The sequence below is a fragment of the Streptomyces sp. NPDC059895 genome, from assembly GCF_042731035.1.
In the GTDB taxonomy this organism is placed as follows: Bacteria; Actinomycetota; Actinomycetes; order Streptomycetales; family Streptomycetaceae; genus Streptomyces.
This window is the reverse complement of record NZ_JBHWKO010000015.1, coordinates 115,083-168,621: the sequence shown is the minus strand read 5'-3', so window position 1 is coordinate 168,621 and position 53,539 is coordinate 115,083. Positions and strand designations below refer to the sequence as shown.

Annotated in this window: 36 protein-coding genes and 1 pseudogene (1 of these 37 running past the window's edge); 28 read left to right on the top strand and 9 right to left on the bottom strand. The window is 71.7% G+C overall.

Annotation, left to right across the window (positions count from 1 at the left end):
- Nucleotides 1-195: 195 nt before the first annotated feature.
- A complete protein-coding gene (locus ACFV9M_RS19670) occupies nt 196-465 on the bottom strand; it encodes an antitoxin (RefSeq protein ID WP_385064615.1) in 270 nt (89 codons plus the stop codon).
- Nucleotides 466-489: 24 nt separating this feature from the next.
- Nucleotides 490-828: a hypothetical protein gene (locus tag ACFV9M_RS19665; RefSeq protein WP_385064617.1), complete on the bottom strand. Its 339-nt coding sequence runs from the start codon at nt 826-828 to the stop codon at nt 490-492.
- A gap of 182 nt (nt 829-1,010) precedes the next feature.
- Between ACFV9M_RS19665 and miaA the strand changes: the two genes are divergently transcribed.
- The 6 genes from miaA to hflX all read left to right on the top strand — a co-directional run bounded on the left by miaA (nt 1,011) and on the right by hflX (nt 9,660).
- The gene (miaA, locus tag ACFV9M_RS19660; RefSeq protein WP_385064619.1) at nt 1,011-1,949 is read left to right on the top strand and encodes a tRNA (adenosine(37)-N6)-dimethylallyltransferase MiaA; all 939 of its coding nucleotides are present in this window, start codon (nt 1,011-1,013) and stop codon (nt 1,947-1,949) included.
- 108 nt (nt 1,950-2,057) lie between these two features.
- The gene (locus tag ACFV9M_RS19655; protein ID WP_385064773.1) at nt 2,058-2,567 is read left to right on the top strand and encodes a hypothetical protein; all 510 of its coding nucleotides are present in this window, start codon (nt 2,058-2,060) and stop codon (nt 2,565-2,567) included.
- 156 nt (nt 2,568-2,723) lie between these two features.
- Nucleotides 2,724-3,593, top strand: coding sequence for a diaminopimelate epimerase (dapF, locus tag ACFV9M_RS19650; protein WP_385064621.1), 870 nt, complete (start codon nt 2,724-2,726; stop codon nt 3,591-3,593).
- A 301-nt stretch (nt 3,594-3,894) separates the two neighbouring features.
- Complete coding sequence (locus ACFV9M_RS19645; RefSeq protein ID WP_385064624.1) at nt 3,895-6,270, top strand: RelA/SpoT family protein; 2,376 nt, start codon at nt 3,895-3,897, stop codon at nt 6,268-6,270.
- A gap of 146 nt (nt 6,271-6,416) precedes the next feature.
- On the top strand, nt 6,417-8,030 hold the full coding sequence (locus ACFV9M_RS19640; protein WP_385064627.1) for a M1 family metallopeptidase: 1,614 nt from the start codon (nt 6,417-6,419) through the stop codon (nt 8,028-8,030).
- 136 nt (nt 8,031-8,166) lie between these two features.
- Nucleotides 8,167-9,660, top strand: coding sequence for a GTPase HflX (hflX, locus tag ACFV9M_RS19635; RefSeq protein WP_385064629.1), 1,494 nt, complete (start codon nt 8,167-8,169; stop codon nt 9,658-9,660).
- Between the two features lie 199 nt (nt 9,661-9,859).
- Here the strand turns inward: hflX and ACFV9M_RS19630 are convergent, their stop codons facing one another.
- Nucleotides 9,860-11,083, bottom strand: coding sequence for a trypsin-like serine peptidase (locus ACFV9M_RS19630; protein ID WP_385064631.1), 1,224 nt, complete (start codon nt 11,081-11,083; stop codon nt 9,860-9,862).
- A gap of 284 nt (nt 11,084-11,367) precedes the next feature.
- Nucleotides 11,368-12,738 (bottom strand): alpha/beta hydrolase, encoded by a 1,371-nt coding sequence (locus tag ACFV9M_RS19625; RefSeq protein WP_385064634.1) that lies wholly within the window; start codon nt 12,736-12,738, stop codon nt 11,368-11,370.
- 979 nt (nt 12,739-13,717) lie between these two features.
- Here ACFV9M_RS19625 and ACFV9M_RS19620 point away from each other — a divergent pair.
- From ACFV9M_RS19620 to ACFV9M_RS19605, 4 genes and pseudogenes are all read left to right on the top strand, one after another.
- Nucleotides 13,718-15,328, top strand: coding sequence for a diaminobutyrate--2-oxoglutarate transaminase family protein (locus ACFV9M_RS19620; RefSeq protein ID WP_385064636.1), 1,611 nt, complete (start codon nt 13,718-13,720; stop codon nt 15,326-15,328).
- A gap of 266 nt (nt 15,329-15,594) precedes the next feature.
- Nucleotides 15,595-17,712 carry an IucA/IucC family protein gene (locus ACFV9M_RS19615; protein ID WP_385064638.1) on the top strand — a complete coding sequence of 706 codons (2,118 nt, stop codon included), beginning with the start codon at nt 15,595-15,597 and terminating at the stop codon, nt 17,710-17,712.
- Between the two features lie 154 nt (nt 17,713-17,866).
- Nucleotides 17,867-18,445 (top strand): annotated as a pseudogene (locus ACFV9M_RS19610) (GNAT family N-acetyltransferase); the annotation flags it as partial.
- 275 nt (nt 18,446-18,720) lie between these two features.
- Entirely contained in the window at nt 18,721-20,721 is a 2,001-nt protein-coding gene (locus tag ACFV9M_RS19605; protein WP_385064641.1) for an ATP-dependent DNA helicase, read from the top strand.
- A gap of 374 nt (nt 20,722-21,095) precedes the next feature.
- On the opposite strand, the gene lexA is transcribed toward ACFV9M_RS19605, so the two are convergent.
- Nucleotides 21,096-21,875, bottom strand: coding sequence for a transcriptional repressor LexA (lexA, locus tag ACFV9M_RS19600; protein WP_365458901.1), 780 nt, complete (start codon nt 21,873-21,875; stop codon nt 21,096-21,098).
- Between the two features lie 584 nt (nt 21,876-22,459).
- On the opposite strand from lexA, the gene nrdR reads away from it, so the two are divergent.
- Together nrdR and ACFV9M_RS19590 are read left to right on the top strand one after the other, a co-directional pair.
- On the top strand, nt 22,460-23,029 hold the full coding sequence (nrdR, locus tag ACFV9M_RS19595; RefSeq protein ID WP_385064644.1) for a transcriptional regulator NrdR: 570 nt from the start codon (nt 22,460-22,462) through the stop codon (nt 23,027-23,029).
- Between the two features lie 165 nt (nt 23,030-23,194).
- Complete coding sequence (locus tag ACFV9M_RS19590; RefSeq protein ID WP_385064647.1) at nt 23,195-26,089, top strand: vitamin B12-dependent ribonucleotide reductase; 2,895 nt, start codon at nt 23,195-23,197, stop codon at nt 26,087-26,089.
- Nucleotides 26,090-26,190: 101 nt separating this feature from the next.
- On the opposite strand, the gene ACFV9M_RS19585 is transcribed toward ACFV9M_RS19590, so the two are convergent.
- Nucleotides 26,191-26,724 carry a TerD family protein gene (locus ACFV9M_RS19585; protein ID WP_385064651.1) on the bottom strand — a complete coding sequence of 178 codons (534 nt, stop codon included), beginning with the start codon at nt 26,722-26,724 and terminating at the stop codon, nt 26,191-26,193.
- Between the two features lie 153 nt (nt 26,725-26,877).
- Between ACFV9M_RS19585 and ACFV9M_RS19580 the strand changes: the two genes are divergently transcribed.
- From ACFV9M_RS19580 to ACFV9M_RS19570, 3 genes are all read left to right on the top strand, one after another.
- Nucleotides 26,878-27,483: a YdbC family protein gene (locus tag ACFV9M_RS19580; protein WP_385064654.1), complete on the top strand. Its 606-nt coding sequence runs from the start codon at nt 26,878-26,880 to the stop codon at nt 27,481-27,483.
- A gap of 118 nt (nt 27,484-27,601) precedes the next feature.
- A complete protein-coding gene (locus ACFV9M_RS19575; protein ID WP_385064657.1) occupies nt 27,602-28,261 on the top strand; it encodes a histidine phosphatase family protein in 660 nt (219 codons plus the stop codon).
- 12 nt (nt 28,262-28,273) lie between these two features.
- Entirely contained in the window at nt 28,274-29,179 is a 906-nt protein-coding gene (locus ACFV9M_RS19570; RefSeq protein WP_385064659.1) for an ADP-ribosylglycohydrolase family protein, read from the top strand.
- A 403-nt stretch (nt 29,180-29,582) separates the two neighbouring features.
- Here ACFV9M_RS19570 and ACFV9M_RS19565 read toward each other — a convergent pair whose 3' ends face one another.
- Complete coding sequence (locus ACFV9M_RS19565) at nt 29,583-31,136, bottom strand: MFS transporter (RefSeq protein ID WP_385064662.1); 1,554 nt, start codon at nt 31,134-31,136, stop codon at nt 29,583-29,585.
- A 203-nt stretch (nt 31,137-31,339) separates the two neighbouring features.
- Here ACFV9M_RS19565 and ACFV9M_RS19560 point away from each other — a divergent pair, with 203 nt between their 5' ends.
- The 3 genes from ACFV9M_RS19560 to ACFV9M_RS19550 all read left to right on the top strand — a co-directional run bounded on the left by ACFV9M_RS19560 (nt 31,340) and on the right by ACFV9M_RS19550 (nt 33,465).
- Nucleotides 31,340-31,963: a TetR/AcrR family transcriptional regulator gene (locus ACFV9M_RS19560; protein ID WP_385064664.1), complete on the top strand. Its 624-nt coding sequence runs from the start codon at nt 31,340-31,342 to the stop codon at nt 31,961-31,963.
- Nucleotides 31,964-32,056: 93 nt separating this feature from the next.
- Nucleotides 32,057-32,758, top strand: coding sequence for a ribonuclease HII (locus ACFV9M_RS19555; protein ID WP_385064667.1), 702 nt, complete (start codon nt 32,057-32,059; stop codon nt 32,756-32,758).
- 68 nt (nt 32,759-32,826) lie between these two features.
- Complete coding sequence (locus tag ACFV9M_RS19550) at nt 32,827-33,465, top strand: hypothetical protein (protein WP_385064670.1); 639 nt, start codon at nt 32,827-32,829, stop codon at nt 33,463-33,465.
- A gap of 328 nt (nt 33,466-33,793) precedes the next feature.
- Here the strand turns inward: ACFV9M_RS19550 and ACFV9M_RS19545 are convergent, their stop codons facing one another.
- Entirely contained in the window at nt 33,794-34,414 is a 621-nt protein-coding gene (locus ACFV9M_RS19545; RefSeq protein WP_385064673.1) for a hypothetical protein, read from the bottom strand.
- A 935-nt stretch (nt 34,415-35,349) separates the two neighbouring features.
- Between ACFV9M_RS19545 and ACFV9M_RS19540 the strand changes: the two genes are divergently transcribed.
- From ACFV9M_RS19540 to ACFV9M_RS19505, 8 genes are all read left to right on the top strand, one after another.
- Entirely contained in the window at nt 35,350-37,509 is a 2,160-nt protein-coding gene (locus ACFV9M_RS19540; protein WP_385064675.1) for a RecQ family ATP-dependent DNA helicase, read from the top strand.
- Nucleotides 37,510-37,774: 265 nt separating this feature from the next.
- Complete coding sequence (locus ACFV9M_RS19535) at nt 37,775-39,598, top strand: DUF4192 family protein (RefSeq protein ID WP_385064677.1); 1,824 nt, start codon at nt 37,775-37,777, stop codon at nt 39,596-39,598.
- Nucleotides 39,599-40,403: 805 nt separating this feature from the next.
- The gene (locus ACFV9M_RS19530) at nt 40,404-42,323 is read left to right on the top strand and encodes a glycogen debranching N-terminal domain-containing protein (protein ID WP_385064776.1); all 1,920 of its coding nucleotides are present in this window, start codon (nt 40,404-40,406) and stop codon (nt 42,321-42,323) included.
- A gap of 132 nt (nt 42,324-42,455) precedes the next feature.
- Complete coding sequence (locus ACFV9M_RS19525) at nt 42,456-43,214, top strand: NUDIX domain-containing protein (RefSeq protein WP_385064679.1); 759 nt, start codon at nt 42,456-42,458, stop codon at nt 43,212-43,214.
- 75 nt (nt 43,215-43,289) lie between these two features.
- Nucleotides 43,290-45,824, top strand: coding sequence for an ATP-binding cassette domain-containing protein (locus tag ACFV9M_RS19520; protein WP_385064682.1), 2,535 nt, complete (start codon nt 43,290-43,292; stop codon nt 45,822-45,824).
- Nucleotides 45,825-45,986: 162 nt separating this feature from the next.
- Complete coding sequence (locus tag ACFV9M_RS19515) at nt 45,987-46,874, top strand: FadR/GntR family transcriptional regulator (RefSeq protein ID WP_385064684.1); 888 nt, start codon at nt 45,987-45,989, stop codon at nt 46,872-46,874.
- A gap of 439 nt (nt 46,875-47,313) precedes the next feature.
- On the top strand, nt 47,314-48,852 hold the full coding sequence (locus ACFV9M_RS19510; RefSeq protein ID WP_385064687.1) for an RNA polymerase sigma factor: 1,539 nt from the start codon (nt 47,314-47,316) through the stop codon (nt 48,850-48,852).
- Between the two features lie 199 nt (nt 48,853-49,051).
- Nucleotides 49,052-49,912 (top strand): S1 family serine peptidase, encoded by an 861-nt coding sequence (locus ACFV9M_RS19505; RefSeq protein WP_385064690.1) that lies wholly within the window; start codon nt 49,052-49,054, stop codon nt 49,910-49,912.
- A gap of 122 nt (nt 49,913-50,034) precedes the next feature.
- Here the strand turns inward: ACFV9M_RS19505 and ACFV9M_RS19500 are convergent, their stop codons facing one another.
- Nucleotides 50,035-50,265, bottom strand: a complete 231-nt coding sequence (locus ACFV9M_RS19500; RefSeq protein ID WP_385064691.1) for a hypothetical protein — start codon at nt 50,263-50,265, stop codon at nt 50,035-50,037.
- Nucleotides 50,266-50,707: 442 nt separating this feature from the next.
- Here ACFV9M_RS19500 and ACFV9M_RS19495 point away from each other — a divergent pair, with 442 nt between their 5' ends.
- Entirely contained in the window at nt 50,708-52,831 is a 2,124-nt protein-coding gene (locus tag ACFV9M_RS19495; RefSeq protein WP_385064693.1) for a type IIA DNA topoisomerase subunit B, read from the top strand.
- A 157-nt stretch (nt 52,832-52,988) separates the two neighbouring features.
- On the top strand, nt 52,989-53,539 hold the 5' portion of the coding sequence (locus ACFV9M_RS19490) for a DUF485 domain-containing protein (RefSeq protein ID WP_385064695.1). 10 nt of this gene lie beyond the right edge of the window; 551 of the gene's 561 nt are visible here — the first part of the coding sequence; its start codon is at nt 52,989-52,991; the stop codon falls past the right edge of the window.

Genomic DNA, 53,539 nt, shown 5'->3' with positions numbered 1-53,539 from the left:
CCGGGCGCCCCCGGGGGGGCGGCCGGGGGCGGGCCGGGGGCGGGGGCGCGCGCGGCCGTCCGCCGGTCTGTCCGCTGATGTCGCTGTACTGCTGCTGCACTGCTGCACTGCTGCACTGCTGCATTGCTGTATTGCCGTGCTGCCGTGCTGCCGTGCTGCCGTGCTGCTGTACCGCTGTTTTCCGCGGACCGCTGGTCAGGAGCGTGGCGGGGGCGTGCTCGGCGGCGTGAACGTGTCGCCGCCCGCCCCCGGCCCGTCCCTGTGCGAGAGCCGGTCCATGGCGCCTTTGGCCTTGTCGGTGCCCGTGTGAATCTTGTCGCTGTACTTGCCCTTGGTCCTGTCGTCGACGACCTTGGCGGCCTTGTCGATCCCGTGGTGGATCTTGTCCCCGTGCTGGTGCGCGAGCCCGGAGACCTTGCCCTTGGCCGGAGCGAGCTTGGCCTTCAGATTGTTCAAGAGACCCATGGGTCACCTTCCCTGGCGGGTCCGTTACCTGCGGGCGCCCTCGCCGGCCTCGCTGTCGACGGTCTCCTCGGAGGACTGCTGCCGGGGGATCTCGACACCGTCGGTGGCGGGGTCCGTATCGGCCGACGACACCGTCTCCTCGGCGTCACCGGCCCCACCGGAGTCCCGCCCCGGAGCGTCCCCGGCGGTCGGCGCCGCTTCCGCGCCGTCCACCGGCGTACCGGCCGACGCCTCGGCGGTGGTCTCCGCCTCCCGCGCGGTCGCCTCCTCCGTGACCGTCTCCTTCGCCGCCGCCGTCTCCTCCGTAGCCGCCGTCCCCTCCGTGGTCTTCGACCTCCGGAAAAGCCGCGCCAAAACGCCCATATCCACTCCATACGGTACTCGTGCGGGCGAAATCCCGCGTTGCCCGGTGCGTCCGTTTGCGCCACCGGGATGCGCCGCCCCGCGAACGGGTGACGGGAATCTCGCAACGGGCAACGACACCGCAGCGGCCCCGTCACGTAACTCGTTCGAGGGCCGGGTGAGAGGTTTGCGAAACTGGTGCCGTGAGCAGCGCACCCCTCGCCCCCCGCGTCATCGCCGTCGTCGGACCGACCGCGGCCGGAAAGTCCGATCTGGGCGTCTTCCTGGCCCGGCACCTCGGCGGCGAGGTCGTCAACGCCGACTCCATGCAGCTCTACCGAGGGATGGACATCGGCACCGCCAAGCTGACGCCGGAGGAACGCGGCGGCGTCCCGCACCACCTCCTGGACATCTGGGACGTCACGGTCACCGCCTCCGTCGCCGAGTACCAGAGACTGGCCCGCGCCCGGATCGACGCGCTGCTCGCCGAGGGCCGCTGGCCGATCCTGGTCGGCGGCTCCGGGCTGTACGTCCGCGGCGCCGTCGACAACCTGGAGTTCCCCGGCACGGACCCCGAGGTCCGCGCCCGTCTGGAGGAGGAGCTCACCCTGCGCGGCTCCGGTGCCCTGCACGCCCGGCTGGCCGCCGCCGACCCCGAGGCGGCGCAGGCGATCCTGCCCAGCAACGGCCGCCGCATCGTGCGCGCCCTCGAAGTGATCGAGATCACCGGCAAGCCCTTCACCGCCAACCTTCCGGGCCATGACTCCGTCTACGACACCGTCCAGATCGGCGTCGACGTGTCGCGCCCCGAACTCGACGACCGCATCGCCCGCCGCGTGGACCGGATGTGGGACGCGGGACTCGTGGACGAGGTGCGCGCACTGGAGGCGCAAGGCCTGCGCGAGGGGCGTACGGCCTCGCGCGCACTGGGCTACCAGCAGGTACTCGCCGCACTCGCCGGTGAGTGCACCCAGGACGAGGCGCGCGCGGAGACCGTCCGTGCCACCAAGCGCTTCGCGCGCCGTCAGGATTCCTGGTTCAGGCGCGACCCGCGGGTGCACTGGTTGAGTGGGGCCGCGGCGGACCTCACGGAACTTCCGCGGCTTGCGTCGGCATTGGTCGAACGACCGGTTACAGCCTGATCACGTCATGGCATCGGGACGCTCAGGCCGTCATCCGGGCCTCCGGCCCCGTGCCATCATCGAGCTTCGATCGACCAAGTGGAGTCCGAGTTGGGAGGGCGCGTGGCGATGGAGGCCGGCCCTCGCGACACCGCACAAGGCACCGAGCACCTCACCACCGAGCGGGGTGAACCGGAGCCGGAGGAAGGACGTCTGAGCCCGGACGGGCCGGACGCCGACGACACGCAGGACGGCGTGACCGCCGACGGGCCCGAACCCGAGGAGATGTTCGCCGTCGGCCCCGAGGTCGAGGTCGAGCTGCGGCCCCAGCGCCGGCTGCGGATCTGGCAGCTCGCCCCCATCGTGGCCCTGGCCGCGACCGGCTCCCTGATGTTCGCGTTCCCCCTCGCCTTCGACTTCGGCGACAGCGGCGCCGTGATCGCCATGCTGGGGCTGCTGATCTGCTCCTGCGCGGCCGGCTGGGGCATGATGGCCGCGCGCCGCGTCGGACACACCTGGCCCGGCCTGCCCCAGCGCGGCTCCGGCCGCCGCCCCGACTGGCGGGTCGTCCTCGCGTACGTCCTGGTCGTGGCCGCGGTGGTGGTCCTGGCCGTGTGGCGGGTCGCCCGGCTCCGCTAGGCCCTTCCACCCGGCTCCGCTAGCGCCCTTCCAAGGGCCCTGTGAGCGTCCGCGACCGGCGCGACGAAAGCCTTCACGCGCGCGTGCCCGGCCGGGCTCCCCAGGTGCCGCGCCAGCATGGGCCACGGTGTCGGAGCCACCCCGTACGATCGAGGGATGAGCACGCGGATCGCCTTCCTCAAGGGTCACGGCACGGAGAACGACTTCGTGATCGTTCCCGACCCCGAGAACGCCATCGACCTCCCCCTGACCGCCGTCGCCGCCCTGTGCGACCGGCGCGCGGGGATCGGCGGCGACGGGCTGCTGCACGTCGTGCGGTCCGCCGCGCACCCCGAGGCGCGGGCCATGGCGGCCGACGCGGAGTGGTTCATGGACTACCGCAACGGCGACGGCTCCATCGCCGAGATGTGCGGCAACGGCGTCCGCGTCTTCGCGCGCTACCTCCAGCACGCCGGACTCGCCACCGAGGGCGACCTCACGGTCGCCACGCGCGCGGGCGTGCGGACGGTGCACATCGCCAAGGACGGGGACGTCACCGTCGGCATGGGCCGGGCACGCCTGCCCGAGGGGGACGTCACGGTGACCGTCGGCGAGCGCACCTGGCCCGCGCGGAACGTGAACATGGGCAACCCGCACGCCGTCGCCTTCGTCGACGATCTCGCGCACGCCGGCGACCTGTACGCCCCGCCGCCCTTCAGCCCCGCCTCCGCCTACCCCGACGGGGTCAACGTCGAGTTCGTCGTCGACCGCGGCCCGCGGCACGTCGCCCTGCGCGTGCACGAGCGCGGATCCGGCGAGACCCGCTCGTGCGGCACGGGCGCGTGCGCCGTCGCCGTGGCGACCGCGCGCCGGGACGGCGCCGACCCGGCCGTCACCGGCGCACCGGCCACGTACACGGTGGACGTCCCCGGCGGCCGCCTCGTGATCACCGAGCGCCCCGACGGGGAGGTCGAGATGACCGGCCCCGCGGTCATCGTCGCCGAAGGCACGATCGACCCGGAGTGGCTGGAAACCGCCGCCCGCTGACCAGCCCGCCGGCTTGGCATCGGAGGCCGACGCGGCACGGTGGCGCACAGGAGTGCCGCCGGGGCCGGGCCCGAGTCTTCGACTCCGCGACCTGCCGCAGTTCAGGCGGCGCAAAACCGTAAACCTCCCGACCATCGCTCGAATGGGTGATCCGTTTCACGCTCGGGGAGAGGCGGTCGGCCGGGCGTGCTGGGCTCGGTAGCATCAAGCACCGGCCCGGACGGGAGACCGTTGCCAGGCCCCTGAGCCGTGTCCGCCCCGGGGCACTCCGTCCGCCGGTCGACGCAGCCGGAGGTGCCCCATGAGTGCGGAGGCCACGAACCCCGCGACCCCAGGCCCGGTGGTGCCTGTCGCTTCCCGCAGGCGCAGCCGCCCCCGGATCGACCTGCGGCGGCTGGGCCGGGCCGCGTTGCTCGGCCCCGCCTCGCGCGGCCGGCTGCCCGACGCGATCGGCCATGTCGTCGAGGCGCACCGGGCCCACCACCCCGACGCCGACCTGGACCCGCTGCGCCGCGCCTATGTGCTCGCCGAGTCCTCGCACCGCGGCCAGATGCGCAAGAGCGGCGAGCCGTACATCACGCACCCCCTCGCCGTGACCCTCATCCTCGCCGAACTGGGCGCCGAGACCACGACGTTGACGGCCTCCCTGCTGCACGACACCGTCGAGGACACCGATGTGACGCTCGACCAGGTCCGCGAGGAGTTCGGCGAGGAGGTGCGCTATCTCGTCGACGGCGTGACGAAGCTGGAGAAGGTCGACTACGGTGCCGCCGCCGAGCCCGAGACGTTCCGCAAGATGCTCGTCGCCACCGGCAACGACGTCCGCGTGATGTCGATCAAACTCGCCGACCGGCTGCACAACATGCGCACCCTCGGCGTGATGCGCCCCGAGAAACAGGCCCGCATCGCCAAGGTCACCCGCGACGTCCTCATCCCGCTCGCCGAACGCCTCGGAGTCCAGGCCCTCAAGACCGAACTCGAAGACCTCGTGTTCGCCATCCTCCACCCCGAGGAGTACGCGCACACACGCGAGCTGATCGCCGAGAACGCCACCCGCGCCGACGACCCGCTCGCCGAGTTCGCCGACGCGATGCGCGGCGTGCTGCGCGAGGCCGACATCCAGGCCGACGTGCTCATCCGGCCCCGGCACTTCGTCTCCGTCCACCGCGTCTCCCGCAAACGCGGCCGACTGCGCGGCTGTGACTTCGGCCGCCTGCTCGTCCTCGTCAACGAGGACGCCGACTGTTACGCGGTCCTCGGCGAACTGCACACCTGTATGACGCCGGTCGTCTCGGAGTTCAAGGACTTCATCGCCGTCCCCAAGTTCAACCTGTACCAGTCGCTGCACACCGCCGTCGCCCGCGCGGACGGCCAGGTCGTCGAAGTCCTCATCCGCACCCACCAGATGCACAAGGTCGCCGAGGCCGGTGTCGTCGCGCTCGGCAACCCCTATGCCTCCCCCGCGGAGGAACACAGCCTCTCGGGCGACGGCGAACGGGTCGACCCCACCCGGCCCGGCTGGCTCTCCCGCCTCCTCGACTGGCAGGAAGCCGCGCCCGACCCTGACACCTTCTGGTCGACCCTGCGCGAGGACCTCGCCCAGGACCGCGAGATCACCGTCTTCCGTCCCGACGGCGGCACCCTCGGCCTGCCCGAGGGCGCCACCTGCGTGGACGCCGCGTACGCGCAGTACGGCGAGGACGCCCACGCCTGTATCGGCGCCCGGGTCAACGGCCGCCTCGCCACCCTGAGCACCGTGCTGCGGGACGGAGACACCGTCCAGCTCCTGATGGGCCAGGACCCGGCCTCCGAGCCCTCCAGGGAGTGGCTGGAGCACGCCCACACCCCGGCCGCCCGCATCGCCATCCAACGGTGGCTTGCCACACATCCCGCGCCCGACAGCGCGGCGGAGGACTCCGACGGCGGACCCGACGGCGGGCACGGCGGCGGGCACGGCCGGCCCGGCGGGCACGGCAGGTTCGGCGGGAACGGTGGGTTCGGCGGGAACGGTGGGTTCGGCAGGGTCGGCAAGGTCGGCAGGTTCGGCGGGGGCAGTGGGCTCGGCGGGGGCGGTGGCTTCGGCGGGGACGCCGGGGGAGACACGGCCGCCGGGGCCTCGCGTACGGCAGGAGCGGGGACCGCCGCCGAGGGGACAGACGGGGGGAGAGCCGCGGAGGGCGTCTGTGCGCGGCCCGTCCCCGAGGGGCCGGTCTCCCGGCCCGGCGACGCGATCACCGCAGTGGACCGGCCCCGGGCGAGCGTCCGGCTCGCCGGCTGCTGCACGCCCGTGCCCTCCGACGAGGTGACCGGTTTCGCCGTGCGAGGGGGAGCGGTGACCGTGCACCGCGTGGAGTGCGCCGCCGTGGCGCGTATGACCAAGGCAGGGCGCTCACAGGTCGACGTGCGCTGGGGGGACACCACCGAGTGCCGGGTCACCCTGGTCGCCGAATCGTTCGGCCGCCCCCATCTGCTCGCCGACCTCACCGAGGCGATGGCCCTGGAGGGCGCGGAGATCGTCTCCGCGACCGTCGAACCCCCGAGCCAGCAGCGCGTACGCCACACCTACACGCTCCAGCTCCCCGACGCCGCCCATTTGCCCGCTCTGATGCGCGCCATGCGGAACGTGCCCGGCGTGTACGACGTGACCCGGGCACAGCACCACGCGCCGGCGCCCTGAGACGCGCCTCGCCGGCAGGCGAGGGGGCCGCGGCCGGTGGAGCGGCGCCCCACCCCTCACCCACCGCCCACACCCGGGCAATCCGTTCGAGTGGGCCGGTCGCGCGCCGTCGCGGAGCCGCCCGCACGCGCTGGTAGCGGTGGTGCATGCCCCTCACCTCCCGCACCGCCCTCACCATCACCACCAGCACCCCTCTCACCACCAGCACCCCTGTCACCTCTTGCCCCCCTCTCGCCTCTGGCACCGCCATCACCACCGGCACGCCACTCACCTGCCGCACCGGCCGTCTCCGGACCACCCCCTCCCGCCGCCTCACCTCCGCGCTGCTCGCCTCGGCCGTCACGGTCTGCCTCGTCGCCGCGAGCGGTCCCGCGACCCCGCTCGGCATCGGCGACCGCCTCTTCCCGTACCTGGGCAACCCCGGCTACGACGTGACCGCCTACCACCTGTCCTTCACGTACTCCGGTGACAACAGCAAGCCGCTCCGGGCGGTCACCACCATCGACGGCCGGACCAGCACCGCCCTGGACCGCATCAACCTCGACTTCGCCCACGGCACGGTCGAGTCCGTCGAGGTCGACGGAGAGCCCGCCGCCTTCGCCGGCGCCGGCGAGGACCTGGTGATCACACCGGAGGAGCCGCTGCGCGCGGGCGACCGGATGCGCGTCACCGTGCGGCACACCAGCGATCCGGTGAGCGTCGCCGGACGGGACGGCGGCTGGGTGCGGACCGCGGACGGCCTGGCCATGGCCAACCAGGCGGACGCCGCCCACCTGGTGTTCCCCTGCAACGACCACCCCTCCGACAAGGCGAGGTTCACGATCCGCGTCACCGCGCCCGCCGGCTACACGGCCGTGGCCAACGGGCTGCCGGCCGGCGTCGACAGGTCCGGCCGTACGACCACCTGGACGTACCGCACGCACCACCCCATGGCCACCGAGCTTGCCCAGGTGTCCATCGGCCGCTCCACCGTCCTGCACCGCAAGGGACCGCACGGACTGCCCGTCCGGGACGTCGTGCCCACCGAGGACCGCCGGCTCCTCGAACCGTGGCTGAAGAAGACCCCCGACCAGATCACCTGGATGGAGAGCAAGGTCGGCCCCTACCCCTTCGAGACGTACGGCCTGCTCATGGCCGACGCCGCCACCGGATTCGAGCTCGAGACGCAGACCCTCTCCCTCTTCGAGAAGGACCTGTTCACCGAGCCCGCCTACCCCCGCTGGTACATCGAGTCGATCATGGTGCACGAGCTGGCCCACCAGTGGTTCGGCAACAGCGTCACCCCCCGCGTCTGGTCCGACCTGTGGCTCAACGAGGGACACGCCACCTGGTACGAGGCCCTCCACGCGGAGGAGAAGGCGGGCCGCACCGTGGAGGCCCGCATGAAGGCGGCGTACGGCGCCTCCGACCGCTGGCGGGCGGCCGGCGGTCCGCCCGCCGCCCCCAAGCCGCCGGTGCCCGGACAGAAGATCGGCATCTTCCGCGCGAACGTCTACGACGGCGCCGCCCTCGTGCTGTACGCCCTGCGCCAGAAGATCGGCACGCGCGCGTTCGAGCAGGTGGAGCGTGCCTGGGTGCGCGACCACCGGGACGCCACGGCGGGCACCGCCGACTTCCTGCGCCTCGTCGAAAGGATCTCCGGACGCGACCTCGGAGCCTTCTTCCACCACTGGCTGTACGACGAGAAGACCCCGCCGATGCCCGGACACCCGGAGTGGACGTCCGCAGCGCCCGCACCAGCCGCCGAGGTCGCAGAATAAGACGGTGACGAGACGGGCCGTACCGTGCGACCATCGACAGGTCGGCGTGGCACGAGGACGACGGGAATCTCCCGGGGTACTCGAGCGTTGACCACAAGGACCGCCCCATCGGCATCCCCAACGACGTAAGGACCCAATGACCTCCTCTTCTTCCCCTTCCCAGGACACCAAGCGCTTCGCGCACGCCTACCCCGAAGGTCTTCGGGCCGATGCCCTGATGGAAGAGGACGTCGCCTGGAGCCACGAGATCGACGGAGAGCGGGACGGCGACCAGTTCGACCGCTCCGAGCGCGCGGCTCTGCGCCGTGTCGCGGGCCTCTCCACCGAACTCGAGGACGTCACCGAGGTCGAGTACCGTCAGCTCCGCCTGGAGCGGGTCGTGCTCGTCGGCGTCTGGACCTCGGGGACCGTACAGGACGCGGACAACTCCCTCGCGGAGCTGGCCGCCCTGGCGGAGACCGCGGGCGCGCTGGTGCTCGACGGCGTGATCCAGCGCCGCGACAAGCCCGACGCGGCCACCTACATCGGCTCCGGCAAGGCCGACGAACTGCGCGACATCGTGCTCGAAACGGGCGCCGACACCGTCATCTGCGACGGTGAGCTCAGCCCGGGTCAGCTGATCCACCTCGAGGACGTCGTCAAGGTCAAGGTCATCGACCGTACCGCCCTGATCCTCGACATCTTCGCCCAGCACGCCAAGTCCCGGGAGGGCAAGGCGCAGGTCGCGCTCGCGCAGATGCAGTACATGCTGCCGAGGCTGCGAGGCTGGGGTCAGTCGCTGTCCCGGCAGATGGGCGGCGGCAAGGGCGGCGGCCTCGCCACCCGAGGTCCCGGTGAGACCAAGATCGAGACGGACCGGCGCCGGATCCGCGAGAAGATGGCGAAGATGCGCCGTGAGATCGCGGAGATGAAGACCGGCCGCGAGATCAAGCGTCAGGAGCGCAAGCGCCACAAGGTGCCGTCCGTGGCCATCGCGGGCTACACCAACGCCGGCAAGTCCTCGCTGCTCAACCGTCTCACGGGCGCGGGCGTCCTGGTCGAGAACGCCCTGTTCGCCACCCTCGACCCGACCGTGCGCCGGGCCGAGACCCCCAGCGGCCGGCTGTACACGCTGGCGGACACCGTCGGCTTCGTCCGGCACCTGCCGCACCACCTGGTCGAGGCGTTCCGCTCCACCATGGAGGAGGTCGGCGAGTCCGACCTGATCCTTCACGTGGTGGACGGCTCGCACCCGAACCCGGAGGAGCAGCTGGCCGCCGTCCGCGAGGTGGTCCGGGACGTCGGCGCCACCGACGTGCCCGAGATCGTCGTGATCAACAAGGCGGACGCGGCCGACCCGCTGACGCTCCAGCGGATCATGCGGATCGAGAAGCGTTCCATCGCGGTCTCGGCCCGCACCGGCCAGGGCCTCGACGAACTGCTCGCGCTCATCGACGACGAGCTGCCGCGCCCGTCGGTCGAGATCGAGGCGCTCGTGCCGTACACCCTCGGCAAGCTGGTCGCGCGTGCCCACACCGAGGGCGAGGTGATCTCCGAGGAGCACACGGCGGAGGGCACCCTGCTGAAGGCGCGGGTGCACGAGGAACTCGCGGCGGACCTCGCGCCGTACGTCCCGGCATCGCTCGCCTGACACCCTCCCGTACGACGGCCCGCCCCCTGCTCGGTGCAGGAGGCGGGCCGTCGGCGTGCACGGGGCTGCTCGGGGACGGCGGTCGTCGTGACCGCCCTGGTCGCCGTCGAGCCGGTCGACGCGCGCCACCGTCCCCAGCCCGTCGTACGGCGGGCGACGGCGGCGGATGCCGGGCAGCCCCCGGCGCCCACCGCATGGATCACTGCCCGGCGAACTTGCCGCTCACCGAGTCGTACACGCCTTTGGCCACCTCGCCCAGCCGTGGCCCCGCGAGCCAGCCCGCCTTCACCGGGCCGATCGAGGTGTTGGACACGAGTGCCGGCTCGCCGTCCGACCCGGTCGCCACCCAGCCGCCGCCGGACGCACCGCCGGTCATCGTGCAGCCGATGCGGTACATCGTCGGGTCCGTGGCGTTCAGCGACAGCCGCCCCGGCGCGCCCTGGCACTGATACAGCTTCTGCCCGTCGTACGGCGCCGCCGCCGGGTAACCCGTGGCGGTGACACTGCCCACCTTCGCCACGGCCGGCGCCGCGAAGTCCACCGGCAGGGCCGAACCGACCGTCTCCTCCAACGACTTGCCCGAACCACCCTCCTCGGGCGTCACATGGATCACCGCGAAGTCGTACGGCGCCCCGTCACCGCCGGTCTGCCCGCCCTGCGCGATCCACTGCTCCGAGGTCTGCGCCCAGTCACCCCACCAGACGCCGTACGGCGCCACCTGCTCCTTGGTGGCCGTCTGCAACTCCGCGTCCGCCATGCCCGAGTCGTTGTACGACGGCACGAACGCGATGTTGCGGTACCAGCCGCCCTCCTTGCCGGCGTGCACGCAGTGGCCCGCAGTCCACACCAGGTTGGACTTGCCGGGGTGTGCCGGGTCCTCGACGACCGTCGCCGAGCAGACCATCGTGCCCTCGGGGGAGTCGAAGAACACCTTGCCCGCCTCGGGAGCGTTGGCGTGATACCCGGGCGACACGGCCGTCGCCTCCACCACCGCCGGCGTCGGGTCGGTCACCCCCTGGTCGTCCGCGAGGCCGCTGTCGTCGACCGCCCGCTCCGGGTCCTCGGCCTCACGCATCCGGTCCTGGTCCCACAGGCCCTCGATGATCGGGTTGATGTAGTCCTGCGCCTCGCGCAGCCAGTCGTCCCGGTCCCAGTCCTTCCAGGCGCCGTTCCTCCACTTGTCGAGGTCGATCCCGTGCTCCTTGAGCCGGTCCTTGAGGTCGTCCGGGATCGTGATCTTGCCGTCGCCACCCGCCGAGGCGGACGCGGTGGCCTCGCCTCCCGCGTCGGCGCTGCCCGAGTCGCACGCGGTCGCGGTGAGAACGAGCACCGAGGCGAGAGCAACAGCGCCCAGCACGGGGGAGGTTCTGCGGCGGGCGTCCCTCCCCCGGCGAACGGTCGACGACGGCCGTATGGATCGCATGGTCTGACTCCCCCTGCTGTGGACGAACTCGGAGCGGTGGCCGTTCCCGGCGTGGAACTCATGGCGCTCTCACGCCCGGTTCACATGAGTCTCACGGCCCCGTGGAACGGCATCACACGATATGCGTTCGCCGCGGGGGACTTCCGCCGGAACGGCAACGGTTCGGCTACAAGCCGCCTGACCTGCTCATCGTCCCTGTGGGCAGGGGCGGTTCCCGTTGCTGCCGACGACGGTGGGGCGAGGGTGAGGACGCGCCCCGGCGTGCCTCCACCGCCGAAATGCCGTCAGCTACCACCGCCCTGACGGTCGCGGCCGACCGTCAGGGGCGCCGGCCGGTAGGTGATGTAGGCCGCCTCGCCCAGACCGAGTGCGGTGGCCGACCGCTGGAGCGCCGCCGGGGTGGCGGCGCCGTCCCAGCGCCCGGTGGTGACGCGGTGTTCCAGGGCGCGCAGGGCGGCCACCGTCTCCGCGGCGGTGAAGGTGCAGTGCCCCTGCCGCTCGACGTACGCCTGGCGCAGCAAGGCGCCGTCACCCGCCGAGCGCACCCGGTCGCCGAACCGGCGCTCCTGCTCCACCGGGACGAGTGCGTCGGCCGTGGTGTGGACGTTCAGCAGCGGCACGGCCAGCCCCTGACCCGCCGACGAGGTGCGCTCGGCGGTGCGCACCGCGGCCGGATCCGCGGTGATGTCCGCACCGTCCGTCAGCGCCTTCAGGTCGGCGCCCAGATCCAGCCCGGCGCTCCGGTACAGGGCGCGCACCTGCGGCGCGTGCACGGAACCGGCCAGCAGGCGCGCGTAGTCGACGCCCCGGTTCCACGAGTTGTTGCCTCCGACCGACTGCTCGACCGCGTACCGCCCTCCTTCAATGAACGACAGGACACCGCTCGCGAACCACGCGTACTGCTGTTCCTCCTGGCCCGCCCAGTCGTCCGCCGCGGGCCGGTCCCGGTCGGGGGCCCAGGCCGGGAGGTTGAGGAAGGCCGCGGCCAGCGCGATGCGGGCCCGGCCCTGGGGGGTGGCCTGCGCCGCTGTCACGGCGTCGGTGAGCATACGGGCGGTGTCGGCCGCCTCGGCGGCCGAGCCGAAGCCCACCAGCTCGACCTGCTCGCCGGGCAGCAGCAGCCGCGCGAGCGTGTACTCGGCGTCGAGCTGGTAGTTGTCCAGGTCGGTACCGCCCGCCACCAGCCCGCAGAGCCCCAGCGCGCCGTCGATCCGGCCGGCGCCGTCCCGCGCGAGCTGGGCGTTGACGAGTCCTCCCATGGACTGCCCGATGGTGAGGGTGCGCTCGGGCTCCCCGATCTTCGCCGTGACCGCGTCCAGCGTGGCGAACTGATCGCGTTCCGCACTGGCCAGCGCCCACTTCGAGCCGTTGGGGTCGTAGGAGGAGCCGGCCAGCGCGTAGCCCTCGGAGAGCAGCTCCGCGCGCACGGCTTCGGACGGGGCGTTCTGCGCGACCAGCGAGCCGAAGCCGTGGCTGTACAGGACCAGCGTGCCGTTCCAGTCGGCGGGAACGTCGGCGATCCAGGTGGCATCGTCGGCCAGGGTGCCGGTGAGGCGGGCCACCGCAGTTTCCGCCTGCGCGGCCGGGGCCGACAGGAGCGATGTGATCAGGACGGTGGCCGAGGCGGCGAGGGCGAGTGCAGGACGAACACGCATGAGGCGACTCCTGTCGTGGGGGGGCGTGAGGCTTGGGCACGGGAGGTGGAGTGTGCTGCTGACCGGTGTGAGCGCCCAGGGAATGTAGGGCGATTCTTGTGCCACGGTCAATAAAATGCACGACATCGCCTCTGGGGTGAGGGTGCGAGGGGGCGAGGGTGAGGGCAAGGCCGCAAGGGCAAGGGACGGCGGGGGCGGGGGGTGTGGTGAGAGGGCGGCAGGAAGTCCTGATCGTGGTTGAGCCACGGGGCGAGGCGGCATGCCGGGTGGCGCCCTCACCACCTCGACGGCGTCACCGCACGAGTCTCGACGCAACCCGTAACCCGCTGGACGCACCGAGGTTGGTAGCCGTGGGGCCTGCCGCCTGAGTGCGGCCCCGCGTGCGGAACTTCACCGAGAGTGCGAGGGACGCCGTCTCTCCGGGGCCGACGACTCGACGCCGGTCCCCGGGGTTCCGCCACGCACCGACTCGCCTCTGCACAGCGGGAGGACAGGAGCCGTGGCCGTGACCGAGCCTGTACCGGGGGAGGCGCCCTCGAGGTGCTCCGGCGTCGACGCAGGCGTCACCGTGAGGACAGCCCCGGCCGGGGGACCCGGCGTGGCAACGTCCACGACTGCGACGTCCGCCGCGGGGGCTTCCGCCGCGGGCACTTCCGTCGCCGGGTTCTCCTGCGCTGGGATCTCCGACGACGCGACCGTCGTCGGCGGGTCCTCCGGCGCTGAGGCCCCGGCCGCCGGGGCTCCAGTTCTCGGGGCTCCGGCCGTCAGGGCTCCGGGAGGCGGGGCGTCCGCGGACGGGCTCTCCGCGGACGGGACCCCGGCCGTTGGGGCTTTTGCGGACGGGACCGCGGCCGTTGGGGCTTTTGCGGACGGGACCGCGGCCGTCGGGGCTTTTGCAGACGGGACCGCGGCCGTCGGGGCTTTTGCAGACGGGACCGCGGCTGTCGGGACTTCCATTCCCGAACCCCCCGTCGGCAGGGTGCCCGAGGCGCGGCGTGCCGTCGGTGAGGGCGCTCCCGGTGAGGGGGCGTCGGCAGGTGGGCGCCCGGCCCATGAGGGGATCCTGCGGCGGCAGTCCCTGCGTGAGTCGGCGGCGCGCACCTACGCGCGCTCCCTGCCGATCGTGCCGGTGCGGGCGCGCGGGCTGACCATCGAGGGCGCTGACGGCCGCCGCTACCTCGACTGCCTTTCGGGCGCCGGCACCCTGGCGCTCGGCCACAACCACCCCGTCGTGCTGGAGGCCATCCGCAAGGTCCTGGACTCCGGCGCACCCCTGCACGTCCTCGACCTGGCCACCCCCGTCAAGGACGCCTTCACCACCGAGCTGTTCCGCAGTCTGCCGCCCGGGCTCGCCGAACGTGCGCGCGTGCAGTTCTGCGGACCGGCCGGCACGGACGCGGTGGAGGCCGCGCTGAAGCTGGTGCGGGCCGCCACCGGCAGGACGGGAGTCCTGGCGTTCACCGGCGCCTACCACGGCATGACCGCCGGCTCCCTCGAAGCTTCCGGTGGTGCCTTCGACGTACGGGTGACGCGCCTGCCCTATCCGCAGGACTACCGCTGCCCGTTCGGTGTCGGCGGCGAGCGGGGCGCCGAACTCGCCGCCCGCTGGACGGAGTCCGTACTGGACGATCCCAAGTCCGGCGTGCGAACGCCCGCCGGGATGATCCTCGAGCCCGTCCAGGGCGAGGGCGGGGTGATTCCCGCACCGGACGCCTGGATGCGGCGCATGCGGCAGATCACGGCCGACCGGTCCGTCCCTCTGATCGCCGACGAGGTCCAGACGGGCGTCGGCCGGACCGGCGCCTTCTGGGCGGTGGAGCACAGCGGGGTCACCCCCGATGTCATGGTCCTCTCCAAGGCGATCGGCGGCAGCCTCCCCTTGGCCGTCATCGTCTACCGAGACAGCCTCGACGTCTGGGAACCCGGCGCCCACACGGGCACGTTCCGCGGCAACCAGCTCGCCATGGCCGCCGGAACGGCGACCCTCGCCTACGTCCGTGTCAACGGCCTCGCCGACCGCGCCGCCCACCTGGGCGCCCGCATGCTCGCCCAGCTCCGGCAACTCGCCGGGCACGTCCCGTGCATGGGCGACGTGCGAGGGCGGGGGCTGATGATCGGCATCGAGATGGTGGACCCCGAGGGCGCGTGTGTCCGGGCTAGCGGCCCGGCCGGAGCCGTCCCGTCCACACCGCACCCGCCGGCCGATGCGGCGAACACCGCGGCGGAAGCCGCCCGTAGCCCTCACCCCGCCGCTCCCGGCCTGGCCGTGGCCGTCCAACAGGAGTGCCTGCGGCGCGGTCTGATCGTCGAACTCGGCGGGCGCCACGGAAGTGTCGTCCGCCTGCTGCCGCCCCTGACGATCACCGACGAGCAGGCGGCCGCCGTACTCGACCGGCTGGCGGACGTCATGGACGCGGTGGCCCGTGCCCACACCGGCCGGCCGTACCAGGCCGGTCTCCCTGGCCACGCCGACCGACTCGGCCACGCCGGCCGCACGGGCCACGCCCGCCATCACCGACCCGGCCCACCGCAACAGCCGACCGGTCCACCCCCGCTGCCAGGGGCCGCAAGCGCCGAAGGCGACAGTTGACCCGGCCGACTCCCGCACAGACCTCCCGCGAAGGCCGAGCCCACCGACGGACCGCGCACCACGACGCTCCCGCAACCCGTGACGGAGCAACCACGCCGACCACCCGCGGCCACCCCCGTCACCTCGGGCCGGCCACTCCAGGCCCCTTCCGCCGAGAACCCACCTCTCGGCCTCGACGCGCACCCCGACGTCTTCCGACGAACACACGCACCCTCGCCCCTCGCTTCGTCGCCGACCGAGCCGCCCCCACCCGACGAGGAACGACCTTGACCACATCCCCCCAGTCCGCCGGTTCCGCACCCCGGACAACTGCCCCTTCCCCCGCATGCTCGACCTCCTCCGTTCCGTCATCGTTCTCCGCTCCCGCACTCTCCGTCCCCCGCCAACAGGGGGACACCGATCGCGCTCCCCACGGGCACCGCACCGAGCACGCCGAACCGCAGGGCACCGCCGACACCGCTCCCCTGGGTGCCACCGATCTCCTGACCGACCCCGATCCGTCCACGGCGGCCCAGGCGGCCGCTGTGGAGAACCTGCTGCGCTGCTGGGTCCGCGAGAGCGGCCTCACCGCCCCCGACGACGGCCTCCTGCGCATTCCGCTGTCCGCCACCGGCACCGCGCTGCTCACCCCCGTCCACCACTGGTCCCCGACCGGCTGGCACCGCTTCGGCCTCCCGCGCCTGGCGGCCGCCCCTGAGCACAGCCCACCCGTGGACGCGGTCACGGTCGCCGCCCTGCTGGCGCGCGAAGCGCTCCGAACGCGCACCGCAGACGCGGAACCTGCCGAGCGAGCCGTCGGCCGAGGGCTGCACGCCGGCTCTCACCAGGGCACACCCTCCTCCGACATCCCGGCCCCCCGTCCCACGCCGACCGCGCACGACGCCCTCGACGGCGCAGACCTGGTCGCCCGCGTCGCCGACTCCGTCCGCCGCACCGCGACGTTCATCAGCGCCCACCGGGAACGCCCGGCCGACCGGCCCGACCTGTTCCTCTCCGCCGAACAGGCGCTGACGCTCGGGCATCCCCACCACCCGACCCCCAAGAGCCGCGAAGGCCTCTCCGACGCCGAAGCGGTGTTGTACTCACCCGAGGTGGGTGGCTCCTTCCCCGTGCACTGGCTGGCCGTCGCCCCGTCCGTGATCGCCTCCGACTCCGCCTGGACCGAGCGCGGCCGCCGCATTCCCGCGGACCGGCTGACGTGCCTCCTCGCCGGTGCCGGGCTGCCGCTGCCCGACGGCCACGCGGCCCTGCCGCTGCATCCGTGGCAGATGCGCGAAGCCCGCCACCGTCCCGAGGTCGCGGCCCTGCTCGACGCCGGACTGCTCCGGGACCTCGGTGCGCACGGCCTCCCGTGGCATCCCACCTCCTCCGTCCGAACCGTCTACCGTTCCTGCGCCCCGGCGATGCTCAAGCTGTCGCTGGGGCTGCGCATCACCAACTCCCGTCGTGAGAACCTCCGCAAGGAACTCCACCGTGGTGTCGAAGTGCACCGCCTGCTGCGCACCGGCCTGTCCCGGCACTGGCAGGCGGCCCATCCGCGCTTCGACATCGTCCGCGACCCGGCCTGGCTCGGGGTCGACGGACCGGACGGCCTTCCGGTGACCGGGCTCGACGTCGTCATCCGGCACAACCCGTTCAGCCCGTCCGACGACGTCACCTGCGTCGCGGCCCTCGTCACACCCCGCCCGCACGCACAGCGGAACGCCGGACCGGAGCAGCCCTCCGCCCAAGCGGACCTGTCGGTCCAGGACCCGGCTCCCCGTCTGCCGTCCCGTCTCGCCATGCTCGTCACGTGCCTCGCCCGGAGGACGGGACGTCCGCTCGGGGCCGTGGCCACCGAGTGGTTCCTGCGCTATCTGGAACAGGTCGTCCGCCCGGTGCTGTGGCTCGACGGCGAGGCGGGCGTCGCCCTCGAAGCACACCAGCAGAACACGCTTCTTCTGCTGGATCCGGACGGCTGGCCCGGTGGAGGCCGCTACCGCGACAACCAGGGCTACTACTTCCGCACGTCCCGTCACGCGGAACTCGACGCCCGACTGCCGGGCATCGGCGAACGCAGCGACACCTTCGTCTCCGACGAGGTCACCGACGAGCGCTTCGCCTACTACCTCGGGATCAACAACGTTCTCGGGCTCATCGGCGCGTTCGGCTCCCAGCGACTCGCCGACGAGCGTGTGCTGCTCGCCGCCTTCCGCCGGTTCCTCACCGACGCGGCCCACGGCCGCGACCGGACGCGCAGTCCACTGCCCACCCGTCTGCTCGACTCACCCGTCCTGCGGTGCAAGGCCAATCTGCTGACCCGCCTCCACGGCCTCGACGAACTCGTCGGCCCGGTCGACACCCAGTCCGTGTACGTCTCCATCGCCAACCCCCTGCACTCCTGACGCACGTTCACCGCCTGACCACCGCTTCCACCGCCCCGAGGCGCCAGCCCCCTTCCTCTTTCCCTCCACCCGGCCCAGCCCCCTCCTGCCTTCAGAGAGGAGCCTCACCATGGCCCCCACAACCGTCGAGGACACGCGGACCGGGCATCCGTCCGCCGACGACCTGCTGGACCGCCTCGACGGCGAGGATCCGGTCACCACTGCGGCCGGCGCCTTCCACCTGGTGCCGGTGCGGATCGACAGGGACCTGCTCCGCATCGCCGGCTGGATGAACGACCCCGCTGTCGCCGCGTTCTGGGAATTGGCCGGCCCGGCGTCCGTGACCGAGGAACATCTGCGTCGCCAGGTGGATGGCGACGGCCACAGTGTCCCCTGCATCGGCCTGCTGGAGGGCACGCCGATGAGCTACTGGGAGATCTACCGGGCAGACCTCGATCCGGTGGCCCGTCACTATCCGGCCCTGCCTCACGACACCGGCATCCACCTCCTCATCGGCGGCGGCGCCGATCGTGGCCGCGGACTCGGTGGCGTTCTGATCAGGGCCGTCGCCGACCTCGTATTCGGCGGCAGACCCGCCTGCGCACGCGTCATCGCTGAACCCGACCTTCGCAACATCGCTTCCGTAGCCGCCTTCCTCAACGCCGGCTTCCGGCTCTCCGCCGAGGTCGACCTGCCCGCAAAGCGAGCGGCCCTCATGCTCCGAGACCGGAACCCACCACCTTTCCTGTCGTGACTCTTCGCAATCGAGTCGTCACACATGGAACGGACCGGCCTGCGGGCCGGTTCCCCGCCGTCCGAACTTTTTTCCGCACCCGCCCCCTTTCGATCTCTCCAGCCCATCGGCTCCTTGGATCCCGTCACCCTCCATCGGCCCCTTTGGTCCCTTCCGTCCGCCCGGCCCACCACCGACCCGAGAAGCGTCCGAACCGTGATCACGTCTCCGTTCTCGCCACCGTCCACCTGCAAGGCCACCCGTTTGTCAGTGCCGGGCCGTAGGGTGGTCGCGCTATGACGAAGCCCTCACTCCCCGAACTCCTCCATGCCGCCGTCGCCGCAGTCGGCGGTACGGAGCGCCCCGGCCAGGTGGCCATGGCCGAAGCCGTCGCAGAGGCCATCGACGACGGCTCCCATCTGCTGGTCCAAGCCGGCACCGGCACCGGTAAGTCGCTGGGGTACCTCGTGCCCGCGCTCGCCCACGGCGAGAGAGTCGTCGTGGCGACCGCCACCCTGGCCCTCCAGCGTCAGCTCGTGGAGCGCGACCTGCCGCGCACGGTCGACGCGCTGCATCCGCTGCTGCGCCGCCGCCCGGAGTTCGCCATGCTCAAGGGCCGTTCGAACTACCTCTGCCTGCACCGTCTGCACGAAGGCATGCCGCAGGACGAGGAAGAGGGCCTCTTCGACCAGTTCGAGGCAGCCGCACCCACCAGCAAGCTCGGACAGGACCTGCTGCGGCTGCGCGACTGGGCCGACGAGACGGAGGACGGTGACCGCGACGACCTGACCCCCGGCGTGTCCGACCGCGCCTGGAGTCAGGTGTCGGTCTCCTCCCGGGAGTGCCTGGGCGCCTCGAAGTGCGCGTACGGCGCGGAGTGCTTCGCGGAGATGGCCCGCGAGCGCGCCAAGCTGTCCGAGGTCGTCGTCACCAACCACGCCCTCCTCGCCATCGACGCCATCGAGGGCGCCCCGGTCCTCCCGCAGCACGAGGTACTCATCGTCGACGAGGCGCATGAACTGGTCTCGCGGGTCACCGGAGTCGCCACCGGCGAGCTCACCCCCGGCCAGGTCAACCGCGCGGTACGCCGCGCGGCGAAGCTGGTCAACGAGAAGGCCGCCGACCAGCTCCAGACCGCCGCCGAGGGCTTCGAACGGCTGATGGAGCTGGCACTGCCCGGCCGCCTGGAGGAGATCCCCGAAGACCTCGGATACGCCCTCATGGCGCTGCGCGACGCCGCACGCACCGTCATCTCCGCGATCGGCGCGACCCGCGACAAGTCCGTCCAGGACGAGGACGCGATCCGCAAGCAGGCACTCGCCTCCGTGGAGACGGTGCACGACGTGGCGGAGCGCATCGTGAACGGCTCCGAGTACGACGTCGTCTGGTACGAACGCCACGACCGCTTCGGCGCCTCCCTGCGTGTCGCCCCCCTCAACGTGTCCGGTCTGCTGAGGGAGAAGCTCTTCACGGACCGCTCCGTGGTACTGGCCTCGGCGACCCTGAAACTGGGCGGTGACTTCAACGGCGTGGGTGCCTCACTGGGTCTCGCCCCGGAGGGCACCCAGGGCGAGGACGTCCCCCAGTGGAAGGGCATCGACGTCGGCTCGCCCTTCGACTATCGCAAACAGGGCATTCTGTACGTCGCCAAGCATCTGTCCCGCCCCGCGCGCGACGGTGACCGGGCGGACATGCTGGACGAGCTGACGGAACTGATCCAGGCGGCCGGCGGCCGCACCCTCGGCCTCTTCTCCTCCATGCGGGCCGCCCAGCTCGCCGCCGAGGAGCTGCGCACACGCATCCCCGAGTTCCCGGTCCTGCTGCAAGGTGAGGAAACCCTCGGTGAGTTGATCAAGAACTTCGCCGCGGACCCGATGACCTGCCTCTTCGGCACGCTGTCGCTCTGGCAGGGCGTCGACGTACCAGGACCGAGCTGTCAGCTGGTGGTCATGGACAAGATTCCGTTCCCGCGCCCGGACGATCCGCTGATGAGTGCCCGCCAGAAGGCGGCGGAGGACGCGGGCGGCAACGGCTTCATGGCAGTCGCCGCCACACACGCCGCGTTGCTGATGGCGCAGGGCGCGGGCCGGCTCGTGCGCGCGTCGGGCGACCGCGGTGTCGTCGCCGTACTGGACCAGCGCCTCGCGACAGCCCGCTACGGCAGCTACCTGAAGGCGTCCATGCCGGACTTCTGGTACACCACGGACCGCAACCAGGTCCGGAAGTCGCTGGCGGCGATCGACGCGGTGGCCAGGAAGGCGGAAGCAGAAGCGGAGGCAGCGACGGCGGCGCGGTGAGGGAGGGTCTGTCCCCGGCTGCGAGGGCAGACCTACCCGCAGTGGCGGAGGGGGACCGTGCAGGGGCCGATCGGACGGGCCGGATCCAGATCGGTCGGGCGGGTCGGGCCAGGCCGGCCGGGCAAGCCGCATGGGGTCGATCAGGCATGCCGGACGTAGGCCGGTCGGGCAAGCCCTGTCCAGGTGGGACGCGCCGGTGCGGGCAGGCCGGGGGCTGGTCGGACGGACCCGGGACGGACTGGGGCAGCCCTGGCAGGGGCCGGTGAGTCATGGCCTCCGGCCGGGCCGGGCGCAGCACAGGGCCCCGGAACCGGCGCAGGGATCCCGGGGCCCAGTCAGGGGGGCGGGTCGAGAAGGCCCGTCCGCCGCCGGTGTCAGACCCGGCGCAGAACGGCCACCACCTTGCCGAGGATGGTCGCGTCGTCGCCGGGGATCGGCTCGTACGCCGCGTTGTGCGGGAGCAGCCACACATGGCCGTCCTCGCGCTTGAAACGCTTGACGGTGGCCTCGCCGTCGAGCATCGCGGCCACGATGTCGCCGTTCTCCGCGACCGGCTGGCGGCGGACGGTCACCCAGTCGCCGTCACAGATCGCGGCCTCGATCATCGAGTCGCCCACGACCTTCAGCACGAACAGCTCACCGTCACCGACCAGCTGCCGGGGCAGCGGGAACACGTCCTCGACCGACTCCTCGGCGAGGATGGGGCCACCGGCGGCGATCCGGCCGACCAGCGGGACGTACGACGCGGCGGGCTTTCCGGCGGTGTCCGTGGGCTGCACGGCGGCCGCCTGGTCGGAGCCCCGTACCTCGTACGCGCGCGGGCGGTGCGGGTCCCGGCGGAGGAAGCCCTTCCGCTCCAGCGCCATCAGCTGATGCGCGACCGAGGAGGTGCTGGACAGGCCGACCGCCTGGCCGATCTCCCGCATGGACGGCGGGTAACCGCGCCGCTGCACGGAGTCCCGAATGACCTCGATCACCCGCCGCTGCCGATCCGTGAGCCCCGAGCTGTCCGCTCGGATGCCTGGAGGTCGGCCCGGCAGGGAGCGCTTGTGCCCCTCGGGATTCGTGGCTTCGTTCATCGCATGCACCGGCTCGAGTCGGCCCTGGGAGCGGTCCTGGGCGGTGATGGTGGCACTGTCTGCGGTGGTGGTCACGTCGGCCCCTCTCGATGGTCTCCCTGCTGGACAACGGTAGTTGCTTTCGAAAGGTTGCGCCAAACACACGTTCGAGTGAAAAAGCGTGTATTGCCTGACTTGATCATGTGTCTGGGTGTATGGCTAACGCGCTGGCCGGCGGACGGGGGAGCTCACTGTTGTACTCTTCCCCGCCGGGGCCGATGGCCTTGCGGGGTGTCGCCCCAGTCTGCCATCCGCCCTCCCCTCGTCCGGGAACCGGGCCCGGCTCTGCGCGAGAGTCCTACCGGTCCTCCTTGTGGTGCTCACCGTATCCCCGTGTGTCCGGCGTCGCGGCGCCTGTGCACGCGCGCGTCAGCGCCGCTTCCGTGTGCCCGGTGTGACCTTGGGACAGCGGTGCGTGAGGGTCGTGGGTGCGACACGCGAAACAGCCTGGGCGAATGAGCCAAGCCCCATATCTAGTGGTTGGATGGCGGCAGCGGCCCACAAGTTGTGGTCCCCCGGGTCATCGCATGCTCATGGATCGCCTATGCTTGGGGCTGCTTCGAGGGGCCCGTGAGGCCCCGTGAGGCGCATGAGTCTGCTGTGAGGAGGGTTGGGAATCCATGCACTGCCCCTTCTGCAGGCACCCCGACAGCCGCGTCGTCGACAGTCGTACGACCGACGACGGCACGTCGATCCGCAGGCGCCGCCAGTGTCCTGACTGCTCCCGTCGCTTCACGACCGTGGAGACGTGCTCGCTCATGGTGGTGAAGCGGTCCGGGGTCACCGAGCCCTTCAGCCGCACCAAGGTGATCAACGGTGTACGCAAGGCATGTCAGGGCCGGCCCGTCACCGAGGACGCCCTCGCCCAGCTCGGCCAGCGGGTCGAGGAGGCGGTGCGCGCCACCGGAAGCGCCGAGCTGACCACCCACGACGTGGGGCTGGCCATACTCGGACCGTTGCAGGAGCTCGACCTCGTCGCCTATCTGCGGTTCGCCTCCGTCTACCGGGCGTTCGACTCGCTCGAGGACTTCGAGGCCGCGATCGCGGAACTCAGGGAGCAGACGGGGCACCCCGCCGCGGACGACGACGACCGCGAGGACGCCGAAGGCGCTGTCGCGGGAGGCCGAGAAGACGACGGCGGGCGTGGAGGGACCGTACAGGTCCCCGAGCCCGCCCACGCCGCCGACTGACCGGCGGGCCGGAACGGGGCCAGGGCCCCCGGATCCGGCCGGGCGGCGGCGAAGAAGACTTGCTGCGGGCGCAAAGCGTGTGGGTTGCCCGCAGTACCAGACACAACACCGTGCCACGGAACATCGTGGCATTTCAGGGCGTTTTTGCCTGTACAGGGAGGCGGCATGACAGAGACGGCGAGCGGTCCGGCGCGAGGTTCCCGAGCGAAGGGCACCAAGGCCACCAAGGGGCTGCGTATCGAGCGCATCCACACCACTCCCGGCGTGCACCCGTACGACGAGGTGGCCTGGGAGCGCCGTGACGTCGTCATGACCAACTGGCGCGACGGCTCGGTCAATTTCGAGCAGCGTGGCGTCGAGTTCCCCGACTTCTGGTCGGTGAACGCGGTCAACATCGTCACCAGCAAGTACTTCCGGGGCGCCGTGGGCACCCCGCAGCGCGAGGTCAGCCTCAAGCAGCTGATCGACCGCATCGTGAAGACCTACCGGAAGGCCGGAGAGGACCACCACTACTTCGCCTCGCCCGCCGACGCCGAGATCTTCGAGCACGAGCTCGCCTACGCCCTCCTGCACCAGATCTTCAGCTTCAACAGCCCCGTCTGGTTCAACGTCGGCACCCCGCAGCCCCAGCAGGTCTCCGCCTGCTTCATCCTGTCCGTCGACGACTCCATGGAGTCGATCCTCGACTGGTACAAGGAAGAGGGCATGATCTTCAAGGGCGGCTCCGGTGCCGGCCTGAACCTCTCCCGCATCCGTTCCTCCAAGGAACTGCTCTCCTCCGGCGGCAACGCCTCCGGCCCGGTCTCCTTCATGCGCGGCGCCGACGCCTCCGCCGGCACCATCAAGTCCGGCGGTGCCACCCGCCGCGCCGCCAAGATGGTCGTCCTCGACGTGGACCACCCCGACATCGAGGACTTCATCGAGACCAAGGTCAAGGAGGAGGAGAAGATCCGCGTCCTGCGCGACGCGGGCTTCGACATGGACCTGGGCGGCGACGACATCACGTCCGTCCAGTACCAGAACGCCAACAACTCGGTCCGCGTGAACGACGAGTTCATGAAGGCCGTCGAGCAGGGCGGCAACTTCGGCCTGCGCGCGCGGATGACCGGTGACGTGATCGAGGAGGTCGACGCCAAGTCCCTCTTCCGCAAGATCGCCGAAGCCGCCTGGGCCTGCGCCGACCCCGGCATCCAGTACGACGACACCATCAACAACTGGCACACCTGCCCCGAGTCCGGCCGGATCACCGCGTCGAACCCGTGCAGCGAGTACATGCACCTGGACAACACGTCCTGCAACCTCGCCTCGCTGAACCTGATGAAGTTCCTGAAGGACGACAGCAAGGGCAACCAGTCCTTCGAGACCGAGCGCTTCCAGAAGGTCGTCGAGCTCGTCATCACCGCGATGGACATCTCCATCTGCTTCGCGGACTTCCCGACCCAGAAGATCGGCGAGAACACCCGCGCGTTCCGCCAGCTCGGCATCGGCTACGCCAACCTCGGCGCCCTGCTCATGGCCACGGGCCACGCGTACGACTCCGACGGCGGCCGCGCCCTGGCCGGCGCCATCACCTCCCTGATGACGGGCACGGCCTACCGCCGCTCCGCCGAGCTGGCCGCGGTCGTCGGCCCGTACGACGGCTACGCCCGCAACGCCGACGCCCACAACCGCGTCATGAAGCAGCACTCCGACGCCAACGGCACGGCCGGGCGCATGGACGACCTGGACACCCCGGTCTGGGCCGCCGCCACCGAGGCCTGGCAAGACGTGCTGCGTCTCGGCGAGAAGAACGGTTTCCGTAACTCCCAGGCGTCCGTGCTCGCCCCGACCGGCACCATCGGCCTGGCGATGTCCTGCGACACCACCGGCGTCGAGCCCGACCTCGCCCTGGTCAAGTTCAAGAAGCTGGTCGGCGGCGGCTCGATGCAGATCGTCAACGGCACCGTCCCGCAGGCCCTGCGCCGCCTGGGCTACCAGGAGGAGCAGATCGAGGCGATCGTCGCCCACATCGCCGAGAACGGCAACGTGATCGACGCGCCCGGCCTCAAGCAGGAGCACTACGAGGTGTTCGACTGCGCCATGGGCGAGCGCGCCATCTCCCCGATGGGCCACGTCCGCATGATGGCCGCGATCCAGCCGTGGATCTCCGGTGCCATCTCCAAGACGGTCAACATGCCGGAGACGGCGACCGTCGAGGAGGTCGAGGAGATCTACTACGAGGCCTGGAAGCTGGGCGTCAAGGCGCTCGCGATCTACCGCGACAACTGCAAGGTCGGCCAGCCGCTCTCCGCGAAGACCAAGGAGAAGGAGAAGGCCGAGGTCACGGAGAAGGCCGAGGAGACGATCCGTACCGCGGTCGAGAAGGTCGTCGAGTACCGCCCGGTCCGCAAGCGCCTCCCCAAGGGCCGCCCCGGCATCACGACCTCCTTCACGGTCGGCGGCGCCGAGGGCTACATGACCGCCAACTCCTACCCGGACGACGGTCTCGGCGAGGTATTCCTGAAGATGTCGAAGCAGGGCTCCACGCTCGCGGGCATGATGGACGCCTTCTCCATCGCGGTCTCCGTCGGCCTTCAGTACGGAGTGCCGCTGGAGACGTACGTCTCGAAGTTCACCAACATGCGCTTCGAGCCGGCCGGTATGACGGACGACCCGGACGTGCGGATGGCCCAGTCGATCGTCGACTACATCTTCCGCCGCCTGGCGCTCGACTTCCTGCCCTTCGAGACGCGGTCCGCGCTCGGCATCCACTCCGCCGAGGAGCGCCAGCGGCACCTGGAGACCGGCTCCTACGAGCCGGCCGAGGAGGACGTCGACGTCGAGGGTCTGGCCCAGTCGGCTCCGCGCCAGACGGACCTGAAGGCCGTGGCCACGCCGAAGGCGGAGGTCGAGGCGGCCGCGCCCGCCCCGAAGCAGGCCCACACCAGCGCCGAGCTGGTGGAGATGCAGCTGGGCATCCAGGCCGACGCCCCGCTGTGCTTCTCCTGCGGCACGAAGATGCAGCGGGCCGGTTCCTGCTACATCTGCGAGGGCTGCGGCTCGACCAGCGGCTGCAGCTGATCCGGGCGCCCTTCGTGGCGTGACCTACTGACCAGGGCGGTGGAGCCGGTTACCCGGCGCCACCGCCCTGGTGCGTACGTGCCCGGTTCCCGCGGCGCAGATCAGTTCCGGCGCAGTTGGCCCATGATCTGCGTGAACGTCGCCGGGTCGTCCTCGAAACCGCGGACACCGGAGTCGAACGCCCATCCGTCGGCCGAGACACGCCTGAACTCCGCGACCGTCGCCGCCGTCGCGCCGAGGACGCCGCCGAAGTCGTCCACGGCCAGGTCGGTGTATCCCTCACGGATACGGACGGCGGGATTGAGCACACTGACGAAGGTCCGGTGGGCGGGCTGTTGCTGGATGACGACACCGACCACCACGCGCGCGTACCGGGCATCCAGCCGGTTCAGCTCCACCACCATGATCTCGTCCCAGCCGAAGCCCTTGCCGTCCTTGCTGTCCCGGTTGAGATGGACGGTGCCGTCCGGGGAGCGGCTGTCGAAGTGCACCACGTAGGCGGGGGCGCCCTGCGGATCGTCCGACAGGTAGGTCGCGGCCACCAGGTCCAGATCGGTGGGCGGTTGTCCCGCCGGACTGGGGTCCCACTTCAGCGCTATCTCGACCTTGCCGATCCCCTTGTTGAGGCCGTTCACCGGACTGCCCTCCCCGTTCCCCGTCTGCCGTCGCCCCGAACTGCCGGATCGTCAGGGCCGGTTGCCCATCCTGCCACGCGCGTGTGCACCCGCGCAGGACTGCTCGGTGCCCGAGGACACCGGCGCCACGCCCGGTGGCCGTACGATGGCGCGGTGCTGGTCAAGTGGATTCGCTGCACCGTGGTGGACCGCCGCGGTTTCGAGCGGGGGCAGCGGAAGTGGGCGGGGCTTCTGGGGGAGCCGGGATTTCGGGGACAGGGCGGGGGCTGGAGCAGGGCACGGCCCTCCGTCGCGCATGTCTTCGCCTTCTGGGAGAGCCGTGCCTTCTACGACTCCTTCATGGCGCGCTCCCACGACCGGCTCGCGGCCGCCCAGGCGGGCACCTTCAAGGATGCCCAGGTCCGACTGTTCGACTACCGCTTCGACGTGAAGACGGGCTTCGAACCGCGCTTCACCGATTCCGACCTGCTGCGGGTCGCCCTGTGCCGGGTGCGCGAGGAGCGCGCCGAGCACTTCACGCTCATGCAGGAGAAGGTGTGGAACCCCGCCATGGCCGGATCCCCGGGGATGATCCGTGGCCTGTTCGCGGAGGCTCCGGGCCACGAGTTCCTGGTGCTGTCGATGTGGCGCTCGGAGGCCGAGCACGGCAAGTACCGCACCGAGCGTGTCGAGCGGCTCGCACTGCGCGCCCAGATCGAGGCGGACATCTCCTCCCTCACCGGTGACATCGTGCAACTCGAACCGACCTGGACGGTGTGAGCCCGGACTCGCGGTCTGTGCGTTCCAGCGGGCGTTCCTGCGGGGGATCCGTGTGACGTACGCCGTACAGGAGCCGTTCGATTGCCCGATCGGCCGCCACCCGATCTAGTGTTTCGGCATGGCACGACCACGGCGCATCGTCCTTGTCCGGCACGGGGAGTCAACGGGCAATGTTGATGACACCGTGTACGAGCGTGAACCGGACCACGCACTGGCTCTGACCGAGCGGGGCTGCCGACAGGCGGAGGAGACGGGAAAGACCCTCCGGGAACTGTTCGGCTCCGAGCGGGTCAGCGTCTACGTCTCGCCCTACCGGCGGACACACGAAACCCTCCGCGCGTTCCATCTCGACCCCGACCTGATACGGGTGCGCGAGGAGCCCCGGCTGCGTGAGCAGGACTGGGGCAACTGGCAGGACCGCGACGACGTCCGCCTGCAGAAGGCCTATCGGGACGCCTACGGGCACTTCTTCTACCGCTTCGCCCAGGGGGAGAGCGGCGCCGACGTCTACGACCGGGTCGGCGGCTTCCTGGAGAGCCTCTTCCGCAGCTTCGAGGCCCCGGACCACCCGCCGAACGTCCTCATCGTGACCCATGGCCTCGCCATGCGCCTGTTCTGCATGCGCTGGTTCCACTGGACGGTCGCCGAGTTCGAGTCGCTGTCGAACCCGGGGAACGCCGAGATGCGCGTGCTCGTTCTCGGAGACGACGGCAGGTACGTCCTTGACCGGCCGTTCGACCGGTGGCGAGACCCGGAGCCGTACGGGATCAGCGGATAGAGTGGCAGGAAGATGACGGCTGACTCCTCTCCCGAAGGGCGCCTGGAGCGTGCCCTTGCCGGCCTGCGCGGACTCGCGGTGGGAGACGCGCTGGGCTCACAGTTCTTCGTGCCGGCGAACTACCCGCTGCTGAAGCGCCGCGAGCTGCCGTCGGGTCCCTGGCAGTGGACGGACGACACGGAGATGGCCTGCTCCGTCGTCGCAGTCCTGGCCGCCCACCACCGCATCGACCAGGACGCCCTGGCCCACTCCTTCGCGGAGCACCACGACTTCGACCGCGGCTACGGCCCGGCGGTCAACCGGCTGCTGAGGCTGGTCCGGGAGGGCGGCGACTGGCGCGAACTGTCGGCCGCACTGTTCGACGGGCAGGGGTCCTGGGGCAACGGCGCCGCCATGCGCATCGCCCCCCTGGGCGCCTGGTACGCCGACGACCCCGAGCAGGCGACCCACCAGGCGGAGATCTCCGCCTATCCCACGCACCAGCACCGGGAGGCCGTGGTCGGGGCCATGGCAGTCGCCGCGGCCGCCGCGCTGGCCGGCTCGCCCGACGGGCCGCCCAGCCCCGAGACACTCCTGGACGGCGTCATCGCCCTCGTCCCGAAGAGCGCCGTCGGGGCCGGCCTGCGCCGGGCCCGGGACATGCTCGACTACGGCGACTCCACCACCGTCGCAGCCGTGCTGGGGTGCGGACGGCGTACGACGGCGCATGACACCGTGCCCTTCGCCCTCTGGTCCGCCGCTCGCTCGCTGGGCGACTTCGAGGGGGCGTTCTGGACGACGGCCCAGGTCGGTGGGGATGTGGACACGACCTGCGCCATTGTGGGCGGCGTGCTGGCATCGGGGAAGGCCGGGGCACCTCCGAGGTCCTGGGCGGAGCAGGTCGAGGCGTTCCCGGCATGGGTGCCGACGGCTGCGTGAAGGCTTGCTGAGGCGCCGCCGGACCTTTCGGTAGAAACTCTCTGTGCCTGACGGGAACTCAGCGTGACCGCGCGTGCGTTCCTCGGGTGTTCGCTCTGCGAGGTCTGTGCGCAGAAGCGGGCGTCCAAAGGCGTGCAGACAGTTGGAGCGTCGGGGGTGGGGCATGGGGTTCGTGCTGGTGGTGGTGCCGATTGCGCTGGTTGCGATCGGGCTCTGGTCGGTGGGATTGGCGTGGTCGGTGGGGTCGGAGAGGGCCCGGGGGTTGTCATGCTTGACGGGGCGAGGCGCGGTTCCGCCGACCGTTGGGGTAGGTGGAGCGACCGGCCCCGAACGCGTGCGCACGACGCTCGTCCTGACGTGCGTCGGCGACGGCCCGCGGCCGGCCCGTGAGCCCTGTGTGTCGTCAGCCGGCCATGGGTCCCGCCGTGCCGGACAGGGCCTCCAGGTCGCTCTTGCGGACCCGGATCACCAGCCAGGCCGTCACCAGGGCGAGTGCGGCCATCGCGGCGGCCGGTACGAAGGCCGTCGAGATGCCCTGTGCGAGGACCTCGTGTCCCCAGGGGGCGGGAAGCTGGTGCTGGGTGGCGAATTCGGCCTTCTGCTCCGCCGAACCGTGCGCGAGGAAGTCCGGCAGTTGCCGCTCCGCCTCGTCCTTGCTCGCCGAGCCGAAGACGGTCGTCAGAATGGCCAGCCCCAGCGAACCGCCCACCTGCTGCGTCGCATTGAGCAGGCCGGACGCGGCACCCGCGTCGTGCTGGGCGACACCCGACACCGCTGTGACCGTCGCCGTCACGAAGTTCAACCCCATGCCGAACCCAAAGGTCACCATCGGTCCGAGCACTCCGCCCGTGTACGAGCTGTCGGGGCTGATGAACGTCTGCCAGGTGAGGCCGATCACCACGAGGGCGGAGCCACCGAGCATGAACGGCTTGGGCCCCAGGACGGGCAGGAACCGCTGCGACAGGCCCGCGCCGACGGCTATCGCGAGCGTCACCGGGAGGAAGGCGAGCCCTGCCTTGATCGGGCTGTAGCCCAGCACGTTCTGCACGAAGAGGACGATGTAGAAGAACATGCCGAACATAGCCGCGGCGAGGCTCAGCATGATCACGTACGTGCCGGAGCGGTTGCGGTCGGCGAACATCCTCAGCGGCGTGATCGGATCCGTCGCCCGCATCTCCGTGAAGACGAAGGCGACCAGCAGGACCAGGGCGAGACCGAAGGCCCCGAGGGTCAGGTTGTCGTCCCACCCTTCCTCCGCCGCGCGGATGAAGGCATAGACCAGGGAGGCCATGCCAACCGTCGAGGTCAGCGCGCCCGCGATGTCGAAGCGGCCGGGGTGACGTTCGGACTCGCTGATGTACAGCGGGGTGAGTACGGCGATGAGGACGCCGATCGGCACGTTGACGAACAGCACCCAGCGCCAGTCGAGCCACTCGGTGAGCATGCCGCCGGCGAGCAGCCCGATGGCGCCGCCGCCCGCGGACACGGCGGCGAAGACGCCGAAGGCCCGGTTCCGTTCGGGGCCCTCCGGGAAAGTGGTGGTGATGAGCGCCAGCGAGGTGGGCGAGGCGATGGCACCGCCGATGCCCTGCAGGGCGCGGGCGGCCAGCAACTGCCAGGGTTCCTGGGCCACCCCTCCCAGGAGCGAGGCGAACGTGAAGAGCAGGATGCCGGTCAGGAAGACCCGGCGGCGGCCGAGGATGTCACCGGCTCGGGCGCCGAGCAGCAGCAGGCCGCCGAAGGTGAGCGTGTACGCGCTGACCACCCAGGTGAGGTCGGTGGTGCTGAAACTGAGCGCGTCTTGAATGTGCGGGAGCGCGATGTTCACAATCGTCGCGTCGAGTACCACCATGAGTTGGCACGCGGCGATGACGGTGAGCGCGATGCCCGGGTGTCCCTGCCGGCGGGCCGCACCCGCACTTGGCTTCTGGTCATCGATTAACTGAGAGGTCGTCATTATGGGTCCCCCACAAAGGCATTAGTGAACGCTGGCGTTCACTGTCACGCCAACGGTAGTGAGTCCCCAGTAGTGAACGCAAGCGTTCACTTGAGGGGTGGTCTCCCGGCCTGCCCCTCGTCACTGCCGTATGGCGCCGCCCTCCCCGCGATCCCCTTCCGTCCCCTCTCCCCTTCCTCCCTCTGCTCGCTGGAGACACTCAGATGGTTACTTCGCGCTGGACCGCCGCCCCCGCTCAGGCGGCCTCCTCGCGCCGGCGCGGCGCCGTACTCGAACGTGCGATCCTCGATGCCGCCCTGGAGCAACTGGGCACCGTCGGCTGGAACGGCCTCACGATGGAGGGGGTCGCGTCCGGGGCGCAGACCGGCAAGGCGGCCGTGTACCGCCGGTGGCCCTCCAGGGAGGACCTGGTCGCGGACGCTCTGCGTGCCGGGCTGCCCCGGCTGGATGCCGTACCCGACCTGGGGGGTGTGCGCGAGGATCTGATCGCGCTGTGCCGGGCGGCGCGTGACGCGATGCTGTCCAGACCGGGTCTGGCGGTGCGGTCGATCATTCACGAATGCGATCCATCGCAGGTGGAACGCTTCCATGCGCTGATCGTGGAAGGAGTGGTGGAGCCGACGGTCAAGGCCTTGCGCGAGATTCTCAGCCGCGGAATCAAACGGGGTGAGGTGCGGCCCGGAGCGGTGAACGGTTATGTCCTGGACGCCATGCCGGCCATGATGATGTACCGATCAAAGATGTGCACCAGTGAATGGAATGATCGGGATCTGGAGGAGATGGTCGACCAGTTCATGCTGCCGCTCCTGCGACCCGACGCGGGGTGAGGGGGGTCCGGGCGCCGTCGCCGCGGGCGGGGGAGTCGCACAGGGAAACCTGGGTGTCGCGAGGGGATCCGGGCGGCGTACCCTAAGGGCGCCATGCCGTACGAACCGCCTACTCATACCGTCGAGCGCTCCCTTCGCGCCACGACCGGAGCGAAGGTCATTGCCGGGGTCGACGAGGTGGGCCGAGGTGCCTGGGCCGGTCCCGTCACCGTCTGCGCGGCGGTCACCGGACTGCGCCGGCCCCCCTTGGGGCTCACCGACTCCAAGCTCCTCTCCGTCAAGCGCCGCACCGCGCTCGCCGCGGAACTGGAGAAATGGGTGACCTCGTACGCCCTGGGTCACGCCTCCCACGAGGAGATCGACGACCTGGGGATGACGGCCGCGCTCCGGCTCGCCGCCGTACGCGCCCTGGACGCCCTTCCGGTCCGCCCTGATGCGGTGATCCTCGATGGGAAGCACGACTACCTCGGTGCCCCCTGGAAGGTGCGCACGGTGATCAAGGGCGACCGGTCGTGTGTGGCGGTCGCGGCGGCTTCGGTGATCGCCAAGGTTCAGCGCGACAAAATGATGGCCGAACTGGGTATCGACCATGCAGACTTCGGATTCGCGGACAACGCCGGGTATCCGTCGCCCGTGCACAAGGCCGCACTGGAGGAGCGGGGCCCCACCCCGTACCACCGGTTGTCGTGGGCGTATCTTGATGCGCTGCCCCAGTGGCGGCATCTCAAGAGGGCCCGTAGCTGGGCGGACGGAAGCGTTCCGGAGATCGAGGGTCAGCTCGGCTTCGACTTCTGACGATTCTGCTCGCACGTATGTGCCACCCGCTGGCGCGAGCCGCACCAACGTTTGATAAATAACAGCTCATGCCTCTCATTCCCGAGGAGCCTCAGATTCACGAGAGTGCCCAGGGTCCCCGCGCCACTCCGGCCAGCGGCCGCACCGCGCCGACCCCTCGACCCGTACCCGGTCCCCGTCCCGCGGCTCCGTCGCGTCCCGGTCGTCCCGGACCCCAGCGGCCCACGCCGCCGGTGCAACGCGCACCGCGTGACGTCGCCGCCAAGCCCGGGCCCCCGGCCCCGGCTGCCCCTGTCCCCTCCGCGGCCGCCTCCGCGGCTCCCCAGCTCCAGTTGATCCCGGCCTCGGCCGAGGGTGCGCTGGATGCGGCCGAGGAGGCCGTGGACCTGCTCCTGGACGCGGGTCGCGCCCCGGGGGAGGTGCTGGTGATCACCACCGGCGAGCAGCACCCCTGGGCCGCCCACGAACTGTCCTTCGGTGAGGCGTCCTACTGGGCTCAGCACGAGGCGGGGGACGACGTCTTCTACGCGGACGCCGCCGTCGTGGACCGGGCAGGTGTGCGTCCCGTGGTCGTGGTCGCCGTCAACGGCGGTTCCGAAACCACGGCTGCCACCGCTCTGCCGTTGGCCCACAAGCGAGCCGGCGCCCTGCTGATCGTCTGCGGCGACCCGCAGCAGATCAACGCGGTGCTGGGCGCGGGCGTCTGAGCCGGTCCCGGTCATCCGGGACGGCACCGGACCGGCGGAGGTGTCGCGGCCGCGACACCTCCACGGTAGGCCTCGCGCGCGCATGACGTGCGTCCCGGCGCACGCGCCCTGGCATACTCCCGGGACGCGCGCGCCGACGGCGCGTCGGACAGGCGTGCCGGGCGGTGCCCCCGAGGAAACCCTCGTACGTGCCGCCGCGGGCGGTGTCCGCTTCCGCGGCGGCACGTCGGGCGGTCGGCCCGAGCTCCTCACCCCTCGAAGGGGCTCGACGGGGGCTCGAAGGGACAGGCGGTGTCCGCCGCGGCTCTCCGTGTCCGGCCGAAGGCCCTCAGCGGGCGGCCGCGCGGCGCAGGACCTCAGAAGCGGCGCCGCCGGTGCGGGGCAGCGGAGGAGGGGCCTGCGACAGACCGAAGGGCTCCGGAGGCGAATCCGCGTTGGGGCGGCGGCCTCCCCGACCCTCACCCAGGACCTGCCAACCGTCGCCCGTCAGCGTGATGTACGCCCCGCAGCGCAACCCGTGCAGGGTGCAGGCGTCGCGCAGCCCCCACATCCAGGCGCCGTCCTCCTCCGTCCAGCGTGCGTCGCCGTCGCGGCAGTAGAGCAGCACGGCGGTGCGCACCGGTGTACGGCGCCGCAAGTCGTGCGGGATGACCCGGCGCAACTGTGCGAGCAGTGCGTTGCGGAACATCCAGCCGTCGGCGGACGCCTGACGCCGGGTGAAGGAGGCGCTGGCCAGCAGCCGCTCCTCGGGATCCAGCACGGCCACCACGGCGGTGGACGGTCTGGGCCGATGGCGTGCGTGCAGTCCGCTGACGACCTCCCGCGGACTGCGCAGCAGCGGAATGCCGGCCGCGGCCCACTCGGCAGGCTCGAGCAAGCGGTTGGCGGAGGCGGCGGACGTGGACGTCGACAACGATGCCGCCGAGGACGGAGCAAATCCGAGGGTCACGAGCCTCCCTTCGGCTACGGCCCACACTGCGGGCGGGTCGGTTTCGGGGGGAGCGCACACCACGGCAAGGCCCTACCGGACCACGGGCGAGCCATGCGGGGGGAGCGGAACTCAATTCTTCCTGTCGAACTGGGATGCGGCAACGAGCAATTGGGGCCACCGACCGTTATATGGCGGTGCGGGTCTTATATCCCTACCCACTGGTGGTGCCATGACGCGTCCGCTCGCCGTACACGCCCGGTTCACCCACCGTCGTGGTGGTGTTCCCCGGTGCCGCGCCGTCGGCACGCGGAGACGTCGCGTCGTCGAGCATTCGCCGTCGGACGTGGCACCTGGTCCCTGGCGCGCCCCCTGGTCAAAAGCATCCGGCGGTCGTCCGGCGAGGTGAAAGCCTGGGAGCCACTTCCGCCCCAGCAGCCCCACGACCAGGACGGCGGCGGGTGTGACGAGAGTGAGCTGCCGGGCGGCGGACCACCGCAGCCGGCCGTGGTTCCACGCCGCCCAGTCCCTTCCCGGCGAACACCGTGAGCATCGCATGGTCGTCCTCTTCGCCGGCGTCGAAGTGGAGCCCTGCCGACCTCCCCGCTGCCGCGACGGCCGTCCGGGAGGACCCGGGAGGTTAGGCAGTCGGGCTCCCGTGTTCCGGTCGCACGACACCTCCTCGACGGTGCGCGCCTCCTGCCCAGTGCTGTAGCGGACCACCTCACGAACGGGGAAGCCGCAGGTCAGCACCGGCGTGCAGACCAGGAGCACAGCCGCGAGGCTCCGCATCCAAAGCGAGGAGGGTACCGGCATCGCGTCAGCATGCCGAAGCGGTTCGACGGCGTGCCCCGCATGCCGCAGGTCGATCGGTGCAAGCCGATAGACCCTTCGTGAGCCGGGTGTCACTCGGCGTGAGGTGGCCGATTGTCAGTGCCATCGGGTTGCATGGAGGCATGGACGACCTGGAGCTGCGCACCGAAGCCGACACCATCCTCGCCGAACTCGTCGGTGACCCGGCGGGTTCCGCTCGGCTGCGGGAGGACCAGTGGCAGGCGGTGGCGGCCCTGGTGCGGGAGCGCCGGAGAGCGCTGGTGGTGCAGCGCACCGGCTGGGGCAAGTCGGCGGTGTACTTCGTCGCCACCGCTCTGCTGCGCCGGCGTGGCTCCGGCCCCACGGTGATCGTCTCGCCCCTGCTGGCGCTGATGCGCAACCAGGTCGAGTCGGCGGCGCGGGCCGGTATCCGGGCGCGCACCATCAACTCGGCCAATCCGGAGGAGTGGGACACCATCCACGAGGAGGTCGAGCGCGGCCAGACCGATGTCCTCCTGGTGAGTCCGGAACGTCTCAACTCCGTGGACTTCCGCGAGCAGATGCTGCCCAAGCTCGCGGCCACGACCGGTCTGCTGGTGGTCGACGAGGCGCACTGCATCTCCGACTGGGGACACGACTTCCGGCCGGACTACCGGCGGCTGCGTGCGATGCTCGCCGAGCTCGCGCCCGGCGTGCCGGTGCTGGCCACGACGGCGACGGCCAACGCGCGGGTCACGGCGGACGTGGCCGAGCAGCTGGGTACCGGTGCCGGCGAGGCGCTGGTGCTGCGCGGTCCGCTCGACCGGGAAAGCCTGAGACTGGGCGTGGTCCGGCTGCCGGATGCCGCACACCGGATGGCCTGGCTCGCCGAGCACCTGGACGAGCTGCCGGGCTCCGGCATCATCTACGCGCTGACGGTGGCGGCGGCGGAGGAGACCACCGCGTTCCTGCGGCAGCGCGGCTTCCGCGTGGCCTCCTACACGGGGCGCACGGAGAACGCCGACCGGCTGCAGGCCGAGGCCGACCTGTTGGAGAACCGGGTCAAGGCGCTCGTCGCCACGTCGGCCCTGGGCATGGGCTTCGACAAGCCGGACCTGGGCTTCGTGGTCCATCTCGGCTCGCCCTCCTCGCCGATCGCCTACTACCAGCAGGTGGGGCGTGCGGGCCGCGGTGTGGCCCATGCCGATGTGCTGCTGCTGCCGGGCAAGGAGGACGAGGCCATCTGGCGCTACTTCGCCGACACCGCCTTCCCTCCCGAGACGCAGGTCCGGCAGACCCTGTCGGCCCTCGCGGGGGCGGGACGGCCGCTGTCCGTGCCGGCCCTGGAGGCGTCGGTGGACCTGCGGCGCAGCCGGCTGGAGACGATGCTGAAGGTGCTGGACGTCGACGGCGCGGTCAAGCGGGTGAAGGGCGGCTGGATCTCCACCGGTGAGCGGTGGGTCTACGACGCCGACCGGTATGCCTGGGTCGCCCGGCAGCGCGCGGCCGAGCAGCAGGCCATGCGCGATTACGTGAGCACGGACGGGTGCCGGATGGAGTTCCTGCGCCGGCAGCTGGACGACGAGGGGGCGACTCCGTGCGGCCGCTGTGACAACTGTGCGGGATCCTGGGCCGACCCATCGGTATCGGCGGAGACGCTGACCGGGGCGGCGAAGGAGCTGGACCGCCCGGGGGTGGAGGTCGAGCCGCGCCGGATGTGGCCGACGGGAATGCCCGCGCTGGGCATCGACCTCAAGGGGCGCATCCCGGCCACGGAGCAGTGTTCCACCGGGCGTGCCCTGGGGCGGCTCTCGGACATCGGCTGGGGCAACCGGTTGCGTCCGCTGCTGGCCGAGAACGCCCCCGACGGACCCGTCCCCGACGACGTCCTACGGGCCGCGGTGGCGGTCCTCGCCGACTGGGCGCGCTCTCCCGGTGGCTGGGCGCCGGACGTTCCGGACGCCTCCGCCCGGCCGGTCGGAGTCGTCGCCGTGCCGTCCCTGGCCCGCCCGCACCTGGTCGGCTCGCTCGCCCAGGGCATCGCGTCCGTCGGCCGCATCCCGCTGCTGGGCACGCTGGCGTACACCGGGCCGGGTGGCGCGCACGCGGCACGCCGCAGCAACTCCGCCCAACGCCTGAGGGCACTGTCCGGTGCCTTCGCCGTTCCCGAGGACCTGGCCGGTGCCCTGGCCCGCTCCCCGGGCCCCGTCCTGCTCGTGGACGACTACACCGACTCCGGCTGGACCCTCGCGGTCGCCGCCCGTCTGCTGCGCCGGGCGGGCAGCGAACAGGTTCTTCCCCTGGTTCTTGCCGCGGCGGGCTGAGCGCCCCCTCACGCCACGATGCCGGACCGGCGGCCCGCGTCCGCGGCGGGGTGTTGTAGGGAGTCAATGCGCTGTCCTCCGGCGGGTGGCGGGTGGCGGGTGGCGGGCGGCCGGTGGCGGGTGAGAGGCCTGCTGCCAGAGCACCACCCAAGGACGTCCGAGGGCTGAGGCCGCCACGACGGACGATCCACCGGGGTGACGTGTCCCTGATCGGAGTTATCCACAGGGTGAAGCGGAGGATGACGATCCGCGAGATCGTCGTCGCATGACGAACCACAGCGAAACCACGGGATCCTCCGAGAACGGCGACATCATCGGCTCTGACCGACATGGCGGACATACGCACGGCGAGCAGGTCGGGTACGACGGCCCTCTTCCGTGCGACGGGCAGTCGGCGTACGACGGCCATCCGGCTGACGCCCAGCGACCGTTGCATGCCGAGCGACCGCTGCGCGCCGAGCCGCAGCCGCACGACGGGCGAGCCCCGCACGAAGGGCGGCAGCCGTCGTACGACCCGGGTCCCGCACACCAGGTGACCCTGCGCACCCCGGCGGAACTCGCCGACGCCCTGCCCTACCTGCTCGGATACCGGCCCGAGGACAGCATCGTCCTGGTCGCCCTGCACGACCGGGGCGGTCGGGGGCGGTTCGGAGGGCGAGCCCGGCTCGGCATCCCCACGAACCCGGACGACTGGGGCGCCGTGGCACGGCAGTTGGCGCAGGGACTGGTGACGGGCAGCGAACGCAGGGGTGCCCGCCCCGCCCAGATGGTCGCCTACCTCTGCCAGGAACCGGCAAAGGGCGGGACGGGCCGCCAGGTCATGGAGCGGCTCCGGCCACTGGCCCAACAACTCCGCATCGAGTGCGGCCGGCTGGACATTCCCGTCATCGAGGCCCTGTGCCTCTCCGAGGGCCGCTTCTGGTCCTACTGCTGCGCGGGTCAGGGCTGCTGCCCCGTCGAGGGGGTGCCGATGGGCCTGCCCGGCACTTCCGTCATGGCCGCGGCGGCCACCTACGCCGGGATCCAGGTCCGTGGCACGCTACGCGAGCTGAGGGCCCGTCTGCTCCCTCTGGAGAACGGTGCGGCGCTGGAGCAGGAGGCCGCGCTCGACACCGCCGGCAGGGGGCTGGTCCCCCGGATCCTCGACGACGGCAGCCGCGCGGCCGTGGGGGAGGAGACGATCGCGCTGGCCGCCCGCGTCATGCGGCGCCTCGCCGAGGCGCCGCCCGTGACCGGGGCCCTCGTGGCGGACCACCGGGACGACGCTCTGCTGGCCCCGGACGAGGCGGCGACGCTCATTCTCGGCCTCCAGGACCGTGTGACGCGCGACCGCGCGGCCGAGTGGATGGAGGGGGACGAGGCGGCACCCGCTCTACGGCTGTGGCGCGCGCTCGCACGCCGTTGCGTCGGGTCCTACGCAGAACACGCGGCGGCGCCGCTCACGCTCGCGGGGTGGGTCGCCTGGTCCAGCGGTGACGAGTTGGAAGCCAGGGAGGCACTGGCCATGGCCCTGGGCGCGGACCCCGATTACCTCTTCGCCCGCCTCCTGCACCAGGCCTGCAACGAGGGCCTTGACCCGGAGTCGGTCCGGCGCTGCCTGCGCTCCGAACGCGCGGGGCGCGGCAGGAACACGACCGAAACGGCCGGCCGTCCGACCGAGGACATGGGCGGGGACGGGGCCGACGGGGGCTGTGGCGGCCGTGTGGACGGCGAGGCCGGTGGCCCTGACGTTTCCGGTGTGGCAGGCGATGCCGCCGCATCCGACCCGCCGCACGTGACCGCACCGGTGGCCGAGCCGGCGGCGACCGTTCCGGCGACGAGCGGAACGGCGACGGGCCGTCGCCGTCGCCGTACGCGTCCCTCGGGGGCCACCGGCGGCCACCCGCGGGCGGAGGCAGGGCAACGTCCCCAGCCGCGAGCCGACACGGTCCGCCCCCGTACACCGGCCCGTGGCACCGGCCCCGCCGCGCCCGCACGAGGCGAGTTCCGCTCCCGTTCCCGGGACGCGGGCCAAGCCTCCGGCCGGCCTCGCCCCACCTGCACGGAGGGCGTGCAGGCCGACGGGGGTGAGACGAAGGAGGTGGGGTGAGGCTCTGTCGGTACGGCGCCGAGCGAAGCCGACGCTCGGGCGCCGGCCGTCCGGCGCCCGACCGACAAGTGACCGTTCGGCACATGACCGAGCTGCCGTCCGGCGCCTGACCGACAAGTGACCGTTCGGCACATGACCGAGCTGCCGTCCGGCGCCTGACGGTCGAGTGGTCGTCCTGCAGGCGACCGTCGGTGGCCGTCGGGCATACGACACCAAGCGGCCGTCCAGCACCCGTCCCGCCGCGGCCGGCCGGCGCCCCACCGCCCGGTGACCCGTTCCCGTCCCTCTACGGCCGCCCCGCCGAAGAACCGACCTGCGACCTGCGCACCGACCGCCGACCGCCGACCGCCGACCGCCCGACGCGACCGCCCACCGCCGACCGCCCGACGCCGGGCCGCCGACCCGCCTGCGCCGCCATTCGGTGGTGGCCTCCGCCTCCGGGCGTGACCTGGGGGAGCCCCACCCCGTTCACCTGAGTGGCGGAGCGCCCGCACGGGGCGTGCCGCCACAGCGCACCCTTCGTGCCGGAGCCTTCCACCGGCGCCGACCATGCCCGAGGCGCACAGAGAGCAGAAGAAGCCACCGTATGCATCAGCCGACTCCGCCCTCCGCCGTCGACGAACGTCCCGCCTCCGACAGGTACGCGTCCCTCCGCGCTCCGGGCGCCGAACCGCCGTTCACGGACGGGCCCCTCCCGCCGCCCGGCACGGCACGTCCGCCCGCCCCCGCCGCGCCCCGGGGTGCCGTGCCACCGGCCGCCTCGGCGCAGCGCCGCTCCACCGACCTGCCCGCCACACACACGGCGATGATCTGTGTCGCCCTGCCCGGACTCGCAGTCTCCACCGAGCGGGGGCAGCTGACCGGACACGGCCTGGAGGGGTACTACCGGTCGGGGCGGCGCATCCTGGCCCGCTGCCAGGTGCGGGTGGCGGGACGCGAACCGCTCGGGGTGCAGGCACGGATGACCTCGGCCGACCGGGCCCGCTTCGTCGGCACCCTGAGGGCCACCCCGCACGGGGGCCCGGACCCGGACATCGTGGTCGAACGGACCCGCACCGCGGACGGGACGGAGCGGATCACCCTGCGCAGTGCCGCCACGCGTACGCTGCGCCTGCCGGTCGAGGTCGCCCTCGGCACGGACCTCGCCGACCTCCGGGCGATCGCGGCCGGCGCCGTCGGCCCCGACCTGCCGGCCAGCGTCCATGACTCCGGCCTGCGCTGGACCGGCGCCGGCGGGACGTCGTCCGTCACCGCCGCCCCGCCGCCCGCCGACGCGCTCGCCTCTGCGGGGCTCCTTCGGTGGGAGTTCGACCTGCCGCCCGGCGGCAGCGTCACCGTGGAGCTGCGGGTCCGCCTGGACGGCGCGGGGCCGGTCAGAGCCGTGGCCCGCGCCGCGACGAATCCACTGGCCGCCGCGCGGGCGACGGCGGACGACCCGCGTGTCCCCGTACTGCTGAGCACGAGCGTCGAGGACCTACGGGCCCTGCTGGTGCGCGACCCCGCACATCCCGTGGACACACACCTGGCGGCGGGAGCACCGTGGCGCTGCGGGCTCGCCCCAGCCGAGGCGCTCGCCGCGGCCCGTATGGCGCTGCCCCTCGGTACCCGGCTCGCCGCGGGCACGCTCCGCACCCTCGCCCGCACCCAGATCACCGGCCGGGGACCGAGAGCGGGCCTGATCCCCGGCCCCCGGCGCGACGCGGGGCCGCACCTGCCGCCGGGCTGCACGGCCACCGAGGCCACCCTGCTGTTCCCGGTGCTCCTCGCGGAGGCCCGCCGCTGGGGACTGCCCGACCGGGAGACGGAGGAACTGCTGCCGACGGCCGAACGCTGCCTCACCTGGCTACGGGACGCCGTGGGGGAGGGAACCTACCTGCCCGACCCCCGGCCCGGCGGCCCCGTCCGCTGCGAGACGCAGGCCCACGCCCACCGCGCGGCGCTGCTCGGCGCCGACCTCCTCGATGCCTGCGGCGGAACGGGCGGGGGCGGGCTACGGGACTGGGCGGGGGCGCTGCGGGCGGCGTTCCGGCGGGACTTCTGGATCGACGACCCGGGCGGCGGCCGGCCCGCCGCCGCCCGCACGCCGGACGGGCGCCCGGTGCCGTACCTGGGCGCGACCGCCGCTCATCTGCTCGACACCGGGCTGCTGGGCGGCGGCGAGCACGCTCCCGGGCTGCTGGACAAGGTGCGGACCGAGCAGCTCGCCCGGCTCCTCGGCAGCCCGGTCATGGACTCGGGCTGGGGGCTGCGTGGACTGGGCGCGAGGGAGACGGGCCACAACCCGTTCGGTCACCGCAGCGGCGCCGTGCGGGTGCACGAGACGGCGGTCGCCGTCGCGGGCCTGACCGCCGCGGGCTACGAGAAGGAGGCGGGCTCCCTGCTGCGGGGCGTCCTGGCCGCGGCCGAGGCCTTCGGTCACCGTCTCCCCGAGATGTACGCGGGGGAGCAGCGCACCGAGGGAAGTGTGCCGCTGCCCCACCCGGCCGCGTGCCGTCCGGCGGCCACCGCGGCCGCCGCCGGGATCCTGATGCTGACCACGGTGGTGGGCATCCGCCCCGACGCGCCGTCGGGGACCGTCACCCTGCGTCCCATGCGCAGCGCACCCCTCGGGGAGATCGCACTGACAGGGCTGCGGGTCGCGGACGCTCCGTTCTCCGTCCGGGTCAGCAGGCTCGGACTCGCCCTGGTCGAGGAAGCGGCCGACGGACTGCAATTAGGGGTGTGACCTGGAATGACGCTCGACTTCGGCAGCAGCCGGGACCGGACACCGGCAGCCGTGCCGAAACGGAGTCGATCAGCCACCGAAGCGGCCGGCGAAGGAGGTGTTTATCGTCAGGGAGACGACTATGATCACCGCATGCCCTACGACCCGTCAGCCTTTCCACCCTTCGCCGTCACCGTGGACCTGGTCGTGCTGACCGTGCGCCGCCATGCCTTGTGTGCGCTGGCGGTGCGCCGGGGCGAGCCGCCGTACCAGGGCCGGTGGGCCCTGCCGGGCGGCTTCGTACGGGCCGACGAGAACCTCTCCCAGGCCGCGGCGCGCGAACTGGCGGAGGAGACCGGACTGCACGCCCACGACCCTTCCGCCCCCGCCCAGGACTACGGCGCCCACCTGGAACAGCTCGCCACCTACGGCGACCCCGAGCGCGATCCCCGGATGCGTGTCGTCAGTGTCGCCCACCTGGCGCTCGCCCCGGACCTGCCCGCCCCCCGAGCCGGCGGCGACGCCAGCAACGCGCGCTGGGCACCGGTCGAGGAACTGCTGGAACCGGGCGGGTACGGCCGTGAGGGTGAACCGGCCGCACCACTGGCCTTCGACCACGCCCAGATCCTGGCGGACGGTGTGGAACGCGCCCGCTCCAAGATCGAGTACTCGTCGCTGGCGACCGCGTTCTGTCCCACCGAGTTCACCGTCGGTGAGCTGCGGCGCGTCTACGAAGCGGTGTGGGGCGTGGCGCTGGACCCGCGCAACTTCCACCGCAAGGTGACGGGCACCCCCGGTTTCCTGGTCCCGACGGGCGGCACCACCACACGGCAGGGCGGCCGCCCCGCCCAGCTCTTCCGGGCCGGCGGTGCGACCCTGCTCAACCCGCCGATGCTACGCCCCGAGGTGTGACGACTATTCACCACTAATTGCACATAAAGGCGCGCAATACCAGAAAATGGGACATACTGCGCTACCTTGCTACGGGTGATCCAGGCCTTCGGACTGACCAGCAATCCCCGCAACGAGCTTCCGCCCGCCCTCGACGACGTCTCCTTCGAGGCGCGGGCCGGTCGCGTCACCGTGCTGCTCGGTGCGCCGGGCGCGGGCAAGACCACGGCGCTGAGGCTCATGCTCGAACTCCAACAGGGCCGTGGTGTCACCTACTTCAGAGGGCGCCCCCTGCACCGCATCGCCCATCCGTCGCGCGAGGTCGGCGTGCTCCTGGGGGATGTGCCGGGGCATCCCGCCCGTACGGTCCGCGGCCATCTGCGCATGCTGTGCGCGGCCGCGGGCGTCCCGGCCCGCCGGGCCGACGAAGTCCTCGAGGTGGTCGGTCTCGTCAGCCTGCGCGAGGAGCGTCTCGGCACGCTCTCCCGCGGCATGGACCGCCGGCTCGGCCTGGCCTGCGCCCTTCTCGCCGACCCCCACACGCTCGTGCTCGACGACCCCGCCGAGGGACTCTCCGAGCGCGAGAGCCGGTGGCTGCACGGCATGCTGCGCGCACACGCCGCCCAGGGCGGCACGGTGCTGTCGACCACGGCGGACTCCAAGGAGGCGACGCGCATCGCGGACCGGGTCGTCACCCTGGATCAGGGCAGACTCGTGGCCGACCAGGAGGCCCGCGACTTCGCCCGCACCCGGCTGCGCCCCCGCGTCGCCGTCCGCAGCCCCCATGCCGCCCGCCTCGCCGCCCTGCTCGCCAAGGAGGCGCGCACCGGGCGGCGTTCCGTCGAGGTCGTGCAGGAAGGCGGCAACCGTCTCTCCGTGTACGGCAGTACGTGCGCCGACGTGGGCGAGACGGCGTTCCGGCACGGCATCCTCGTACACCAACTCGCGGACGAGATCGGCGACATGGGGCCAGGTGCCGCGGAGGAGCGCCCGGAGGTGCGGGAGGGCGACCGTCCACTGGGCGAGGTCGAGCCGGCCCCGGCCGTCGGCCCGGCCCGCGCCTCGGACGGCGGGCGGCGGCCTTCACCGGTGCCGCACCAGCCGGTGAGCCGGACCACCGCCCGCGGCACGCGCGCGCCCCGCAGGAAGGCCCGGAGCGGGCCCTCCGCGCCGGCCGCCGAGGCCGCGACTCCCGGCACTCCTGACGCAGGCCCCGTCCCCGTCCCCACCGGAGCCCGGGCATCCGCCACCGGGCCTCGGCCGGCCACCGACGGGGCACCGGCGGCTGTCACCGGCGAGGCGCCGTCCACCGTCCCCGACGGGGTACCGGCGGCTGTCACCGGCAACGCGCCGTCCGCCGTCCCCGGCGAGACGCCGCCCGCCTCCCGAAACGGGCAGTCACCCCTGGCCGACGAGGCGCGGGCCGCAAGCGCGGGCGAAGCGTCACCCACGCCCACGCCCACCGGCCAGGCCCGGCCCACAGCCGCCACCGGCGAAGCGCCACCTTCGCCCACGCAAGAAGAAGCGCCGTCTTCGTCCATCGACGCAACGCCCCCCTCGCCCACCGGCGAAGCGCCACCACGCGCCACCGGAACACCGCCGACCGTCGTCGCCCGTACCCAGGCCCCGGTCGCCTCCGCCGAACTCGCTGTCCCCGCCGCCGAGCCGCCGACCGTCTCCGCCCAGGCCCCGGCCACCTCCGCCGAGCCCGCGGCTCCCGCCGCCGACGGCTCCCCGTCGCCGGTGGACGCCGTGCCCACCCGAGTCACCCGCCCCTCGGCCGGCGGGCCGGACCGCCCCGCTCCGTCCCGGCCCCTCGCCTCCCTGCCCGCCCTCCCACCCCCCATCTCCGTCCGCCCCGCCCCCAGCCCCCTGCGCCCCCTGCGCTACGAGGTGCGCCGTGCCTCCGGCATCAGCACCGGTTTCCTCACCACGGCCGCCGTACTGATCGTCTCCGCCGCCACCGCCCTCCTGCTGGCCCGCATCGGCCACACCCCCCACCCCCGACTGCTGGCCGCCTGGCCCGCGCAACTGCCGCTGCCCCCGGCGGCCCTCGGTGCCGGCCTGGTCGGCGCGCTCGCCTTCGGCGACGAGTTCCGCCACCCCGCCCTGGCCGCGGACCGCGGCACGGTGCCCCGCAGGCTGGGCCTGCTGACCGCGAAGCTCCTCGTCACCGCGCTCACCGCGCTGATGATGGCCTTCCTCACCGTGGGCTGCGACGCCGAAGTGCTCTACCTCGTTCACGGACGGGAGTTCGCCAAGGTTCCCGCGGACTGGCCGGCGCTGAGCGCGAGCTGGGTCGCACTCGTCGTCGGCTGTGCCTGGGCCGGCGTCCTGGCGGCAGGTGTCTTCCGGTCCACCACGGCCGGGCTCGCCGCGGTCCTCGCCGTGCCCGTGGTCGGTGTACCCCTCGTGCAGAAAGCGATGGAGGGTGCGTCCGTTCGAACCGCGGCAGGATTTTCGGTCCGCGCGCGCGAGGTGTTCCTGTTGCAGTGGCCCTTCGGCGGGGAACGCTACCTGACCGCGGCGGGCCGGGTGGTCGGCCAACCCGTGGGAGGGGCCCTGGCGTTGGCCTTGGCCGCGCTGCTGTGCGCGTATGTGCTCACGACCCTGCGCAGCCGGGTCCGATGACGACCGTCCGTGCGCAACCGATCTCCGCATGTGCGCAACTCCCCGCAGAAAGCCCGTTTCTTTCCGATAAGGCGTCAATTGGGGCGTCGTGAGCGATCACCCTTTCGTGTGCTTTTCACCAAAGACCTCAAGGGAGTTGGAGGCGACGCCGACAAAGGATCCGTGAGTACCCTTGCGCACACCATGATGACCGCCGCCCGCTCCGCCGACTCCGGTCTGGCCGGCCCGGGCGATCTCGACCGCTACCCCTACGCCGAGGCTCCCGCCGCGGACCGCGTCGGAGCCCCCGTCTGGGAGAGCGCGGACCCCGAGCTGGGCCGTGTGGGCCGACGCGCCGCGGGCAGCCGCGGACGCGGGCTGCACGGCCAACTCGTCCAGCAGCTGGGCCAGATGATCGTGTCCGGAGACCTGGGCGCCGACCGCCCGCTCGTGCCCGAGGAGATCGGCCAGCGCTTCGAGGTCTCGCGCACCGTCGTGCGTGAGTCGCTCCGCGTCCTCGAGGCCAAGGGCCTGGTCAGCGCACGGCCGAACGTGGGCACACGCGTGCGCCCCGTGAGCGACTGGAACCTACTCGACCCGGACATCATCGAGTGGCGGGCCTTCGGTCCGCAGCGCGACGACCAGCGGCGCGAGCTGAGCGAGCTGCGGTGGACGATCGAGCCGCTCGCCGCCCGCCTCGCCGCCGGGCACGGGCGTGAGGAGGTCCAGCAGCGGCTGGCCGACATGGTCGAGATCATGGGGCACGCCATGGGGCAGGGCGACGCGCTCACCTACTCCCGCGCCGACGCCGAGTTCCACTCGCTGCTCATCCAGATCGCGGGCAACCGCATGCTGGAGCACCTTTCCGGGATCGTGTCGGCCGCCCTGCAGGTGTCGGGAGGACCCGTCACGGGCTGTGACCGGCCGACCGAGGCCTCCCTCGCGCACCACGGCAGGATCGTCGACGCCCTCGCCGCGGGCGACGGCGCCGGGGCGGAGGCGGCCATGCGCCAGCTGCTCACCGTCCACCCCGAGGTGGAACGCGTCGTTCCGGCACCGCGCGAGCACTGAGCGCGCACCGCGGGCGACACGACTGGTGAGACCCGCTCCCGCCGCGTCACCCTCAGCTGCCGCCCCGCCCTCCGTCGGACCCCGCAGGACCCGATCACGGGCCTGCGGGGTCCGACGGCGCGACGGGGCGGCGCGACGGGGCGGGTTGGGTTCCCGTGGCATGGGTAGACGTCGCTGGTGACCTTTTACGCCCGTGTCTGACCGTTTTTGAGCGCTTACGGGGTGTGACTCGGGCCACGAAGATTGGGCGTAACGCTTGTGGAAACAACGCGATGACCTAAGAGGTGACAGTCGCGGAGGGAATACGGACGCCGTTCAAGGCGCTGTGGAACTTCCCGGCCCCCGCCCGCGCCGTCGGCCCATCCCCAGGCCGGTGGTCGGCTCCTGTCCGCAGTGGACAGGGCCGGAAGCCGTTTTCCAACGTTCCGAGAGGTTGTTCGTGTCGGCCAGCACATCCCGTACGCTCCCGCCGGAGATCGCCGAGTCCGTCTCTGTCATGGCGCTCATCGAGCGGGGAAAGGCTGAGGGGCAGATCGCCGGCGACGATGTGCGTCGGGCCTTCGAAGCTGACCAGATTCCGGCCACTCAGTGGAAGAACGTACTGCGCAGCCTCAACCAGATCCTCGAGGAAGAGGGTGTGACGCTGATGGTCAGTGCCGCGGAGCCCAAGCGCACCCGAAAGAGCGTCGCAGCGAAGAGTCCGGCCAAGCGCACCGCGACCAAGACGGTCGCGGCGAAGACGGTGACCACCAGGAAGGCCACCGCCAGCCCCGCCGCCCCGGTCGCGCCCGCTGCGGACGACCCCGCAGACGAAGCCGCCACCGCGAAGAAGGCGGCTGCCAAGAAGACGGTCGCCAAGAAGGCGGCCGCGAAGAAGGCCGCCCCCGCCAAGAAGACGGCGGCCAAGAAGACCTCCGCCAAGAAGGACGACGTCGAGCTCCTCGAGGACGAGGTGCTGGAGGAGGCGCCCAAGGCGGGCGACGAGCCCGAGGGCACCGAGAGCGCCGGCTTCGTGCTCTCCGACGAGGACGAGGACGACGCCCCCGCACAGCAGGTCGCCGCCGCCGGCGCCACCGCCGACCCGGTCAAGGACTACCTCAAGCAGATCGGCAAGGTCCCCCTGCTCAACGCCGAGCAGGAGGTCGAGCTCGCCAAACGTATCGAGGCCGGTCTCTTCGCCGAGGACAAGCTGGCCAACGCCGACAAGCTCGCCCCGAAGCTCAAGCGTGAGCTGGAGATCATCGCCGAGGACGGCCGCCGCGCCAAGAACCACCTCCTGGAGGCCAACCTCCGCCTCGTGGTCTCCCTGGCCAAGCGCTACACCGGCCGCGGCATGCTCTTCCTGGACCTCATCCAGGAGGGCAACCTCGGTCTGATCCGCGCGGTCGAGAAGTTCGACTACACCAAGGGCTACAAGTTCTCCACGTACGCCACCTGGTGGATCCGCCAGGCGATCACCCGCGCCATGGCCGACCAGGCCCGCACCATCCGTATCCCGGTGCACATGGTCGAGGTCATCAACAAGCTCGCGCGCGTCCAGCGCCAGATGCTCCAGGACCTGGGCCGCGAGCCCACCCCGGAGGAGCTGGCCAAGGAACTCGACATGACCCCGGAGAAGGTCATCGAGGTCCAGAAGTACGGCCGCGAACCCATCTCGCTGCACACCCCGCTCGGCGAGGACGGCGACAGCGAGTTCGGTGACCTCATCGAGGACTCCGAGGCCGTCGTACCGGCCGACGCGGTCAGCTTCACGCTCCTGCAGGAGCAGCTGCACTCCGTCCTCGACACGCTCTCGGAACGCGAGGCGGGCGTCGTCTCCATGCGCTTCGGTCTCACCGACGGTCAGCCGAAGACCCTCGACGAGATCGGCAAGGTGTACGGCGTCACGCGTGAGCGGATCCGCCAGATCGAGTCCAAGACGATGTCGAAGCTGCGCCACCCGTCCCGTTCGCAGGTGCTGCGCGACTACCTCGACTGAGTCGCGCTCGGCTGAGACGTGCTCGGCTGAGAGGCGCTCGGTCGAGACGTGCTCGGTCGAGACGCGCTCGGCCACGACGGCAGCGAAGGCCCGGTTCCCCCGTGGGGGGCCGGGCCTTCGGCGTGACCGCGCGGGTGCGCGGTGTCACGGGCTGTTTCACCCTGGGTGTTCATCGATCACTCCAGAGTGAGGAGCGTTCATGCGTCGTTCCTTTGTCCGGGCCCTGGCCCGGCCGTTGGTCCTGACAGCCGCGGCCATGGCGATACCGCTGGTCGTGGCTGTTCCTGCTGCTCCGGCGGCGTCAGACGGCGTCGTCGTGGGTGGCTTCCCGGTCGATGTCTCCACGAGCCCCTGGACCGTCGCGCTGTCCAGCCGTGACCGGTTCGGCGGTATGCGGTCGGGGCAGTTCTGCGGAGGTGTGGTGGTCGGGCCGTCCACCGTGCTCACGGCGGCCCACTGCATGGGGGAGGAAGTCCTGGGGTCGCCGCGGGCGACCGATCTGAAGGTCGTCGCGGACCGTACGGACCTCTACTCGGACACGGGCCGGGAGATCCCCGTGCGGGAGGTCTGGGTCAACCCCGGCTACGACCCCTCGACCAACTCGGGGGACTTCGCCGTGCTCAAGCTCGCCGAGGCGCTCCCGCGGTCCTCGGTCATCGGCATGGCCGCGGCGGGCGACCCGGCCTACGCGCCCGCCACGGAGGCCCTGGTCTACGGCTGGGGCGACACCACGGGCATCGGGTCCTATGCGCACAGCCTGAGAGCCGCCCGCGTCCATGTGCTGGCCGACAGCCTCTGTGAGGCGGCGTACCCCGGCCCGACGGACGGCAGGTACGTGGCACGGACCATGGTGTGCGCCGGGGAGGCGCGGGGCGGCCGTGACGCCTGTCAGGGAGACAGCGGCGGACCGCTGGTGGCGCAGGGCCGGCTCGTCGGGCTCGTGTCATGGGGGAGCGGCTGCGGCCGGGCGGGGAGCCCGGGCGTCTACACGCGTGTGTCCGACCTGGTGCGGACACTGCACTGGAGCACCGGATCCCGGGAGCTGCCCAGGACCACCTGACGCGGCCGGGCGAGGGCTTCGGGCAACGACATGCGGGCGGCCGCCCCTGGGAGACAGGGGCGGCCGCCCACGTGCGGCCTGCGCCGGAGCTGCTCGTCGTGGAACGCGTCGAACGCGAACGGTCAGCGTTCTTCTTCGGAGGCGGTAGCGGGAACGGCCGTCAGCCGCTCCGTCTCGTCCTGTATCTCAGCGGCGATCTTCTTGAGTTCCGGCTCGAACTTGCGGCCGTGATGGGCGCAGAAGAGCAGTTCTCCGCCGCTGAGCAGGACGACGCGCACGTACGCCTGGGCGCCGCAGCGGTCGCAGCGGTCAGCGGCCGTCAGCGGGCTCGCGGGGGTCAGAACAGTAGTCACGTCGCCTCTTCTCTAGCTCGACGAGCTGTCGTACCAGGGTCAACATCCAACCAGCCCCAAAACGTTCCCGCTCGTGGCTTCTCCTCGAAAAAATCTTCCGAGGTGGCCGTCTGCTGCCGGTTTGGCGGCGAATGTGCCGTATTGCGTGTCTGTCGTGTCTTACGGTTTCGCGCTGTCGGTCATGGTCGCGTCCTCCCGGCTGGATTGCCGGTTTGTTCAGGAGGACGTGCCCGGAGCCTAAATGGTTCATGCCTCGAAGGGAACGTGATATGTACTTCACTCCATCGAGGGATCGAACACTCATACGACTCTGGACTAGTCTGCGTTCAGACGAGGGTGGCGTTACAACGGCTCTACCAGGCCTCGGTACCCTCTTGGCGGCGACCGATGCCGCGCCCTTCCCTATGAGGGCCCACTTGAAATTCAGCGAGGAGCGAACCGCGTGACCGCCGAGACGTCCGTGCCGTCCACTGCGCTGCTGGCAGGAGCAGACAGGGACGGTTCCAACTACACCGCGCGGCACCTGCTCGTCCTCGAGGGCCTCGAGGCCGTACGCAAGCGCCCCGGTATGTACATCGGCTCGACCGACAGTCGTGGCCTGATGCACTGCCTCTGGGAGATCATCGACAACTCCGTCGACGAGGCCCTCGGTGGTTACTGCGACCACATCGAGGTGATCCTCCACGACGACGCCTCGGTGGAGGTCCGCGACAACGGCCGGGGCATCCCCGTCGACGTCGAACCCAAGACCGGCCTGTCCGGCGTCGAGGTCGTCATGACCAAACTGCACGCCGGCGGCAAGTTCGGAGGCGGCTCCTACGCGGCCTCCGGCGGTCTGCACGGCGTGGGTGCCTCCGTGGTGAACGCCCTGTCCGCCCGCCTCGACGTCGAGGTCGACCGCAGCGGGCACACGCACGCGATCAGCTTCCGCCGCGGTGTCCCCGGCGCGTTCAAGGCCGACGGCCCGGACGCCCGGTTCGAGGCCGAGGGCGGCCTGCGCAAGGCCAGGAAGATCCCCCGGACCCGCACCGGCACGCGCGTGCGGTACTGGGCCGACCGCCAGATCTTCCTCAAGGACGCCAAGCTCTCCCTGGAGAACCTGCACCAGCGCGCCCGCCAGACCGCGTTCCTGGTCCCCGGCCTGACCATCGTCGTCCGCGACGAGTACGGCCTCGGTGAGGGCGGCAGCAAGGGCGAGGAGTCCTTCCGCTTCGACGGCGGCATCAGCGAGTTCTGCGAGTACCTGGCCACCGACAAGCCCGTCTGCGACGTCCTCCGCTTCACCGGGCACGGCTCCTTCAAGGAGACCGTCCCCGTCCTGGACGACCACGGCCAGATGACCCCGACCGAGGTCACCCGCGAACTCGGCGTCGACGTGGCGATGCGCTGGGGCACGGGCTACGACACCACGCTGCGCTCGTTCGTCAACATCATCGCCACCCCCAAGGGCGGCACCCACGTGGCCGGCTTCGAGCAGGCCGTGACCAAGACGATGAACGAGGTCCTGCGCACCAAGAAGCTGCTGCGCGTCGCCGAGGACGACATCGTCAAGGACGACGCTCTCGAGGGCCTGACCGCGGTCGTCACCGTCCGTCTCGCCGAGCCGCAGTTCGAGGGGCAGACCAAGGAGGTGCTCGGCACCTCGGCGGCCCGCCGGATCGTGAACACCGTGATCACCCGGGAACTCAAGGCGTTCCTGACGTCCACGAAGCGGGACGCCGCGGCCCAGGCCCGGGTCGTCATGGAGAAGGCGGTCGCCGCCGCGCGCACCCGTATCGCGGCCCGCCAGCACAAGGACGCACAGCGCCGCAAGACGGCCCTGGAGTCCTCCTCCCTGCCGGCCAAGCTCGCCGACTGCCGCAGCGACGACGTCGACCGCAGCGAGCTGTTCATCGTCGAGGGGGACTCCGCCCTCGGTACCGCCAAGCTCGCCCGGAACTCCGAGTTCCAGGCGCTGCTGCCGATCCGCGGCAAGATCCTCAACGTCCAGAAGTCCTCCGTGACCGACATGCTCAAGAACGCCGAGTGCGGCGCGATCATCCAGGTCATAGGAGCGGGCTCCGGTCGTACCTTCGACATCGACGCGGCCCGCTACGGCAAGATCATCATGATGACCGACGCCGATGTCGACGGCTCTCACATCCGCTGCCTGCTGCTGACCCTCTTCCAGCGCTACATGCGGCCCATGGTGGAGGCCGGGCGGGTCTTCGCGGCCGTACCGCCGCTGCACCGCATCGAGCTCGTCCAGCCCAAGAAGGGCCAGGACAAGTACGTGTACACGTACTCCGACCGCGAGCTGCGCGACAAGCTGATGGAGTTCCAGAGCAAGAACGTCCGGTACAAGGACACCATCCAGCGCTACAAGGGTCTCGGCGAGATGGACGCCGACCAGCTGGCGGAGACCACGATGGACCCGCGCCACCGCACCCTGCGCCGCATCAACCTCTCCGACCTGGAGGCGGCGGAGCAGGTGTTCGACCTCCTCATGGGCAATGACGTGGCACCGCGCAAGGAGTTCATCTCCAGCTCGGCGGCCACGCTCGACCGCTCGCGCATCGACGCGTAGCGGCGGGCCCACGGCGGACCGATCACACGGGAAAGACCGATCACACGGGAGAGCGATCACACGGGAGAGGGAGAGCGCGGGCGTCCCGGTCACCTGATGGGGTGAAGAGCGGGGGGAACGGGAGTCGGGGATCTTCCCGTTCTGTCCATCCTTGGGCATGCAGTCAAGCAACGGCCGTGCCCGTGGCATCGGGGACGGTTCCGCAAGATCGGGCGGTCACGAACAGGACCACGGACCGGTGTTCGCCCGACCCGCCGACGACGTGCGGTACGAGGATCCGTGGTACGACGCGCTCGCCTCGGGCTGGGGCGAGTCGGACACCCTGAGCGGGCCCGTCGTCGAGACCCCGTCGGCACGGCGGCAGCGGGAGGACGCCACCGCGACGACGGCCCGGGTCTACCTCGAGGTGCAGCGCAGCGCGGCCTTCCAGGAGGTGCGCGGCCGGTACCGGCGGTTCGTGGTCCCGGCGACCGTCGGCTTCTTCCTCTGGTACGTGGGGTACGTCGTGACCGCGACGACCGCCCCCGCGCTGATGGCACGGCCCGTCGCCGGGGCGGTGAACGTGGCGCTGCTCGCGGGCCTCGGGCAGTTCCTCAGCACCTTCCTGCTCACCTGGGCCTACTCCCGGCACGCACGGCTGCGCAGGGACCGCGCGGCGCTCGACGTGCGCTGGGAGACACAGGAGCTGACGCGCGAGGCGGGGGGCGG

Coding starts and splice junctions, on each gene's coding strand:
- ACFV9M_RS19670 (WP_385064615.1), bottom strand. CDS start 465: ATGGGTCTCTTGAACAATCTGAAGGCCAAGCTCGCTCCGGCCAAGGGC.
- ACFV9M_RS19665 (WP_385064617.1), bottom strand. CDS start 828: ATGGGCGTTTTGGCGCGGCTTTTCCGGAGGTCGAAGACCACGGAGGGG.
- ACFV9M_RS19655 (WP_385064773.1), top strand. CDS start 2,058: ATGGAGGCCGGCCCTCGCGACACCGCACAAGGCACCGAGCACCTCACC.
- dapF (WP_385064621.1), top strand. CDS start 2,724: ATGAGCACGCGGATCGCCTTCCTCAAGGGTCACGGCACGGAGAACGAC.
- ACFV9M_RS19645 (WP_385064624.1), top strand. CDS start 3,895: ATGAGTGCGGAGGCCACGAACCCCGCGACCCCAGGCCCGGTGGTGCCT.
- ACFV9M_RS19640 (WP_385064627.1), top strand. CDS start 6,417: ATGCCCCTCACCTCCCGCACCGCCCTCACCATCACCACCAGCACCCCT.
- hflX (WP_385064629.1), top strand. CDS start 8,167: ATGACCTCCTCTTCTTCCCCTTCCCAGGACACCAAGCGCTTCGCGCAC.
- ACFV9M_RS19630 (WP_385064631.1), bottom strand. CDS start 11,083: ATGCGATCCATACGGCCGTCGTCGACCGTTCGCCGGGGGAGGGACGCC.
- ACFV9M_RS19625 (WP_385064634.1), bottom strand. CDS start 12,738: ATGCGTGTTCGTCCTGCACTCGCCCTCGCCGCCTCGGCCACCGTCCTG.
- ACFV9M_RS19605 (WP_385064641.1), top strand. CDS start 18,721: ATGACGAAGCCCTCACTCCCCGAACTCCTCCATGCCGCCGTCGCCGCA.
- nrdR (WP_385064644.1), top strand. CDS start 22,460: ATGCACTGCCCCTTCTGCAGGCACCCCGACAGCCGCGTCGTCGACAGT.
- ACFV9M_RS19590 (WP_385064647.1), top strand. CDS start 23,195: ATGACAGAGACGGCGAGCGGTCCGGCGCGAGGTTCCCGAGCGAAGGGC.
- ACFV9M_RS19575 (WP_385064657.1), top strand. CDS start 27,602: ATGGCACGACCACGGCGCATCGTCCTTGTCCGGCACGGGGAGTCAACG.
- ACFV9M_RS19570 (WP_385064659.1), top strand. CDS start 28,274: ATGACGGCTGACTCCTCTCCCGAAGGGCGCCTGGAGCGTGCCCTTGCC.
- ACFV9M_RS19565 (WP_385064662.1), bottom strand. CDS start 31,136: ATGACGACCTCTCAGTTAATCGATGACCAGAAGCCAAGTGCGGGTGCG.
- ACFV9M_RS19560 (WP_385064664.1), top strand. CDS start 31,340: ATGGTTACTTCGCGCTGGACCGCCGCCCCCGCTCAGGCGGCCTCCTCG.
- ACFV9M_RS19555 (WP_385064667.1), top strand. CDS start 32,057: ATGCCGTACGAACCGCCTACTCATACCGTCGAGCGCTCCCTTCGCGCC.
- ACFV9M_RS19550 (WP_385064670.1), top strand. CDS start 32,827: ATGCCTCTCATTCCCGAGGAGCCTCAGATTCACGAGAGTGCCCAGGGT.
- ACFV9M_RS19540 (WP_385064675.1), top strand. CDS start 35,350: ATGGACGACCTGGAGCTGCGCACCGAAGCCGACACCATCCTCGCCGAA.
- ACFV9M_RS19535 (WP_385064677.1), top strand. CDS start 37,775: ATGACGAACCACAGCGAAACCACGGGATCCTCCGAGAACGGCGACATC.
- ACFV9M_RS19530 (WP_385064776.1), top strand. CDS start 40,404: ATGATCTGTGTCGCCCTGCCCGGACTCGCAGTCTCCACCGAGCGGGGG.
- ACFV9M_RS19525 (WP_385064679.1), top strand. CDS start 42,456: ATGCCCTACGACCCGTCAGCCTTTCCACCCTTCGCCGTCACCGTGGAC.
- ACFV9M_RS19505 (WP_385064690.1), top strand. CDS start 49,052: ATGCGTCGTTCCTTTGTCCGGGCCCTGGCCCGGCCGTTGGTCCTGACA.